The organism is Janthinobacterium sp. PSRC1-1 (assembly GCF_049897525.1).
Classification (GTDB): domain Bacteria; phylum Pseudomonadota; class Gammaproteobacteria; order Burkholderiales; family Burkholderiaceae_D; genus Janthinobacterium; species Janthinobacterium tructae.
Genome location: NZ_JAFCWK010000002.1, coordinates 399,450 through 453,930 on the forward strand (window position 1 = coordinate 399,450; position 54,481 = coordinate 453,930).

Annotated in this window: 56 protein-coding genes (2 of these 56 only partly in view); 34 read left to right on the forward strand and 22 right to left on the reverse strand. The window is 63.2% G+C overall.

Translation table 11 applies throughout. The features are described 5' to 3' along the window. The 3 genes in view from ACP7DW_RS05380 to mltG are tightly spaced (at most 39 nt apart) and all read right to left on the reverse strand, a layout consistent with a single transcriptional unit that may run on beyond the window. A protein-coding gene (locus ACP7DW_RS05380) for a DNA polymerase III subunit delta' (RefSeq protein ID WP_426054226.1) crosses the window boundary here: on the reverse strand, window positions 1-102 show its 5' end (the start). The gene continues 927 nt to the left of window position 1, outside the view; 102 of the gene's 1,029 nt are visible here — the first part of the coding sequence; it begins with the start codon at window positions 100-102; its stop codon lies beyond the left edge, outside the window. A 17-nt stretch (window positions 103-119) separates the two neighbouring features. Continuing rightward, entirely contained in the window at window positions 120-761 is a 642-nt protein-coding gene (tmk, locus tag ACP7DW_RS05385; protein WP_426054227.1) for a dTMP kinase, read from the reverse strand. 39 nt (window positions 762-800) lie between these two features. Beyond that, complete coding sequence (gene mltG, locus ACP7DW_RS05390) at window positions 801-1,787, reverse strand: endolytic transglycosylase MltG (RefSeq protein ID WP_426054228.1); 987 nt, start codon at window positions 1,785-1,787, stop codon at window positions 801-803. A gap of 176 nt (window positions 1,788-1,963) precedes the next feature. On the opposite strand from mltG, the gene ACP7DW_RS05395 reads away from it, so the two are divergent. The 9 genes from ACP7DW_RS05395 to ACP7DW_RS05435 all read left to right on the forward strand — a co-directional run bounded on the left by ACP7DW_RS05395 (window position 1,964) and on the right by ACP7DW_RS05435 (window position 11,457). Continuing rightward, window positions 1,964-3,079, forward strand: coding sequence for a YgfZ/GcvT domain-containing protein (locus tag ACP7DW_RS05395; RefSeq protein WP_426054229.1), 1,116 nt, complete (start codon window positions 1,964-1,966; stop codon window positions 3,077-3,079). A 7-nt stretch (window positions 3,080-3,086) separates the two neighbouring features. Then, complete coding sequence (locus ACP7DW_RS05400) at window positions 3,087-3,377, forward strand: DUF4936 family protein (RefSeq protein ID WP_426054230.1); 291 nt, start codon at window positions 3,087-3,089, stop codon at window positions 3,375-3,377. Further along, complete coding sequence (locus tag ACP7DW_RS05405) at window positions 3,368-4,105, forward strand: NRDE family protein (protein WP_426054231.1); 738 nt, start codon at window positions 3,368-3,370, stop codon at window positions 4,103-4,105. The genes ACP7DW_RS05400 and ACP7DW_RS05405 overlap by 10 nt, the downstream gene beginning before the upstream one ends. Before the next feature lie 274 nt (window positions 4,106-4,379). Next, window positions 4,380-5,387, forward strand: a complete 1,008-nt coding sequence (locus ACP7DW_RS05410) for a LacI family DNA-binding transcriptional regulator (RefSeq protein ID WP_426054232.1) — start codon at window positions 4,380-4,382, stop codon at window positions 5,385-5,387. A gap of 30 nt (window positions 5,388-5,417) precedes the next feature. Then, window positions 5,418-6,899, forward strand: coding sequence for a xylulokinase (gene xylB / locus ACP7DW_RS05415; RefSeq protein ID WP_426054429.1), 1,482 nt, complete (start codon window positions 5,418-5,420; stop codon window positions 6,897-6,899). A 6-nt stretch (window positions 6,900-6,905) separates the two neighbouring features. Beyond that, window positions 6,906-7,856 carry a transaldolase gene (gene tal, locus ACP7DW_RS05420; protein WP_426054233.1) on the forward strand — a complete coding sequence of 317 codons (951 nt, stop codon included), beginning with the start codon at window positions 6,906-6,908 and terminating at the stop codon, window positions 7,854-7,856. Window positions 7,857-7,909: 53 nt separating this feature from the next. Continuing rightward, window positions 7,910-8,845, forward strand: a complete 936-nt coding sequence (locus tag ACP7DW_RS05425; RefSeq protein ID WP_099763695.1) for an ABC transporter substrate-binding protein — start codon at window positions 7,910-7,912, stop codon at window positions 8,843-8,845. A 77-nt stretch (window positions 8,846-8,922) separates the two neighbouring features. Then, on the forward strand, window positions 8,923-10,422 hold the full coding sequence (locus ACP7DW_RS05430) for a sugar ABC transporter ATP-binding protein (protein ID WP_426054234.1): 1,500 nt from the start codon (window positions 8,923-8,925) through the stop codon (window positions 10,420-10,422). Between the two features lie 24 nt (window positions 10,423-10,446). After that, window positions 10,447-11,457: an ABC transporter permease subunit gene (locus tag ACP7DW_RS05435; protein ID WP_426054235.1), complete on the forward strand. Its 1,011-nt coding sequence runs from the start codon at window positions 10,447-10,449 to the stop codon at window positions 11,455-11,457. 73 nt (window positions 11,458-11,530) lie between these two features. Here the strand turns inward: ACP7DW_RS05435 and ACP7DW_RS05440 are convergent, their stop codons facing one another. The 4 genes from ACP7DW_RS05440 to ACP7DW_RS05455 all read right to left on the reverse strand — a co-directional run bounded on the left by ACP7DW_RS05440 (window position 11,531) and on the right by ACP7DW_RS05455 (window position 14,655). Next, window positions 11,531-11,980, reverse strand: a complete 450-nt coding sequence (locus ACP7DW_RS05440; RefSeq protein ID WP_426054236.1) for a GNAT family N-acetyltransferase — start codon at window positions 11,978-11,980, stop codon at window positions 11,531-11,533. 60 nt (window positions 11,981-12,040) lie between these two features. Then, window positions 12,041-13,036: an NADP-dependent oxidoreductase gene (locus tag ACP7DW_RS05445; RefSeq protein WP_426054237.1), complete on the reverse strand. Its 996-nt coding sequence runs from the start codon at window positions 13,034-13,036 to the stop codon at window positions 12,041-12,043. A 57-nt stretch (window positions 13,037-13,093) separates the two neighbouring features. Continuing rightward, the gene (locus tag ACP7DW_RS05450; protein ID WP_426054238.1) at window positions 13,094-13,396 is read right to left on the reverse strand and encodes a Dabb family protein; all 303 of its coding nucleotides are present in this window, start codon (window positions 13,394-13,396) and stop codon (window positions 13,094-13,096) included. 80 nt (window positions 13,397-13,476) lie between these two features. After that, complete coding sequence (locus tag ACP7DW_RS05455; protein WP_426054239.1) at window positions 13,477-14,655, reverse strand: acetyl-CoA C-acyltransferase; 1,179 nt, start codon at window positions 14,653-14,655, stop codon at window positions 13,477-13,479. A 233-nt stretch (window positions 14,656-14,888) separates the two neighbouring features. On the opposite strand from ACP7DW_RS05455, the gene ACP7DW_RS05460 reads away from it, so the two are divergent. Beyond that, window positions 14,889-16,589 carry an MFS transporter gene (locus tag ACP7DW_RS05460; protein ID WP_426054240.1) on the forward strand — a complete coding sequence of 567 codons (1,701 nt, stop codon included), beginning with the start codon at window positions 14,889-14,891 and terminating at the stop codon, window positions 16,587-16,589. A 243-nt stretch (window positions 16,590-16,832) separates the two neighbouring features. Here the strand turns inward: ACP7DW_RS05460 and ACP7DW_RS05465 are convergent, their stop codons facing one another. Beyond that, the gene (locus tag ACP7DW_RS05465) at window positions 16,833-17,042 is read right to left on the reverse strand and encodes a hypothetical protein (protein WP_426054241.1); all 210 of its coding nucleotides are present in this window, start codon (window positions 17,040-17,042) and stop codon (window positions 16,833-16,835) included. 126 nt (window positions 17,043-17,168) lie between these two features. Beyond that, window positions 17,169-18,092 (reverse strand): LysR family transcriptional regulator, encoded by a 924-nt coding sequence (locus ACP7DW_RS05470; RefSeq protein ID WP_426054242.1) that lies wholly within the window; start codon window positions 18,090-18,092, stop codon window positions 17,169-17,171. A gap of 111 nt (window positions 18,093-18,203) precedes the next feature. Between ACP7DW_RS05470 and ACP7DW_RS05475 the strand changes: the two genes are divergently transcribed. From ACP7DW_RS05475 to ACP7DW_RS05485, 3 genes are all read left to right on the forward strand, one after another. Continuing rightward, window positions 18,204-18,443: a DUF2798 domain-containing protein gene (locus tag ACP7DW_RS05475; RefSeq protein WP_426054243.1), complete on the forward strand. Its 240-nt coding sequence runs from the start codon at window positions 18,204-18,206 to the stop codon at window positions 18,441-18,443. 95 nt (window positions 18,444-18,538) lie between these two features. Next, window positions 18,539-18,943 carry a VOC family protein gene (locus ACP7DW_RS05480; RefSeq protein WP_426054244.1) on the forward strand — a complete coding sequence of 135 codons (405 nt, stop codon included), beginning with the start codon at window positions 18,539-18,541 and terminating at the stop codon, window positions 18,941-18,943. A gap of 107 nt (window positions 18,944-19,050) precedes the next feature. Next, entirely contained in the window at window positions 19,051-19,899 is an 849-nt protein-coding gene (locus ACP7DW_RS05485) for an alpha/beta fold hydrolase (RefSeq protein WP_426054245.1), read from the forward strand. 123 nt (window positions 19,900-20,022) lie between these two features. Here the strand turns inward: ACP7DW_RS05485 and ACP7DW_RS05490 are convergent, their stop codons facing one another. Both ACP7DW_RS05490 and ACP7DW_RS05495 read right to left on the reverse strand, forming a co-directional pair. After that, complete coding sequence (locus tag ACP7DW_RS05490; RefSeq protein WP_426054246.1) at window positions 20,023-22,110, reverse strand: 3-hydroxyacyl-CoA dehydrogenase NAD-binding domain-containing protein; 2,088 nt, start codon at window positions 22,108-22,110, stop codon at window positions 20,023-20,025. Window positions 22,111-22,285: 175 nt separating this feature from the next. Beyond that, window positions 22,286-23,938, reverse strand: a complete 1,653-nt coding sequence (locus ACP7DW_RS05495; protein ID WP_426054247.1) for a 3-(methylthio)propionyl-CoA ligase — start codon at window positions 23,936-23,938, stop codon at window positions 22,286-22,288. 213 nt (window positions 23,939-24,151) lie between these two features. Between ACP7DW_RS05495 and ACP7DW_RS05500 the strand changes: the two genes are divergently transcribed. The 7 genes from ACP7DW_RS05500 to ACP7DW_RS05530 all read left to right on the forward strand — a co-directional run bounded on the left by ACP7DW_RS05500 (window position 24,152) and on the right by ACP7DW_RS05530 (window position 29,543). Continuing rightward, complete coding sequence (locus tag ACP7DW_RS05500) at window positions 24,152-25,630, forward strand: protein adenylyltransferase SelO (RefSeq protein ID WP_426054248.1); 1,479 nt, start codon at window positions 24,152-24,154, stop codon at window positions 25,628-25,630. 9 nt (window positions 25,631-25,639) lie between these two features. Next, window positions 25,640-26,041 (forward strand): peptide-methionine (R)-S-oxide reductase MsrB, encoded by a 402-nt coding sequence (gene msrB, locus ACP7DW_RS05505; protein WP_099393747.1) that lies wholly within the window; start codon window positions 25,640-25,642, stop codon window positions 26,039-26,041. An 84-nt stretch (window positions 26,042-26,125) separates the two neighbouring features. After that, window positions 26,126-26,755 carry a septation protein A gene (locus ACP7DW_RS05510; protein WP_426054249.1) on the forward strand — a complete coding sequence of 210 codons (630 nt, stop codon included), beginning with the start codon at window positions 26,126-26,128 and terminating at the stop codon, window positions 26,753-26,755. Beyond that, the gene (locus tag ACP7DW_RS05515) at window positions 26,752-27,039 is read left to right on the forward strand and encodes a BolA family protein (RefSeq protein WP_099763678.1); all 288 of its coding nucleotides are present in this window, start codon (window positions 26,752-26,754) and stop codon (window positions 27,037-27,039) included. The genes ACP7DW_RS05510 and ACP7DW_RS05515 overlap by 4 nt, the downstream gene beginning before the upstream one ends. A gap of 84 nt (window positions 27,040-27,123) precedes the next feature. Then, complete coding sequence (locus tag ACP7DW_RS05520) at window positions 27,124-27,903, forward strand: peptidylprolyl isomerase (RefSeq protein ID WP_099763677.1); 780 nt, start codon at window positions 27,124-27,126, stop codon at window positions 27,901-27,903. Between the two features lie 116 nt (window positions 27,904-28,019). Continuing rightward, window positions 28,020-28,796 (forward strand): peptidylprolyl isomerase, encoded by a 777-nt coding sequence (locus ACP7DW_RS05525; RefSeq protein WP_426054250.1) that lies wholly within the window; start codon window positions 28,020-28,022, stop codon window positions 28,794-28,796. A 66-nt stretch (window positions 28,797-28,862) separates the two neighbouring features. Next, on the forward strand, window positions 28,863-29,543 hold the full coding sequence (locus ACP7DW_RS05530) for a DNA alkylation repair protein (RefSeq protein ID WP_426054251.1): 681 nt from the start codon (window positions 28,863-28,865) through the stop codon (window positions 29,541-29,543). Here ACP7DW_RS05530 and ACP7DW_RS05535 read toward each other — a convergent pair. Further along, window positions 29,524-30,192: a TetR/AcrR family transcriptional regulator gene (locus tag ACP7DW_RS05535; protein ID WP_426054252.1), complete on the reverse strand. Its 669-nt coding sequence runs from the start codon at window positions 30,190-30,192 to the stop codon at window positions 29,524-29,526. The two genes, ACP7DW_RS05530 and ACP7DW_RS05535, sit on opposite strands and share 20 nt — an antisense overlap. Before the next feature lie 108 nt (window positions 30,193-30,300). Here ACP7DW_RS05535 and ACP7DW_RS05540 point away from each other — a divergent pair, with 108 nt between their 5' ends. Next, the gene (locus ACP7DW_RS05540) at window positions 30,301-30,999 is read left to right on the forward strand and encodes a DAPG hydrolase family protein (protein WP_426054253.1); all 699 of its coding nucleotides are present in this window, start codon (window positions 30,301-30,303) and stop codon (window positions 30,997-30,999) included. A 6-nt stretch (window positions 31,000-31,005) separates the two neighbouring features. Here the strand turns inward: ACP7DW_RS05540 and ACP7DW_RS05545 are convergent, their stop codons facing one another. Further along, window positions 31,006-31,893, reverse strand: coding sequence for a GNAT family N-acetyltransferase (locus ACP7DW_RS05545; protein ID WP_426054254.1), 888 nt, complete (start codon window positions 31,891-31,893; stop codon window positions 31,006-31,008). Window positions 31,894-32,039: 146 nt separating this feature from the next. On the opposite strand from ACP7DW_RS05545, the gene ACP7DW_RS05550 reads away from it, so the two are divergent. Together ACP7DW_RS05550 and ypfJ are read left to right on the forward strand one after the other, a co-directional pair. After that, a complete protein-coding gene (locus ACP7DW_RS05550; RefSeq protein ID WP_426054255.1) occupies window positions 32,040-34,562 on the forward strand; it encodes an excinuclease ABC subunit A in 2,523 nt (840 codons plus the stop codon). A 108-nt stretch (window positions 34,563-34,670) separates the two neighbouring features. Next, window positions 34,671-35,561, forward strand: a complete 891-nt coding sequence (ypfJ, locus tag ACP7DW_RS05555) for a KPN_02809 family neutral zinc metallopeptidase (protein WP_426054256.1) — start codon at window positions 34,671-34,673, stop codon at window positions 35,559-35,561. Between the two features lie 47 nt (window positions 35,562-35,608). On the opposite strand, the gene ACP7DW_RS05560 is transcribed toward ypfJ, so the two are convergent. The 5 genes from ACP7DW_RS05560 to ACP7DW_RS05580 all read right to left on the reverse strand — a co-directional run bounded on the left by ACP7DW_RS05560 (window position 35,609) and on the right by ACP7DW_RS05580 (window position 41,386). Beyond that, a complete protein-coding gene (locus ACP7DW_RS05560) occupies window positions 35,609-36,688 on the reverse strand; it encodes a TIGR03118 family protein (RefSeq protein WP_426054257.1) in 1,080 nt (359 codons plus the stop codon). A 108-nt stretch (window positions 36,689-36,796) separates the two neighbouring features. After that, the gene (locus ACP7DW_RS05565; RefSeq protein ID WP_426054258.1) at window positions 36,797-37,558 is read right to left on the reverse strand and encodes a substrate-binding periplasmic protein; all 762 of its coding nucleotides are present in this window, start codon (window positions 37,556-37,558) and stop codon (window positions 36,797-36,799) included. Continuing rightward, window positions 37,558-38,424 (reverse strand): carboxylating nicotinate-nucleotide diphosphorylase, encoded by an 867-nt coding sequence (gene nadC / locus ACP7DW_RS05570; RefSeq protein ID WP_426054259.1) that lies wholly within the window; start codon window positions 38,422-38,424, stop codon window positions 37,558-37,560. Before nadC ends, ACP7DW_RS05565 begins: the two co-directional genes overlap by 1 nt. Continuing rightward, window positions 38,421-39,554, reverse strand: coding sequence for a quinolinate synthase NadA (gene nadA / locus ACP7DW_RS05575; RefSeq protein WP_092604999.1), 1,134 nt, complete (start codon window positions 39,552-39,554; stop codon window positions 38,421-38,423). Before nadA ends, nadC begins: the two co-directional genes overlap by 4 nt. Before the next feature lie 233 nt (window positions 39,555-39,787). Beyond that, window positions 39,788-41,386 (reverse strand): ABC-F family ATPase, encoded by a 1,599-nt coding sequence (locus ACP7DW_RS05580; protein ID WP_071077220.1) that lies wholly within the window; start codon window positions 41,384-41,386, stop codon window positions 39,788-39,790. A 223-nt stretch (window positions 41,387-41,609) separates the two neighbouring features. On the opposite strand from ACP7DW_RS05580, the gene ACP7DW_RS05585 reads away from it, so the two are divergent. Together ACP7DW_RS05585 and ACP7DW_RS05590 are read left to right on the forward strand one after the other, a co-directional pair. After that, window positions 41,610-42,152, forward strand: a complete 543-nt coding sequence (locus ACP7DW_RS05585; RefSeq protein WP_426054260.1) for a DUF2939 domain-containing protein — start codon at window positions 41,610-41,612, stop codon at window positions 42,150-42,152. Between the two features lie 70 nt (window positions 42,153-42,222). Next, window positions 42,223-42,879: a hypothetical protein gene (locus ACP7DW_RS05590; RefSeq protein ID WP_426054261.1), complete on the forward strand. Its 657-nt coding sequence runs from the start codon at window positions 42,223-42,225 to the stop codon at window positions 42,877-42,879. Window positions 42,880-42,985: 106 nt separating this feature from the next. Here ACP7DW_RS05590 and ACP7DW_RS05595 read toward each other — a convergent pair whose 3' ends face one another. Then, window positions 42,986-43,678 (reverse strand): DUF3334 family protein, encoded by a 693-nt coding sequence (locus ACP7DW_RS05595; protein ID WP_099763664.1) that lies wholly within the window; start codon window positions 43,676-43,678, stop codon window positions 42,986-42,988. A gap of 301 nt (window positions 43,679-43,979) precedes the next feature. Next, a complete protein-coding gene (locus ACP7DW_RS05600; protein ID WP_426054262.1) occupies window positions 43,980-45,605 on the reverse strand; it encodes a methyl-accepting chemotaxis protein in 1,626 nt (541 codons plus the stop codon). A gap of 136 nt (window positions 45,606-45,741) precedes the next feature. Between ACP7DW_RS05600 and ACP7DW_RS05605 the strand changes: the two genes are divergently transcribed. Further along, window positions 45,742-46,560 (forward strand): cupin domain-containing protein, encoded by an 819-nt coding sequence (locus tag ACP7DW_RS05605; protein ID WP_426054263.1) that lies wholly within the window; start codon window positions 45,742-45,744, stop codon window positions 46,558-46,560. On the opposite strand, the gene ACP7DW_RS05610 is transcribed toward ACP7DW_RS05605, so the two are convergent. Beyond that, a complete protein-coding gene (locus ACP7DW_RS05610; protein WP_426054264.1) occupies window positions 46,557-46,814 on the reverse strand; it encodes a DUF1488 family protein in 258 nt (85 codons plus the stop codon). The two genes, ACP7DW_RS05605 and ACP7DW_RS05610, sit on opposite strands and share 4 nt — an antisense overlap. A gap of 12 nt (window positions 46,815-46,826) precedes the next feature. After that, a complete protein-coding gene (locus ACP7DW_RS05615; RefSeq protein WP_426054265.1) occupies window positions 46,827-47,978 on the reverse strand; it encodes a sensor histidine kinase in 1,152 nt (383 codons plus the stop codon). Window positions 47,979-48,135: 157 nt separating this feature from the next. On the opposite strand from ACP7DW_RS05615, the gene ACP7DW_RS05620 reads away from it, so the two are divergent. From ACP7DW_RS05620 to mntP, 8 genes are all read left to right on the forward strand, one after another. Next, window positions 48,136-48,453, forward strand: a complete 318-nt coding sequence (locus ACP7DW_RS05620; protein WP_426054266.1) for a hypothetical protein — start codon at window positions 48,136-48,138, stop codon at window positions 48,451-48,453. Window positions 48,454-48,576: 123 nt separating this feature from the next. Beyond that, window positions 48,577-50,247, forward strand: coding sequence for a DUF6138 family protein (locus ACP7DW_RS05625; RefSeq protein ID WP_426054267.1), 1,671 nt, complete (start codon window positions 48,577-48,579; stop codon window positions 50,245-50,247). 115 nt (window positions 50,248-50,362) lie between these two features. Beyond that, entirely contained in the window at window positions 50,363-51,049 is a 687-nt protein-coding gene (locus tag ACP7DW_RS05630; RefSeq protein WP_426054268.1) for a hypothetical protein, read from the forward strand. Between the two features lie 25 nt (window positions 51,050-51,074). Beyond that, window positions 51,075-51,395, forward strand: coding sequence for a hypothetical protein (locus ACP7DW_RS05635; protein WP_426054269.1), 321 nt, complete (start codon window positions 51,075-51,077; stop codon window positions 51,393-51,395). An 84-nt stretch (window positions 51,396-51,479) separates the two neighbouring features. Then, window positions 51,480-52,127, forward strand: coding sequence for a hypothetical protein (locus ACP7DW_RS05640; RefSeq protein ID WP_426054270.1), 648 nt, complete (start codon window positions 51,480-51,482; stop codon window positions 52,125-52,127). Window positions 52,128-52,222: 95 nt separating this feature from the next. Then, the gene (locus ACP7DW_RS05645; RefSeq protein ID WP_426054271.1) at window positions 52,223-53,089 is read left to right on the forward strand and encodes an alpha/beta hydrolase; all 867 of its coding nucleotides are present in this window, start codon (window positions 52,223-52,225) and stop codon (window positions 53,087-53,089) included. Window positions 53,090-53,183: 94 nt separating this feature from the next. Next, on the forward strand, window positions 53,184-54,038 hold the full coding sequence (locus tag ACP7DW_RS05650; RefSeq protein ID WP_426054272.1) for an undecaprenyl-diphosphate phosphatase: 855 nt from the start codon (window positions 53,184-53,186) through the stop codon (window positions 54,036-54,038). A 58-nt stretch (window positions 54,039-54,096) separates the two neighbouring features. Beyond that, window positions 54,097-54,481, forward strand: the 5' portion of a protein-coding gene (gene mntP / locus ACP7DW_RS05655) for a manganese efflux pump MntP (RefSeq protein ID WP_099763654.1). 185 nt of this gene lie beyond the right edge of the window; 385 of the gene's 570 nt are visible here — the first part of the coding sequence; it begins with the start codon at window positions 54,097-54,099; its stop codon lies off the right edge, out of view.

Here is a 54,481-nt window from a genome sequence, read left to right on the forward strand (position 1 = left end):
GCCTTGCGCGCCATGGAACAACATGGCGTGCGGCATGCGCGGGCGCAAGGCTTGCAATTGCTGCCAGGCGTCCTGCTGCCAGGGATAGAGAGAACTGATCATTCTTTATTTCTATAAAATCATACGGTTGCAACGCTTTGCTCAAGCAAAACATCAAGCAGTTGCGCCAGCTGCACTTGAATATCGGCAATACTTTGCGTGGCATCGATGATGCGGAAGCGTTGCGGGAACTGGGCCGCGCGGCGCAGATACTCGTTGCGCGTGGCGGCAAAGAAGTCCGATCGCTCCTGCTCGAACTTGTCGAGCGCACGCGTGGCGTCCAGGCGGGCACGGGCCACGGCCAGCGGCACGTCGAACAAAAACGTCAGGTCCGGCTGCAGGTGCGGATGCACCCACGCTTCCAGTTGCTCCATCTTGCGCAAGTCCATCCCGCGCCCGCCGCCCTGGTAGGCGAAGCTGGCATCGGTAAAGCGGTCGGAAATGACCCATTCGCCGCGCGCCAAAGCGGGGGCGATGACTTGCGCGATGTGTTCACGGCGGCTGGCGAACATCAGCAAGGCTTCCGTTTCCAGGTGCATTTTTTCATGCAGCAACAGTTCGCGCAGCTTTTCGCCCAGGCTGGTGCCGCCCGGTTCGCGCGACGACACGAGGCGCACGCCCCGCTGCTGCAGGTAGTCGGCGACAAAGCCGATATGCGTCGACTTGCCCGCGCCATCGATGCCTTCGAAGGTGATGAAGCGGGGTTGATGGTGTTGTGTCATGAAACTTCTTACTTAATCAGGAGAAATTAACAGGTGAAATTAGCGCTGGTACTGGTTCACGGCGCGGTTATGGTCGGGCAAGTTGGCCGAGAACTGGCTGGTGCCGTCACCGCGCGCAACGAAATACAGCGCTTGCGTGCGGGCCGGCGCCAGCGCCGCCGTCAGCGATTGCGCGCCAGCGAGGGCGATCGGCGTGGGCGGCAAGCCGCCGCGCGTGTAGGTATTGTACGGGGTGTCCGCCTCCAGGTCGCGTTTGCGGATCTTGCCCTGGTAGTTGTCGCCCATGCCATAGATCACGGTCGGGTCCGTCTGCAGCAGCATGCCCGTCTTGAGGCGGTTGACGAACACGCCAGCGATCATGGCCCGTTCGGACCTTTGCCCCGTTTCCTTTTCCACGATGGACGCCATGATCAGCGCCTCGTACGGATTCTTGTATGGCAGGGCCGGATCGCGCTTGTCCCACGCTTCGGACAGGCGGCCTATCATGGCCGTGTGCGCCTGCTTGAAAATCTGCATTTCGCTGGCGCCCTTGGCGAACAGATACGTGTCCGGGAAGAACAGGCCTTCCGGCAGCACAAACTCGGGACTGATTTTCGCCATCAGCGCCTTGTCGGACAATCCCACGGTATCGTGCTTGAGGCCCGGATGGCTGGCCATGGCCATGCGCATCTGCTTGAAAGTCCAGCCTTCGATGATGGTCAGCGACTCTTGCGCGAACTCGCCGCGTGCCAGTTGCGTGATCAGGCGCTGCGGCGTGGTGCCCGGTTTCAGCTCGTAGGAACCGGCCTTGATCTTCGACGTCTTGCCTTCGACGCGCGCCAGCAGGTTGAACAGGATGGGCACGATGGGCACGCCCGCGTCCGCGATCTGCTGGCCGGCCGCGTGCGCGCCGCTGCCCGGCGTGATCGTAAACGGGATCGCCTCGCCTTCCGTGGTGATCGGCTGCTGCGCCCAGTACACAAAAGTACCACCGACGCCGATGGCGGCGATGACCGAGCTGACTACAAGTTTTTTAAAGAAAGCCATTGTTCCGATTCTTGTGATGCGGGCGCTGATGGCCAACGTCCGCTTGTTATGATCGTTCATTTGTGAAGCAAGTGCGTGCAAAGCGGCGCCAACACTGGCAATTTTGCCGCTGCCGACGCGATCTGCGCGACATCACTATAATGAACCCGTAATGATAATGCTTAATCGCTGATCTAATGGAAATTATGAATAACTGGAATCAATTTTTAACCGCACAAGGCGCCCGCCCCGTCGTCGTCGATGGCGCGCCTGACAGCACCGCCCTTATCGCCGCCGCCCCTATCCATGATTTCGGCCAGTCCCTGACAGTGTCCCAACTGCAAGAAGGTTTTGTCGCGGCCATCACGGACCAGGGCTTGATCGGCTTGAATGGCGACGAGGCAGCCAGTTTCCTGCACGGCCAGCTGACCAACGACGTGGAACACCTGGACCAGCAGCAAGTGCGCCTGGCCGGCTACTGCACGCCGAAAGGCCGCTTGCTGGCCAGTTTCCTGATGTGGCGCAATGCCACCACCATTTATCTGCAATTGCCGCGCGCCATACAACCGGCCATCCAGAAGCGCTTGCAGATGTTCGTGCTGCGCGCCAAGGCCAAGCTGCACGATGCGTCCCTTGATGAGGCCAATCAAGTCATCCTGGGCCTCGGCGGCAAGCAAGCCGGCGCCGCCCTGGCCGCCTGGTTCCCCGCCCTGCCCGCCACGCCGTTCAGCAAGGTCGACCATGCGCTGGGCACGCTGCTGCGCGTGGCCGATGCGTTTGGCAGCGCCCGCTATGAATGGCTGACGTCGGCCGCCACGGCGCGCGACGTGTGGCCGCGGCTGACCGAACAACTGGCCAAGGGCGGAACGGATGCCTGGCAGTTGTCGGACATCCACGCGGGCATCCCGCAGATCACGGCCGCCACGCAAGAGCAATTCGTGCCGCAAATGGTCAACTTCGAGTTGTTGGGCGGCGTCAATTTCAAGAAAGGCTGCTACCCGGGCCAGGAAATCGTCGCGCGCAGCCAGTACCTGGGCAAGCTCAAGCGCCGCACCACCCTCGTCAGCATCGCTGATGCAGCGGCAGTGGCCGGCGGCGAACTGTACGCCGTCAGCGACCCCGAACAACCTTGCGGCATGCTCGTCAACGCCGCGCCGAACGGCAGCGGTGGCATCGACGCCCTCGTTGAAATGAAGCTGGGGGCGATAGCCGAAGGTTCAAGCGCCGCTGGCGCCGTGCGCTACGGCTCGGCCCAGGGCGCCGCCGTGCAATTCCTGCCCATGCCTTACGTGCTCGATGCACTCGATTTGTGAGAATGCCATGAAAGATTTGTACATTTACTATCAGGTAAAGGAAGAGCACGCCCAGGCGCTGGAAGCCAGGGTCCGTGCCTTGCAAGCGAAACTGGCGGCCGCCTCCGGGGTGGCGCCGCAACTGAAGCGTCGCCCGGAAGTCAAGGATGGCTTGCAGACGTGGATGGAAATCTATCCCGTCGTCGGCGAAGGTTTTGCCGAACTGCTGGCCGCTGCCGCCGACGAGGCGGGCCTGCTGGCATTGACGGCCGGCGCGCGGCATACGGAAGTGTTCATGGATTTGCCTCCATGTGCCTGATCGTTTTTGCCTGGAAAGTCAATCCGCACATCCCGCTGATTGCCGCCGCCAACCGCGACGAATTCTATGAACGCGCCAGCGCCCCCGCCGGTGCCTGGCCCGAGCACCCGCAAGTGTATGCGGGCCGCGACCTGCAGGCGGGCGGCAGCTGGATGGGCATCACCCAGGCCGGCAGCGGCAGTTCGCGCTTTGCCGCCATCACCAACATCCGCAGCCCGCAAGACCGCAACCCGGACGCCCCCTCGCGCGGCGCCCTGGTGGCCGACTATCTGGCCGGCACGATGTCGCCGCAAGACTATATCGCGCAGATCCGCCCCGGCTGCAATGCCTACAACGGTTTTAATCTGGTGCTGGGCGACGCGCAGACGCTGATCTGGTTTTCCAACCGCGGCGATGGCGATGCGCGCAATGGCCAGCCACTGGAGCCGGGCATCTACGGCCTGTCGAACGCCCTGCTGGACGCGCCGTGGCCGAAAGTGTTGAAAACCAAGGCCCAGTTCGCCAGCCTGCTGTGCCAGGGCGCGCCCGACGACGCGTATTTCGACATGCTGGCCGACACCACGCGTGCGCCCGACTTCCGCTTGCCGGACACGGGCGTGCCGCTCGACCTCGAGCGCGTGCTGTCCGCCGTCTGCATCGAAGCGCCGGGCTACGGCACGCGCACGTCCACCGTCGTCAAACTGTTCCCGGACTCGCCCGGCGAACTGCATGAGCTGGTGATACAGTAGGTCGGGTTAGCGCGCAAGCGCGTAACCCGACAACACCAGCGCCCTCAACCGGCATCACCGCCGTCCCCGATGTCGGATTACGCGCGCCTGTGGCGCGCTAATCCGACCTACGCAAGCTCATCCAATCCTCATCGAAAAACCACCAGCCAGCCATGCGCACAAAAAAGAAAGCGCTTGCGCAAGCGCTTTCTTTTGTTTACGATAGATTCAAACGCGGCGACACAGCCGCACACTATCGCAGCACACAATAATAAAAAAAACATCAGGAGACACCATGGCCACCATGGAAGATGTAGCGCGCGCGGCGGACGTATCGCTGTCGACCGTTTCGCACGTACTCAACGGCACCCGCAAGGTCAGCCCGAAAACCGTCGCCGCCGTCAACGCGGCCATGCAGCAGATCGGCTATGTACCGAACATGCTGGCACGCGCCCTGGCCGGCTCGTCGTCGGGCACCATCGGCGTGGCCATCTCCGCCTTCACCAATCATTACTTCAGCGAAACGGTGCGCGCCATCGAGGCGGCCTGCACGCGCCACGGCTTGATGATGCTGTTTTCCGATACGCATGACGATCCCGCGCAGGAACTCAAAGTGGTGCAGAACTTGCACCAGCGCCGCGTCGACGGCATCGTGCTGGCGCCGTCCGGCGATCCGCACAACCGCACGCTTGACTATTTGACCAGCAACAAGATCGCTTCCGTGCTGGTCGACCGCATGTCCGCGCAACCATTCGACCAGGTCGGCGTGGAAAACACCGAGGCGACGGCGCAGCTGGTCAGCCATCTGATCGCGCAGCACGGCCACCGGCGCATCGGTTTCATCGCCGGCGCGCCCGGCCTGTCCACGACGGAGGAGCGTATCGACGGCTACCGCCTGGCCTTGCAGCGCGCCGACATCGTCTTTGATCCTGAACTGCTGCGCTCGGGCGACTCCAACCTGGAGCGCAGCGGTGCGGCGACGCGCGAACTGCTGGCCCTGCCACCTGGACAGCGCCCGACGGCCATCGTGGCCGGCAATAACCTGATGACCATCGGCACCATGCATGCCTTGCGCGACGCGCACATTGCTGTACCGCAAGACGTCGCGCTGGCCGGCTTCGATGATTTCGACTGGGCCGATTACTTCAGCCCCCGCCTGACGGTGATGGCCCAGCCGCTCGAAGAGCTGGGCGCCATGGCCGTCGACCTCTTGATCGAACGTATCGCCCATCCTGAACGTGTCCAGCACGTGCAGCGCTTGTCGCCGACCTTGCGCGTACGCAACTCCTGCGGCTGCCCCTGACTTTTTACTCCAAACACTATGCATCCAGCGATTTCCCTCGGTATCGACCTCGGTACCTCCGAACTGAAAACCGTGCTGATGGACAGCACTGGCGCCGTGCGCGGCCAGGCGTCCGTGCGCCTGGACGTGAGCCGCCCGCAGCCGGGCTGGTCCGAACAGTCGCCGCAAGACTGGTGGGCCGCCTGCGTCAACGCGCTGGGCCAGCTGCGCGCCGGCTGGCCGCAGGACTACGCGCAGATCGCCTGCATCGGCCTGTCGGGCCAGATGCATGGCGCCGTGCTGCTCGACAGTAACGACAACGTGATCCGTCCCGCCATCCTGTGGAACGATGCGCGCGCCGAAGCCGAGGCGGCCGCCCTGGCGCGCGACTATCACGCCTATGCGGACGTGACGGGCAGCCTGCCCATGGCGGGATTGACGGCGCCCAAACTGCTGTGGCTGCAAAAGCACGAGCCCGATGCCTTTGCCGCCGTCGCCTGTTTGCTGTCGCCGAAAGACTATCTGCGCCTGCGCTTGACGGGGATCAAACTGACGGATATGTCCGACGCGGCCGGCACCCTGTGGCTGGACGAGGCCAAACGCGCCTGGTTCGCCCCCATGGTCACGGCCTGCGGCTTGCGTCTCGATCAATTACCGGCGCTGGCCGAAGGCGACGCCGCCACCGGCACCGTGCTGGCCGCCATCGCCGACCAGCTTGGCCTGCCAGCGGATGTGGTGGTGGCCGGCGGCGGCGGCGACAATCCCGTCTCGGCCGTGGGCATCGGCGCCGTCAATGGCGGCGACAGTTTCATTTCGCTGGGCACCAGCGCCGCCATCGTTTCCGTCACCGAAGAACCGCTGGGCAACCCGGCCGGCGGCGTGCACAGCTTTTGCCACGCCCTGCCCGGCCGCTGGTATGCGATGGGCGCGATTTTATCGGGCGCCAGCTGCCTGCGCTGGGCCACTGGCGTGCTGGGCCAACCGGACGAGGCGGCCTTGCTGGCGCTGGTGGAAAGCGCCCTGCCGCTCGACGCCCCCATCGCGCCATCGGCACCGCTGTTCCTGCCCTACCTGTCGGGCGAGCGCACGCCGCATAACGACCCGCAGGTGCGTGGCGCCTTCTTGCAGCTGGGCCACGACAGCACGCCGGCGCAGCTCGGCTACGCCGTGCTCGAAGGCGTGGCCTTCGCCTTGCGCGACGCCATGGCGGCCGTCACCTCGACGGGCGCCGTCGTGCCCCACTGCATGCTGGTGGGCGGCGGCGCGCGCAGCCAGTACTGGGCGCAATTGCTGGCCAATGTGCTGGGGCGCGACATGCGCACCTTGCACAACAGCGAACTGTCCGCCAGCCTGGGCGCGGCCAAGCTGGGCTTTGCCGCCATCGGCGACACCAGCCTGCTGACGCAGGGATTGCCCATCAAAAACACTTTCCTGCCCGATGCCGCGCACAGCGCAGCCTTGAGCATCCGTTACGGTCGCTACCGTAGCCTGTTTCCCGCCGTGCAAGCCTTGCACCAACTCAGCAAAGGATAAGCAGCAATGAATCAACTGCAACAATTGAAGCAACACAGCACCGTCGTCGCCGACACGGGTGACTTCTTGCAACTGGCGCGTTTCGCGCCGCAAGACGCCACCACCAACCCGTCGCTGATTTTAAAAGCCGTGCTGCAGCCCGATTACGCGCCCTTGCTGGAAAGCACGGTCGCCGCGCATCAATCCGCCAGCCTGGACGACATCGTCGACCAGGTGCTGGTGCGCTTCGGCCTGGAAATTTTGAAGGTGGTGCCGGGCCGCGTCTCGACGGAAGTCGATGCCCGTCTGAGCTTTGACCGCGACGCCACCGTCGCCCGCGGGCGCCGCCTGATCGCCCTGTACGAGCAGGCCGGCATTGCCCGCGAGCGCGTGCTGATCAAGGTTGCCGCCACCTGGGAAGGCATCCAGGCGGCGCGCGAACTGGAAAAAGATGGCATCTTCTGCAACCTGACCCTGCTGTTCGCGTTTTGCCAGGCCGTCGCCTGCGCCGACGCCAAAGTACGGCTGATTTCGCCATTCGTGGGCCGCATCTACGACTGGCATAAAAAATCGCTGGGTGCGGCATGGGACGAAACGGCGCGCAGCCTGTCCAACGATCCAGGCGTGCAATCGGTCACGCGCATCTTTAATTACTACAAGCAACATGGCATCGCCACGCAAGTGATGGGCGCCAGCTTCCGCAACGTGGGCCAGATCACGGCCTTGTCCGGCTGCGACTTGCTGACCATCAGCCCGGACTTGCTGGCGAAACTCGAAGCGTCAAGCGAGCCGTTCGAGCGCGCGCTGGGCGGCGACCTGGGCGCGGCGCAGCCGGCCGTCACGTATGACGAAGCCGCTTTCCGCTACGCCCTGAACGACGATGCGATGGCCACCGAAAAGCTGGCCGAAGGCATCCGCGGCTTTGCCGTCGATGCGGCCAAGCTCGACGCCATGATCGAAAAATTACGTACCAACTAAGTTTTCACCCGTAGCACCGTTTGTTTTTACAATAAAAACCCTTGGAGATCCTCATGAAAAAAGTCATTACCGCCACCCTGCTGCTGTCCGCCGCCTGCGGCGCCTTTGCTGCCGACAAGCCATTGAAATCGATCGGCGTGAGCGTGGGCGACCTGGCCAACCCGTTCTTCGTGGCGATTGGCCGCGGCGCGGAAGAAAGCGCGAAAAAGCTCGGTGGCCCTGGCGTGAAAGTCACCACGGTGTCGAGCAAGTATGACCTGAACACCCAGGTGGACCAGATCGAGAACTTCATTGCCAACAAGACCGACATCATCATCCTGAACGCCGTCGATTCCAAGGGCATCGCACCGGCCATCAAGAAAGCGCGCAATGCGGGCGTGGTCGTGATCGCCGTCGACGTGGGCGCCGTGGGCGCGTCGGCCACCGTGATGTCCGACAACACCATGGCCGGCGACGTCTCGTGCGCCTACCTGGCCAAGCAGATCGGCGGCAAGGGCAATGTGGTGATCCTCAACGGCCCGCCGGTGACGTCCGTGATCGACCGCGTCAATGGCTGCAAGAAAACCCTGGCCGCGTTCAAGGATATCAAGATCCTGTCCGACAACCAGAACGCGGGCGGCAGCCGCGATGGCGGCATGACCGTGATGTCGAACCTGCTGACGGCCTATCCGAAGATCGACGGCGTGTTCGCCATCAATGACCCGACCGGCATCGGCGCCGAACTGGCGATCAAGCAATCGAAGCGCACGGATGTCAAACTGATCACGGCCGTCGATGGCGCGCCGGACGGCCAGAATGCCCTGAAAAACAAGGCCGGCCTGTTTGCCGCCACCTCGGCGCAAAACCCGTACCGCATGGCCACCGACGCCGTGCAGATGGGCTACGACATCATGAACGGCCGCACGCCGAAACAGACCATGGTGCTGTTGCCGACCCCGGCCATCACCAAGGAAAACGTCGCCACCTACACGGGCTGGGTAAAGAACTGATCTTCCTGACCTGAACCACGTGGCGCCGCCGGCCAGACGGCAGGCGGCGCCAGTTTCACCAGCAAGGAAGGACAGTCATGAGCGACGATATTATTTTTGAAATGCGCGGCATCGAGAAGCGCTTTGGCGCCACGCGCGCGCTGCGCGGCGTGCACCTGACGGTGCGCAGCGGCGAAATCCATGCCGTGATGGGCGAGAACGGCGCCGGCAAGAGCACCCTGATGAAAATCCTCTCGGGCGTGTACACGCCGGACGCCGGTGAAATCATCCTCGACGGCAAGCCAATCCGCATCCGCAACCCGGGCGAGGCGCGCGCGCTGGGCATCAACCTGATTTACCAGGAACTGAGCGTGGCCAAGAACATGACGGTGGCGCAGAACGTCTTCATGGGCAGCGAGCCGCAGGGACCGTTCTGGACCGTCAAGGGCGGTGAAATGCGCGCGCGCACCAACGCCATCCTGGCCGACCTCGGTTCCCGTTTCGACGCCGACACCATGGTGTCCACGCTGTCGATCGCCGAGCAGCAGCAGGTGGAAATCGCCCGCGCCCTCGTGCACGAAAGCCGCATCCTGATCATGGACGAGCCCACTGCGGCCCTGTCCGACCGGGAAACCGAACAATTGTTCCGCATCATCGAAGAACAGCGCGACAAGGGCCTGGCCGTGCTCTACATCAGCCACCGCATGGCCGAGGTGGAGCGCCTGGCGCGCCGCATCACGGTGCTGCGCGACGGTGCCTATGTGGGCGAACTGGGCAAGGATGAACTGGATCAAAAGAAAGTCGTGCAAATGATGGTGGGCCGCCCTGCCGACGACTTTTATGCGCATCAGCGGCGCACCACGCGCGGCGCCGAGCGCCTGCGCGTGGAAAACGTGGGCGGCGGCAAGGTCAAGCCCGCCTCGTTCGCCCTGCATGCCGGTGAAGTGACGGGACTGGCCGGCCTGGTCGGCGCGGGCCGCACGGAACTGGCGCGGCTGATCTTTGGCGCCGACAAGAAGCAATCGGGGCAAGTGTGGCTCGACGGCCAGGAAGTGCACATCAAGCAACCGCTGGCGGCGATCCGCCACGGCATCGGCTACCTGCCGGAAGACCGCAAGAGCCTGGGCCTGTTCATGCAACTGTCGGCCATGGAAAACATGTCGATGAACATCCTGTCCAGGCATTCCACGGCGGGCGTGGTCAACCGTGGCGCCCTGACGCAGCTCACGCGCGAGGCGATTGCCAACCTCAACGTCAAGGTATCTGGCCCGGACGGCATCGTGGGGGGATTGTCTGGCGGCAACCAGCAGAAAGTCTTGCTGGCGCGCTGGCTGGCCATCGCACCCAAGGTCCTCATCCTCGACGAACCGACGCGCGGCGTGGACGTGGGCGCGAAGAGCGAAATTTACAAGATCATCCACCAGCTGGCGGACGCGGGCACGGCCGTGCTGTGCATTTCCAGCGAACTGGCCGAGCTGGTCGGCATCTGCGACCGCGTGATGGTGATGTGCGAGGGACGGATGACGGGCGAAGTGACGGGCGACGACATTACGCAGGAAAACATCCTCGCCTATGCCACCCATCTGGACGCCGCTTAAAAAATCAATACAGGGAGAACTATCATGACTACCACCACCACCACCGGCGCCGCGCGCGCCGGCGAACCCTTCAATGCTTCGAACCTGATGCGCCGCCTGGGCATGCTGCCCGTGCTGGTCGTGCTGTACCTGGCCATGTACGGTCTGACCGTGTATTTCTCGGCCGACGGCACGTCGACCTTCATGACCAGCAATAACACCATGAACATCTTCCGCCAGGTGTCGATCAATATCGTGCTGGCGTCCGGCATGACCTTCGTCATTCTGACCAGCGGCATCGATTTATCGGTCGGCTCCGTGCTGGCCGTCTCGGCCGTGGCGGGCATGCTGATGTCCTTGTCGGCCCAGTTCGCCGGCTTTTCGATCCCCACGTTTTTGATCGTCGGCTTGCTGCTGGGCGCGTTGAATGGCGTGCTGGTGGCCCTCGTCGGCCTGAACCCCTTCGTCGTCACCCTGGGCACCATGACGGCCCTGCGCGGCGCCGCCTATTTGCTGGCCGACGGCACCAGCGTGCTGAACACGGAAATCCCGAGCTTCGAATGGATGGGCAACGGCAGCTTTTTGGCCATCCCCTGGCTGATCTGGCTGGCGGCGGCCGTCGTCGTGCTGACGTGGTTTATCTTGCGCAAGACGACCTTGGGCCTGCATATCTACGCCGTCGGCGGCAATATCCAGGCGGCACGTTTGACGGGCATCAAGGTCGGCCTCGTGCTGATGTTTGTCTACACCATCAGCGGCCTGTTCGCCGGCCTGGGCGGCGCCATGTCGGCCAGCCGCCTGTATGCGGCCAACGGCAACTGGGGTACCGGTTATGAACTCGATGCCATCGCCGCCGTCGTGCTCGGTGGCACGAGCCTGATGGGCGGCGTCGGTTCCGTCTGGGGCACCGTCATCGGCGCCCTGATCATCGGCGTGATGAACAATGGCTTAACGATTCTGGGGCTGTCGTCGTTCTGGCAGTATGTGGCGAAAGGTGTCGTGATCGTGCTGGCCGTGATCCTGGACAAATGGCGCCAGTCGCACGCGCAGAACTGATGGTGCTGGTGGTGTCGGGTTACGCGCTGCGCGCTAACCCGACCTACCGTTGACGTCGTAGGTCGGATTAGCGCTACGCGCGTAATCCGACAACACCCTGGAACACCAGCCGCATCTCCACGTGCGCAATCCCCGCCTCCTCAAACACCTCCCCCAGCTGCACGAAACCGTGGCGCGCATAGAATGGCGCGGCCACGGTTTGCGCGTTCAGCACCACGGCGGCATCGCCCCGTTCACGGGCTTTCTCCATCAGCAAGGTCAAGATGGCGCCGCCCACGCCCGTGCCGCGGCCCGGCTGGCGCACGGCCATGCGGCCGATGTGGCCGTCTGGCAATAGCCGGCCCGTGCCGATAGCCTTGCCGGCCTCGTCATAGGCGACGGCGTGCAGGCAGACGGCATCCATGTCGTCGAGTTCGATCTCGGCCGGCACTTTCTGTTCATCGACGAAAACTTCAAAACGGATGGCGGTGGCGTCCTGGCCCAGGGTGGCCCAGTCGCCGAGGCGGATGGTGTGCTTGGTCATGGTGTAATGTAGAAAGAGACAGGCCGTTATTGTCGCACGGCCTGCCTTTCCACAGAGAGATCAGCCGAGCTTGACCAGCTGCTTGCCGAAGTTGCGGCCTTTTAACAGGCCGATGAACGCTTCCGGTGCGCTGGCCAGGCCGTCGGCCACGGATTCGCGGAATGTCAGCTTGCCCGTCGCCACCAACGAGCCCAGTTCCGCCAGCCCTTGCGGCCAGAATTCCGGCTGCTCCGACACGATGAAGCCGCGCACGGTGAGGCGGTTGGTGAGGATGAAGCGGGCATTGTCGAGCGGCGTCGGTTCGCCGTTGTAGCCGGCGATCCAGCCGCACACGGCCACGCGGCCAAACGCGTTGGTGCGCGCCAAGGCCGCATCAAAGATGGCGCCGCCCACGTTTTCAAAGATGGCGTCGATGCCGTCCGGCGTGGCCGCCGCCAGGTCGGACGCCAAGCTGCCCGCCTTGTAGTCGACGCAGGCGTCAAAACCCAGCTCCTCGACGACATACGCGCATTTTTCCGCGCCGCCGGCGATGCCGACCACGCGACAGCCTTTCAGTTTCGCCAGCTGGCCCACCACGCTGCCCACGGCGCCGCTGGCGGCCGACACCACCACGGTTTCGCCCGCTTTCGGCGCCATGATCTGGTTCAAGCCATACCAGGCTGTCATGCCCGGCATGCCGACGGCACCCAGATAGGCTGAGGCAGGAATATGCGTCGTGTCGACCTTGCGCAGCATGGTGCCGTCCGATACCGCCACTTCCGTCCAGCCCAACGTCCCCACCACCGTGTCGCCCACGGCGAACTTCGGATGCTTCGATTCGAGCACCACGCCCACCGTGCCGCCGATCATGGTGTCATTCAACGCTTGCGGCGCCGCATAGCTTTTATTGGCACTCATGCGCCCGCGCATGTAAGGATCGAGCGACAGGAACTGGTTACGTACCAGCAATTGACCCTCCGTGATGGCGGGAATCTCGACAGTTTCCAGGCGGAAGTTATCCGGCTGCACTTCAGCCGTGGGGCGCGAGGCGAGGACGATGCGTTGGTAGGTGGTCATGAATGCTCCTTGTCGATAGATAGGATCAGCGGAAGGCTGGGGTCTGCTGCGTAACGATTAAATCTCGTAATCCATACATTGCCGCGCCTCCCGCACGGCGCCAAAAAACGGCTTGATTTTCACGTGCTCGGGATGGTTCTGGTAGGCGTCGAGCGCTGCGCGGCTGGCGAATTCGCTGTACAGCACGATGTCGTAGGTCGCTTCCAGGCCCGGCTGGGCCACGGCCGCTTCGAATTTCAATATGCCAGGTACCAGGTTCGAACAGGAATCGAGCAGGGCCTTGAGCTTCAATGCATTCGTGGCGCGGTCGGCGCCTTCGGCGTGGTCTTTGAGTTTCCAGAAAACGATGTGCTTGATCATGGCGGGTGCGAGTAGGCAAAGGGAGCCGCTACTGTAACCGCTATCGGCCCACTCTGCAGCACGCACGCCACCACGCCAGACTAGACGACCTCGAACAGCCCGGCCGCGCCCTGGCCGCCGCCGATGCACATGGTCACGACCACATATTTGACGCCGCGGCGCTTGCCTTCGATCAAGGCGTGGCCCGTCAGGCGCGCGCCCGACACGCCGTACGGATGGCCGACGGCAATCGCGCCGCCGTTCACGTTCAGGCGCTCCATGGGGATGCCCAGGGTGTCGGCGCAATACAGCACTTGCACGGCAAATGCTTCATTGAGTTCCCACAGGCCGATGTCGGCCACCGTCAAGCCCGCCTTTTTCAGCAGTTTCGGAATCGCGTAGACGGGGCCGATGCCCATTTCATCGGGTTCGCAGCCGGCCACGGCAAAGCCGCGGAAGATGCCCAGCGGCTGCAAGCCTTTCGCTTCGGCCACTTTCGCATTCATGACGATGGCCATCGAGGCGCCGTCGGAAAACTGGCTGGCATTGCCTGCGCTGATGACGCCGCCGGGCATGGCGGAACGGATCTTGGCTACGCCTTCGTAGGTGGTATCAAAGCGGATGCCTTCGTCGCTGGAAATCGTCACTTCGCGCGACACCAGCATGCCGCTGGCCTTGTCGGCCACGCCCATGATGGTGGTCATCGGCACAATTTCCGCGTCGAACAGGCCGGCGGCCTGGGCGCTTGCCGCGCGCTGCTGGCTTTGCGCGCCATACACATCCTGGCGCTCGCGTGAAATCTGGTAGCGCTTGGCCACGGTTTCAGCCGTCTGCAGCATGGGCCAGTACACTTCCGGCTTGTGCTGCTGCAGCCAGACGTCGCGGTACATATGCGTATTCATTTCATTTTGCACGCAAGAAATCGATTCCACGCCGCCCGCCGCATAGATATCGCCTTCGCCGGCGATGATGCGCTGCGCCGCCAGGGCGATGGCCTGCAAGCCCGAGGAACAAAAGCGGTTGACCGTCATGCCGGCCGTCGTGACGGGGCAGCCGCCGCGCAAGGCCACCTGGCGTGCGATATTGCCGCCCGTGGCGCCTTCGGGGAAGGCACAGCCGACCAGCACGTCTTCCACTTCCTCCGCCTCGATGCGCGCGCGCTCGACGGCGGCCGCCAGCACGTGGCCGCCCAGGGTGGCGCCATGCGTCATGTTGAACGCGCCCTTCCAGGACTTGGCCAGGCCCGTGCGGGCGGTCGATACGATGACGGCTTCATTCATGCTGTGTCTCCTTGTGGGAATGTTATATGGTCAATGATGGTATCTACGGAACGAGAATAGCACATTTAAGTACGGTCGTTCGCAAAGTTCTGGCGGATGGCAATTTGTAAGCTTGGTGTAAGTTTCAAGCAAGCATGACGTAAGGTTCGGAGAACACACTCGGCTCCAGCTGTTGCAAGAATGGTCAAAAAGACCTCGGCAATGGTTCACTATAAAACATAGGGAGACAAACCATGGCAACACCATCCGGCTCGGCCGACGTACGGAAATTTTCCACCAAGGGAACGCCGATCACGCCCGAGGAACGCAAGGTCATTTTTGCATCCTCGCTCGGCACCGTCTTTGAATGGTACGATTTTTATCTGTACGGTTCGCTCGCTTCCATCATCGCCAAGCAATTTTTCATCGGCGACCCCACCACCACCTTCATCTTCGCGCTGCTGGCCTTTGCCGCCGGCTTCATCGTGCGTCCGTTCGGCGCGCTGGTCTTCGGCCGCCTGGGCGACATGATCGGCCGCAAGTACACCTTCCTGATCACGATTTTGATCATGGGCGGCTCCACCTTCATCGTCGGCTTGCTGCCGGGCTACGCCTCCATCGGCATCGCCGCGCCGATCATCCTCGTCATCCTGCGCATCCTGCAAGGCCTGGCGCTGGGCGGCGAATACGGCGGCGCGGCCACCTATGTGGCCGAGCACGCGCCTGAAGGCAAGCGCGGCGCGTTCACGGCGTGGATACAGACGACGGCCACCCTGGGCTTCTTCCTGTCGCTGATGGTCATTCTGGGCACCCGCCTGGCGACCGGCGAGAAGGATTTCGAGGCCTGGGGCTGGCGCATTCCCTTCCTGGTCTCCGTCATCCTGCTGGGGATTTCCGTCTGGATTCGCCTGGCCATGAATGAATCGCCCGCGTTTGCCAAGATGAAGGCCGAGGGCAAGACCTCGAAAGCGCCGCTGACGGAAGCGTTCGGCAAGTGGAAAAACCTGAAGATCGTCATCCTGGCCCTGATCGGCCTGACCGCCGGCCAGGCCGTCGTCTGGTACACGGGCCAGTTCTACGCCCTGTTCTTCATGATCCAGACCCTGAAAGTGGACCTGGCAACGGCCAATGTGCTCGTCGCCATCGCCCTGCTGCTGGCCACGCCGTTCTTCCTGTTCTTCGGCAGCCTGTCGGACCGCATCGGCCGCAAGTACATCATCCTCGGCGGCTGCCTGATCGCCGCCCTGACCTACTTCCCGATCTTCAGCGGCCTGACCCACTTCGCCAATCCGCAGCTGGAAGCGGCACTGAAGAACTCGCCAGTGGTGGTGGTGGCCGATCCGGCTTCCTGCCACTTCCAGTTCAACATGACCGGCACCAAGAAGTTCCCATCGTCGTGCGACATCGCCACGGGCTTCCTGTCGAACAGCTCGGTGAACTACACGAAGGAAGACGCGCCGGCCGGCTCAATCGCCAAAGTACGCATCGGCACGAAGGAGTTTTCCTCGTTTAACGCCGTCATGACGGCCGACGGCCTGAACTTCGATGCCGAAAGCAAGACCCGCGAAGCGGCACTGAAGAAAGAAATCGGCGCCGGCATCAAGGAAGCGGGCTACCCGGCGAAAGCCGATCCGGACCAGATCAACAAGCCGATGGTGGTCTTGCTGCTGTTCATCCTGGTGCTGTATGTGACCATGGTGTATGGTCCGATCGCCGCCATGCTGGTGGAAATGTTCCCGACGCGTATCCGTTACACATCGATGTCCCTGCCCTACCATATCGGTAACGGCTGGTTCGGCGGCTTGCTGCCGACCACGGCCTTCGCGCTGGTGGCCTTCAAGGGCGACATCTATTACGGCCTGTGGTATCCGATCATCGTCGCCCTGGCGACGGTGGTCATCGGCACCCTGTTCGTCAAGGAAACCAAGGATAACAATATCTACGCCGACGATTAATCTGAGGCAATCCCCGGCCGCAAAGCCGGGGCCCGCAATGCAAAACGCCGCTGACTGGTCAGCGGCGTTTTTTTATGCGGCGTAGGCGGCGAGCTTACTCAGAGCCTATCCCAGTAGGGAGCGTCTTCTGCTGGCAGTTCATCAGGAGCGCGGACAAGGCGTGAGGAGGACGCGTGGCGAGCCACGCAACGACGATCAACGCCGTCCCCGCTTCTGAGGGGCGCCAGCAGGGGATGTATTCATCTACTGGGATAGGCTCTTATTGCCCTGTTTCACCTGGTCGCGCTGCTGCACGTATTCCTGGTAGCTGGTCTGGTTGCGCTTGCGGCAGGCATTACGGTCGTCAAAATTATTGAGGCTGTTGCAATACTCACCGATCTTGTCCCGGTTCGCGTCATACAAGACTTCACAGCCAGTCATGGCCAGCAAGAAGGGAACGATCAGATATTTCATTGCTACTCTCATGGATAGGGACGGATTGCGCGTAAAAACACCAGATTGCCCACTTGATAAGCGAGCAAGCTTTATCTTAACGCGATCCTGACGGAAAGTACAAGCGCTCGGTATTAGTGGCAAGAATCAGGGCAGTGCGGCGCCCTGCCCGTCCAACGCATCGTTCAACAGCGGATTGCCCGCCGCAAACGCCGCCAGGTGTTCCAGCAGCACGCGCACGCGGGCCGGCAGGTAGCGCCGCTGCGTCCAGACGGCGTACACATGGCGCGGCTGCGGCATCCAGTCGGGCAGCACGCGCACGAGGCTGCCACTGGCCACTTCGTCGCGGCATTGCAGCAGCGGACACAGCAAGATGCCGATGCCCGCGTCGGCCATCTCCACGGCCAGGCGCATTTCATTGACGCGCAGGCGCGCCTGCGGCTCGATCACCATCTCGGCGCCATCGCCGGGACGCCGCAAGCGCCAGCTGCGCAGCGGTTCGGCCACGATCAATTCATGCCGCGCCAGCTCCTGCAAGTCGCGCGGCACGCCGGCGCGCGCCAGGTAGGCGGGCGCGGCCACCATCACCAGCGCGGCGCTGCCCAGCCGGCGCTGCATCAGCGAAGAATCGTCGAGCGCGCCAACGCGGATGGCCAGGTCGGCCCCGCTGCCCACCAGGTCTTGCAGCAGGTTCGACAGTTCCAGCTCCAGGCGGATGTCCGGGTACTTCTGCATGAAGCTGACCCAGGCGGGCGTGAGCAAGCCGCTGGCGAAATTCACGGGCGCCAGCACGCGGATACTACCCGAGACGGCCGACAGGCTGGCGTCGAGCTGCTGCGTCGCTTGCCGCAAGGCGTGCACCAGGGGACGGCACTGCTCGTAGTATTGCCAGCCTTCCGCCGTCGGCTGCAAGCGGCGCGCGCTGCGGTTGAGCAAGCGGTAGCCGAGCTGGCTTTCCAGCTTTTGCAGCCGGCGCGTGACGGTGGCGGCGGGCAAGTCTTCCTTGACGGCCGCCGCATGCAGGCTGCCCGCCTCGACGATGGCGACGAACAGGGCTAGGTCATCGAGCATGATTCATCAAGCATGATTGCATTTATGGAATTTGATATTAAAAATATGGCTCTAGTATAGATTGCTGCAAGTCGTTACGCTGGCATCTTTCCACTCTGTTGAAAGCACGCCATGTCCGATGCCCTGCGCCTGCGCTGCACGTTTGCCTTCCTGATGTCGCTGGTGATGACCCTGCTGATGAGCGCCTGGGTCACCTGGCTCAATATCGGCCTGCAGGCGGACTTCCTGCCCCGCTGGCGCCATGCGTTTTTTGCCGCCTGGCCCGTGGCCTTCTGCGCCGTGATGCTGTTCGCGCCCCGCGTGCAACTGATGAGCCGCAGTATCGTGGCCCTGCTCGCCAACCGGCCTTAACCGGCAGTCGGCCGCCGCCAGTGTCACTCGGTTACTTCGTCCCACGGCCGTCCTGATCCGGGCTATGCTATGGCCGTCCTTGTTTTTACAGTGGAATGCCCATGCTCGATCACGTTTCCCTTACCGTTGCCGACCTGGAGCGCGCCGAGCGCTTCTATGACGCCATCTTCGCCGCGCTGGGCGTGTCCAAGGTGGGCAGCGACCATGCCAACGCGTGGATAGGCTACGGCGAGCGCAGCGATGCCGAGCACCCCGACCGCAGCTATTTTTCCGTGCGCCTGGGTCCCCGGCCCGACGACGCGCCGCGCCGCCATTGCTGCTTCAAGGCCCCTTCGCGCGCGGCCGTGGAAGCGTTCTGGCAGGCGGGCCTGGCGCACGGCGGCATCGACCTGGGCGCGCCCGGCCTGCGCCACTATCACGCCAGCTATTACGCGGCCTTCCTGTTCGATCCGGACGGCAACCGCATCGAAGCCGTCTGCCATCGCGCCGACGCTGGCTAGCAGGCGGGGAAATCCCGTTCTGTTCAGCATTTTCACTTTTCCATGATTTGCCTATAATGGCTGGCACGCCGTACCGGGCCCCGGTCCCTGCACCAAGAAGGAGATTCATGCATCATCTATTCGTCGGCCGCCCCGCGCGCACCATGCTCCTCTCCAGCGCCGGCTTGCTGCTGGCAGGCTGTTTTTCAGGCTGCTCCCTGCTGCCGTCGTCGCCGGCCACGCCGGGCGTGCCCGCCACGGCCGCCCTGCCCGACGCCAGCATCGCCTATGCCTTGAGCGGCCAGGGCGGCTTGCCCGTGGTGTTCCAGTCGGCCATGGGCGACGGCAAGGACGTGTGGGCCAAGGTGGTGCCCGAAGTGGCCAAACAGCACCGCGTGCTCGTCTACGACCGCCCCGGCTACGGCGACAGCCGCAAAACCACCACGCCGCGCGACCCGTGTACCATTGCCGCCCAGCAGCGCGCCCTGCTGACGCAAGCGGGCCTGAAACCGCCGTATGTGCTGGTCGGTCATGGTTTGGGCGGGCTGTACCAATATGTGTATGCCAGGCTGTACCCGCAGGACGTGGCCGGCCTGGTCTTGCTCGACCCCACGCACCCGCAGCAGTGGAACCGCCTGCAGACGGACGCGTCCACCTACGCCATGCTCGTGAAGACGCGGCGCAAACTCATGTTCAACAGTACGGAATCGGCCGAATTCGATTCCCAGACGCAATGCCTGCAACACGTCGACATGCGCAGCCCCCTGCGCGTGCCCGCCATGCTGCTGGTGCGCGACAAGTTCGGCATCGAGGAAATGGGCTCGTTTGAAAACGTGGTGCGGGCCCAGGAAAAAGACTGGCAGCGCTTGTCCGGCGCGCCAGCCATCGAGCGCATCACGGGCGCCGGCTACTACATCCAGAAAGACAACCCCGTCATCGTCAACGAGGCGATCAAGATGGTGGCGAAGAAGAAGTAGTGGCGTCGGATTACGCGGCGTACCGCCGCTAATCCGACCTACGCCGACTTACTCAGTAGGTCGGATTAGCGTGGCGAAGCCGCGCGTAATCCGACAACATCGGGCGTCAACGGTAGCGCCGGATTAGCTATTGAAACCCTTGCCCTCGCCCGCCAGTTTCACCAGCAGCGGCGCCGGCGTCCACGCTTCGCCGTGGCGGCCTTTGGCGTAGCCGGCAATCGAATCGAGCACGTTCGGCAAGCCGACCGTATCCGCGTAGAACATGGGGCCGCCGCGGAACAGCGGGAAGCCGTAGCCCGTCAGATACACCATGTCGATATCCGACGCGCGCAAGGCGATGCCTTCTTCGAGGATGCGCGCACCCTCGTTGACCAGCGCATACACGAGCCGTTCGACGATTTCCTGGTCGCTGATCTTGCGCCGCGCCACGCCAATGTCGGCGCAGTGCTGGATAATCATGGCGTTGACCTGCTCCGATGGATACGCCTTGCGGTCGCCCGCCTTGTAGTCATACCAGCCGGCGCCTGTCTTCTGGCCATAGCGACCCAGTTCGCACAGCAAATCGGCCGTCTTCGAATACGTCACTTCCGGTTTTTCCACGGCGCGGCGCTTGCGGATGGCCCAGCCGATGTCATTGCCGGCCAGGTCGCCCATGCGGAACGGGCCCATGGCGAAGCCGAATTTTTCGACCGCCTTGTCGACCTGTTCCGGCAGACAGCCTTCTTCCAGCAGGAAACCGGCTTGCCGGCTGTATTGCTCGATCATGCGGTTGCCGATGAAACCGTCGCACACGCCCGAGACGACACCCGTCTTTTTCAGTTTTTTCGACAGCGCCAGCGCGGTGGCCAGCACATCCTTGCCCGTTTCCTTGCCACGGACGATTTCCAGCAGCTTCATGACGTTCGCGGGACTGAAGAAATGCGTGCCGATCACGTCTTGCGGGCGCTCGGTAAACGCGGCGATCTTGTCCAGGTCCAAGGTGGACGTGTTCGAGGCGAGGATGGCGCCCGGCTTCATGACGGCGTCCAGTTGCTTGAAGACGCTTTCCTTCACGCCCAGCTCTTCGAAGACGGCTTCGATGACGATGTCGGCCTGCGCGATATCCGCATACGCCAGCGTGCCGGAAACGAGCGCGATGCGCTGCTCGGCCTTCTCTTGCGTCAGCTTGCCCTTTTTCACCGTGTTCTCGTAATTCTTGCGGATGGTGGCCAGGCCCTTGTCCAGCGCTTCCCGCTTCGTTTCCAGCAGCATCACGGGAATGCCCGCGTTGGCGAAATTCATGGCGATACCGCCGCCCATGGTGCCGGCGCCCACGATCGCCGCCTGCGCTATCGTGCGCACGGGCGTGTCGGCCGGCACGTCGGGCACCTTGCTGGCAACGCGTTCGGCGAAGAAGGCGTGGCGCAAGGCTTTCGACTCGGGCGACTGCACCAGTTGCATGAACAGTTCGCGCTCGTACTTCAAGCCCTCGTCGAATTTCATGGTCACGGCAGCCGCCACGGCATCGACGCATTTCAGCGGGGCGGGGAACGGGCCGGACATGGCTTTGACCGTATTGCGCGAAAACTGCAGGAACGCTTCATGGTTCGGGTAATCGACCTTGCGCTCGCGCACTTTCGGCAGCGGGCGCACGTCGGCCACCTTGGTGGCGAAAGCGACGGCGGCATGCAACAAGTCGGCGCCGGGGGCGATGACTTCGTCGAACAGGGCCGTGCCGGCCAGTTTCTCTGACGCCACGGGCGTGCCCGAGACGATCATGTTGAGGGCCATTTCCAGGCCCAGCACGCGCGGCAGGCGCTGCGTGCCGCCCGCGCCCGGCAAGATGCCGAGTTTGACTTCCGGCAAGGCCATCTGCGCGCCAGGTGCGGCCACGCGGTAGTTGCAGCCCAGCGCCAGCTCCAGGCCGCCGCCCATGCAGACGCTGTGGATGGCCGCCACCACCGGCTTGGTCGATTGCTCGACGACGTTGATCAGGGTGTGCAGGGTCGGTTCCGTGAGCGCCTTGGGCGAATTGAATTCCTTGATGTCGGCGCCGCCCGAAAAGGCCTTGCCGGCGCCCGTGATGACGATGGCTTTCACGGCCTCGTCCGCCAGCGCCTGGCGGATGCCGGCCACGGCGGCCGTGCGCGTCGCCAAGCCCAGTCCATTGACGGGCGGATTGGCGAGGGTAATGACGGCAACGGCGCCGTTCACTTGATATTCAGCACTCATGTCTCTTCCTTACTGGTGTATTGGTGTTTGCTTGGCGATGAGGTGGTTGCAAGGGATGAAGCTTCACTATACCGCATAAAAGAACGCTCGTATTATTTTTGTCGCGGCGCGCAGTGACGATGCCGGTGCCTGCCGTCATGGTACAACAGCGCTCCCTCCTTGCGCGCCGCCGCGATTACATGCCGGGCAGCTGGTGCCCCTTGAACTGCTCGCGCAGCTTGTTCTTCTGGATCTTGCCCGTGGCGCCCATGGGCAAGGCGTCGATGAACAGCACGTCGTCCGGCGTCCACCACTTGGCGATCTTGCCCTCGAAGAACTGCAACAAAACCTCGCGCGTGACCGTCATGCCGGGACGCAACACCACCACCAGCACGGGCCGCTCATCCCATTTCGGGTGGAATACGCCGATGCAGGCGGCCTGCAGCACGGCCGGATGGGCCATGGCCAGGTTTTCCAGGTCGATGGTGCCGATCCACTCGCCGCCCGACTTGATCACGTCCTTGCTGCGGTCCGTGATCTGCATGTAGCCATCGGCATCGATGGTGGCCACGTCGCCCGTGGGGAACCAGCCATCCTGCAGCACGTCGCCGCCCTCGTTCTTGTAGTAAGAAGCAATGATCCACGGCCCTTTCACCAGCAAATGGCCATAGGCGACGCCATCCCACGGCAATTCCTTGCCATCGTCGTCGACGATCTTCATGTCCACGCCGTAAATGGCATGGCCCTGCTTTTGCAGGATCTTGCGCTGTTCGTCCTTCGGCAAGTCCAGGTGCTTGGTCTGCAAGCCGCCCGCCGTGCCCAGCGGCGACATTTCCGTCATGCCCCAGGCGTGGATGACTTCCACGTCGAACTTGTCGATCAGGGTATCCATCATGGCCGGCGGGCAAGCCGCGCCGCCGATCACCGTGCGGCGGAACGTGGAAAATGTCAGCTTATTCTGCAAGGCGTGATTCAGCAGCCCCAGCCAGACGGTGGGCACGCCGGCCGAGAACGTCACTTTTTCCGCCTCGAACAATTCATACAGCGACTTGCCATCGAGCGCCGCGCCGGGAAACACCATGCGCGCGCCGGACAGGGGCACGGAATACGGCAAGCCCCAGGCATTCACGTGGAACATCGGCACCACGGGCAGCACGGTGTCCGAAGCGCGCACGTTCAGGCCGCTGGGCATGGCCGAGGCATACGCGTGCAGCACGGTCGAGCGGTGCGAATACAGGGCGCCCTTGGGGTTGCCCGTCGTGCCGGACGTGTAGCACAGGGTGGCGGCCGCATTTTCATCGAACAGGGGCCAGGTGTACTCGTCGGAATGCGTGGCGATCAAGTCTTCATAGCACAGCAGGTCAGGGATGCTGCTGCTGGCAGGCATGCGCTCGCGGTCGCACATCAGCACGAAATGGCGCACAAACGTGCAGTCGGCGGCGATCTTTTCCACCACGGGCAAAAAGGTCAGATCAAACAGCAAGACCTGGTCTTCCGCGTGATTCGAGATATAGGCGATCTGGTCGGGAAACAGGCGCGGATTGATCGTGTGCAGCACGGCACCCGAGCCGGACACCGCATAATAAGCTTCCAGGTGGCGGTAGCCATTCCAGGCGAGCGTGGCGACCCGGTCGCCCATGCCGACGCCGAGGCCATGCAGGGCATTGGCCAGGCGGCGCGCGCGCTGGTGGCAATCACGGTAGGTGTAGCGGTGCATATCGCCCTCCACCCGCCGCGAAATGATGTCGCTGCCTGCATAATGACGCGCTGCAAACTCGATAATGCTGGAAATCAACAGGGGCTGATTCATCATCTGGCCCATCACTGGACTCAAGGGAAATGCCGACATCGTGTCTCCTGGGGTGGCTACTCGGTTATTGTAGGAATTTAAAGATTTTCCTTAGTTTCGTACGGTCGTGCGGAAATCGTCAACGCATTTCGATATTGCAATGCAGCATGGAATTTTCGATTCCGTTTTTTACAGTGCCAGCGTCCGGTACGTACCTTCGCGCCGTGCGGTAAAATCGTGTTCCAGCCTGGCGCACCTTGCCGGCGCATCTACTTGAATGGAATCGCCATCACCGCTCATACCTTACCACTGGATAACGCCTTCGCGGCCTTGCCGCCCGCGTTCTATACGCGGCTGATGCCCACGCCCCTGCCCGCGCCCTACTTTGTCGCCGCCAGCGCGCCGGCGGCACGCCTGATCGGCCTCGATGCCGCGCGTTTGGCGCAAGCCGATTATGTGGAGCTGCTGATCGGCAATACCGTTGCCGAGCGCTCGCTGCCCCTGTCGGCCGTGTATTCGGGCCACCAGTTCGGCGTCTGGGCCGGCCAGCTGGGCGATGGCCGCGCCATCTTGCTCGGCGATATCGCCACCGAACACGGACCGATGGAGCTGCAGCTGAAAGGCGCCGGCGCCACGCCGTATTCACGCATGGGCGACGGACGCGCCGTGCTGCGCTCGTCCATCCGCGAATTCCTTTGCTCGGAAGCCATGGCCGCGCTGGGCATTCCGACCTCGCGCGCGCTGTCCATCATGGGTTCGCAGCAAGGCATCATGCGCGAAACGGTGGAAACGGCGGCCGTGGTGACGCGCATGGCGCCCAGTTTCGTGCGCTTTGGCTCGTTCGAACACTGGTTTTACCGCAAGAAACCGGACGAGCTGAAAATCCTCGCCGATTACGTCATCGACGGTTTTTATCCCCATTTGCGCGCCGCATCCAATCCGTATCAAGCCTTGCTGGCGGAAGTGTGCGTGCGCACGGCGCACATGATCGCGCAGTGGCAAGCCGTGGGCTTCATGCATGGCGTGATGAATACGGACAATATGTCGATCCTGGGCCTGACGCTCGATTACGGCCCCTTCGGCTTCATGGAAGCGTTCGATACCGAGCACATCTGCAACCATACGGACCAGCAGGGCCGCTACTCCTACGCCAACCAGCCGGAGGTGGGTCACTGGAATTGCTATGCGCTGGGCCAGGCCCTGTTGCCGCTGATCGGCGAAGTGGAACTGGCGCAGGCGGCGCTGGACAGCTACCAACCCGCTTTTGCGGAGAAGATGAATGCCTTGCTGCGCGCCAAGCTGGGCTTGCAGACCATCCAGGACGACGATACGCAACTATTCGACAGCATGTTTGCGCTGATGCAAGCCAATCACGTGGATTTCACCAACTTCTTCCGCGCGCTGGCGACACTGCAGGTGGCCGCCCCCGAGCACGACATGGCGCTGCGCGACCTGTTCATCGACCGCCCCGCCTTCGATACGTGGGCGGCACAATACCGTGCGCGCCTGTCGCAGGAGCACAGCGTCGATGCCGAGCGGCAAGCGGCGATGAACGGCGTCAACCCGAAATACGTGCTGCGCAACTACCTGGCGCAAGTGGCCATCGAAAAAGCCCAGCAGCAGGACTACACGGAAGTGGCGACATTGCTGGAAATACTGCAAAAGCCATTTGACGAACAGCCCGAACACCAGCACTATGCGGCCCTGCCGCCCGACTGGGCCAGCCACCTTGAAGTCAGTTGCTCATCCTGAGGAGTCATTATGACCACCAATAAAGTCAAGAAAACCGACGCCGAATGGCGCGCCATGCTCGATTCGATGCAATACGAAGTCACGCGCCACGCGGCCACGGAGCGAGCCTTTACGGGCAAGTTCTGGGACCACCACGAACACGGCGTCTACACCTGCGTCTGCTGCAACACGCCCTTATTTGCCTCGGACACGAAGTTCGATTCCGGCTGCGGCTGGCCCAGCTATTTCCAGGCGCTCGACCCGGCGAATGTCACGGAGATTGTCGACCGCAGCCACGGCATGCTGCGCACGGAAATCGTCTGCGCCGTCTGCGACGCCCACCTGGGCCACGTCTTCCCGGACGGCCCGCCGCCGACCGGCTTGCGCTATTGCATCAATTCGGCATCGTTGCGCTTCGATCCGCAGCCTTGAGACACCGGTATGGCCTGGGAGCGCCCCGGTTGCTCCTAAGCCATTCCTAAGATGATTTTAATAAGACCAGTGTAAAGTCTCGCCATGAAATTTCTATTCGACCTCTTCCCCCTGATCGCCTTCTTCGCCGCCTTCAAACTGGGCGGCATGTATGAAGCGGCCACGCACGATTTCGTGCAGCAATATTTGTCCGGCTTCGTGTCTGGCGGCCTGATCAAGGCCGACCAGGCGCCGTGGATACTCGCCACCCTGGTCGGCATCGTCGCCACCGCCTGCCAGGTCAGCTATCTGCTGCTGCGCGGGCGCAAGGTGGACGGCATGCTGTGGCTGTCGCTGTTCATCTTTGTCGTGTTCGGCGGCGCCAGCATCTACCTGCATGACGATTTCTTCCTGAAATGGAAGCCGACCCTGATCTACTGGCTGTCCGGCCTGGCCCTCTTGATCGCCCATGTGGGCTTCAAGAAAAACCTGATCCGCAAGACCATGGAAGCGCAAGTGCAATTACCGGATGCCGTCTGGAACCAGCTGCTGGCGGCGTGGATCATTTTCTTTGTCGCCATCGGCGCGCTGAATTTGTTCGTCGCCTTCGTGCTGTACAAGGGCGACATGGCCGCCTGGGTCAGTTTTAAAGCGTTTGGTGCGACGGGCATCTTCTTTGCCTTCATCGTGGCGCAAACCCTGTTCCTCGCCAAACATATCAAGGAAGACGCATGATGACGAACGACACGACAACGCGCATGCAGCGCATTCGTACCCGCCTGGAAACGGCACTTTCCCCTCTGGAATGCGTGCTGGAAGACGACTCGGCGCGCCACCGGGGCCATGCGGGCGCCGCCTCGGGCGGAGGCCATTACAATCTACGCATTATTTCTAGTCAATTTGAAGGGCTCAGGCTCGTCATGCGCCATCGACTGGTGTATGATTCCGTGCACGATATGATGCATAATGAGATACATGCATTGGCGATTGTGGCCCTGGCGCCGTCCGAAGTAGTGTAAGGATGGCGTTTTGGTGTACCCGAGCCATGTTATCAATGTCTTTCCATGCGTTTTTTACGAAACTTTCCCTAACAGGATTTAATAATGACTTTTAAGCCAGCCCGCTTGCTGATCGCACTACTCGCCGTTGTCGCGGTACCTGTTTTTGCGCAAAATGTTGCCGTTGTTAATGGCAAGCCTATCCCATCGTCGCGCGTTGATGCAGTCGTCAAGCAAGTCGTCGCCCAAGGCCAGCAACCGGATTCGCCGCAACTGCGCGAAATGATCAAGAAGGACTTGATCGGCCGTGAAGTGCTGATGCAAGAAGCGGAAAACAAAGGTTTCGGTAAAGATGCAGCCGTCAAGCAGCAAATCGAGAACGCACGTCAGGCCATCGTCATCAACGCCCTGGTCGGCGACTACCTGAAAAAGAACCCGGTCAACGACGCTGAAATCAAGGCCGAATACGACAAGTTCGTCGCTCAGACGGGCGACAAGGAATACCATGTGCGCCACATCCTGGTGGCCACCGAAGCGGAAGCGAAAGACATCATCGCCAAGCTGAAAGCCGGCGCCAAGTTCGAAGACCTGGCCAAGCAATCGAAAGATGCCGGTTCGGCCGACAATGGCGGCGACCTGGACTGGGCAGCCCCATCGTCGTTCCCGAAAGTATTCTCCGACGCCTTCGTGAAACTGCAAAAAGGCCAGGTCACCGACACCGCGGTGCAAACGCCTAACGGTTTCCACGTGATCAAGCTGGACGACACCCGCGCGGCCAAGCTGCCGACCCTGGAAGAAGTCAAGCCACAGATCGCCGAAGCGCTGCAGCAAAAGAAACTGCAAGCGTATCAGGAAGAAATGATCAAAAAAGCAAAAGTTCAGTAAGAACTGACCTCCCCGGCGCCCTTTTCGGCGCCGGTCGTGTATTCTGCGCCTGAATGCGCACTGCGCGACAGTCGCGATCTTTTGTACCGGTTTTTGTATACTTATTAGGAATAAACATGATTTTGAAGCCAGCCCGCCTGATCTTAGCCCTGGTCGCCGTCGTCGCGATCCCTGCCTTCGCGCAAAACGTCGCCACCGTAAATGGCAAGGCCATCCCATCGTCGCGCGTTGACCAGGTCGTCAAGCAAGTCGTCGCCCAAGGCAAGCAAGCCGATTCGCCGCAATTGCGCGAAGCCATCAAGAAAGACCTGATCGGCCGTGAAGTGCTGATCCAGGAAGCCGACAAGCAAGGCTACGGCACGCGTGCGGAAGTCAAGTCGCAGATCGACAATGCCCGTCAAAGCATCATCATCAACGCGCTGCTGGCCGACTACGTCAAGAAGAACCCGGTCAAGGACGCTGAAATCAAGGCCGAATACGACAAGTTCAAGGCACAAGCGGGCGACAAGGAATACCATGCACGCCACATCCTGGTGGCCACCGAAGCGGAAGCGAAAGACATCATCGCCAAGCTGAAAGGCGGCGCCAAGTTCGAAGAACTGGCGAAAGTATCGAAAGACGGTTCGGCAGCCAATGGCGGCGACCTGGACTGGGCTAGCCCAGCTTCGTACGTGAAGCCATTCTCCGACGCCATGGTGGCCCTGAAGCCAGGCCAGATCACGCAAACGCCCGTGCAATCGCAATTCGGCTTCCACGTGATCAAGCTGGAAGAAACCCGTCCGACGAAGCTGCCGGCACTGGAAGAAGTCAAGGGCCAGGTGGCCGAGTCGCTGCAACAGAAGAAACTCGCCGCCTACCGCGATGAGTTGATGAAGAAGGCAAAAATCCAGTAATATTGGATAAAGATGAAAAGGCGCTCCACGGAGCGCCTTTTTTACGCCTGAACATGAGGAAACAGCATGGACTTGCACGCGGGCTTAAAAATTGCACTCGAAGCGGCTGCCGAACCGGGCCGTGCGGCGCCCATGCAAGCGTATATGCGCGACCAGTTCGTGTTTCTGGGCGTGGCGGCACCGCAGCGGCGCCTGGCAGTGAAAGCCCTGCTGGCAGATTTGAAAGGCGTGGGCGCCGATGCCTTGCTGGACCACGCGCAACGGCTGTGGCAGCAGCCGCAGCGCGAGTACCAGCACGTGGCGCTCGACATGCTGGCCCTGCACCGGCGCCAGCTGGGCGTCGAACACCTCCCTGCCCTGCTCGGCCTGGCGCGCCAGCGCGCCTGGTGGGACAGCGTCGACGGCATGGCCGGCATCGTCGGCGACGTGCTGCAGGCGGAACTGCGGCGCGGCGGCGATGGCCATGCGCATATGGTCCCGGCCTTGCGGCACGAAGATTTCTGGCTGCGCCGCATCGCCATGCTGCACCAGCTGGGCTGGCGCGCCGACACGGATGCCGGCTGGCTGTTCGGCGCGGCGCTGGCGCTGGCCCCCGAAGACGAGTTTTTCATCCGCAAGGCCATCGGCTGGGCCTTGCGCGATTACGCGCGCCATGCGCCAGCAGAGGTGCTAGCTTTTGCTACGCAGCACCGCCAGCAACTCTCCGCCCTCACCCGCCGCGAAGCGCTCAAGCACCAGCGACCTTGAACGCCTGCCCGCCCAGCAATCGCAGCGCCGCATCGATGCGCGGCGCCGCATCCCAGGCCGGCACGGGCGCCAGCAAGCCCAGCGCCATCTGCCGCAGCGGCTCGGCAATCACCATGGCCAGCAGCAAGCCGGCCAGTTCGGACGCGTCGCCGAGCGCCAGATGACCGCGCGCGGCCTGGCGAGCCAGCCACTCGGCCAGCAAGGCCGTGCCCCGCTCGATGCCGTTGCGCTGATACACGGCCAGTAACTGCGCGCGGGCGGGAAACTCCGTGCACAGCAAACGGAACAGCCCGACGGCGTCCGCCGTCAGCACGCGCGCCGCCATCGTCTGCAAGATCTCCTTCAATAAGGGCAGCACGTCGCCGGGCGCGGCCGCATCGTGCGCCATGGCCGGCAGGAAGGCGTCCGTCCAGCCGCGCACCACCAGGGCGACCAGTTCCTCGCGGTTGGCCGCATAGTGATACAGCGACTTCTTGGCCATGCCCGCGTGGCGCGCCACCGCTTCCATGGTCGTGGCCGCATAGCCTTCGTGCAGCAGCAGCCAGGTGGCCGCCTGCACGGCCGCCTCGCGCGCTTCCTCGGGCGGGCGCGCCGGACGGCCCCGTCCACGCACAGCCTTGCTCGCTGCCTTGCTCACTTCTTCCTGCATGCCGGCTCCAGTCTTGATCGATGGGCAATTTTACACTGAAACATATTTAGGAAACGTAATGTGTTTCTTTAATATATAATTGTCTCACCCCCAACAAAGGAGAACGACATGACGCAGCCTATTGAATTCCCATGGAGCATCGCCAACACGGGCGACTTGCTCGACCCGTTTCCCTTGCACCTGGAAACGGGCATCACGCGCCTGGACAACGGTTGCCTGCTGGTGGCGGCGCGCACGGAACTGCATGGCTGCAGCGGGCGCATGCTGGACTGGTGGTTTACGTTTTTCGAAACGACGCAGCACATCAAGTGGTGGCATCCGCACGATCACGTGGCCCATCATGGCTGGAACAGCGCGTGGAAAAAGGGAGAGAGTTATTACGGCGCGTCGATCGAGGCGGTGGAGTCCCTGGGCGACATTGCACCCGTGAAAGCCAAGCTGAAGTTCCACGATCCGAAGGAAGTCTTTGATCCGGCGCAACTGCAGCAGGCCAGGGACAGCGGCGCCCTGTCGGCCGCCATCTGCGCGCGCATCGGCTTTGGCGACCACGTGGTGCTCGATCCGCAGGGCGACCCGCTCGACGGCGAAATGCTGCATTTGACGCGCGACACGCCCACGGGCTGCGTGCTGCGCAGCCGCTTCCTGCTGGGGCGCAATAGCCTGAACCCCGTGCAGGACGTGCCCGACGTGCTGGGCCTGAACCTGCTGCGCCATTGCTACAGCGAATTTACCTACCTCTCGCGCTTTCTGCCGTCCTTGTACTACGGCGAGCATGCCAATGGAGAGCCGGCGCCGTTGCCCTGGTAAGCAGCCTTACAGCCGCTTGTGCATGCGCGCCAGCGGCAGTTTGATGTCATCGGGCAAGTCCAGGTAAAAATCTTCCGTGATGGCAAAACCGCTGGCCAGGTACAGCGGCACGCCGGGCAAGGTGGCAGCCAGTTCCAGCGCCGTAAAACCGGCGGCCAGCGCCTGGCGTTCGCAATGGCGCATCAACATGCTGCCCAGGCCCTGGCGCGCGGCTGTCGGTTCGACAAAAAAGGCGCGGATGCGGCCAGGCTGGCTGGCCGGGTCAAGCAGCGGGTCCGGCCCGCTCTTGGCGCGGTCGGCGCCGTACAGCGTGGCGCGCCGGCTCCAGCCGCCGCAGGCCAGCATGGCGCCGTCGCGCTCGATGACGAAATACGTCCGGTCGGCAACGAGCTGCGTATCGACGCCAAACACGTGGCGCGTCACGGCTGCGGCCTGCTCCGGCGTATAAAAGCCCGCGCTCAATGCCACGCCGGAACGGGCGATCAGTGCGTTCATGGCGGGCACGTCGGCCGGCAGCGCCACGCGCAGGCACGTCAGGGCGCCAAAGCTGAACCAGGCACGCGCGATGCGCCCCTGTTCCACCTCATAGCTTGCCACCAGTTCCTGCGCGGAAACACCGTCCGGCGTGTCGCCGTGGACGATTTCATGGTCGATCACCAGCTTGCCGCAGGCGATGCGGTTGAGCAACTGCGCCTGTGGCCGGCTGGCGGCGAAACGGGCCGCGAAACGGGGGCCGATCTGCGCGCTGCCCGTGGCCAGCAAGGTATCCGGGTGCTGGAATTGCTGTGCATCATCGGCGTAGATGGCCAGCAAGGCGGGCACGTCGTGGGCGTTGTAGGCGTCCAGTTGGGCCTGGACGATGGCGGCGGGCGTGGCGTGCAGAAGGTCGGTCATGGCGCGGTTCCGTGGAAAATGGCTGATTTTATAACGTTTTCTTTGCCTCCCGCATTGTCGTCCCACAACGCGCTTGTGTGCGCGGTGGAACGGAAGAGTCTGCGGAGTAGCGCCAGAATGGCCTTTTATAGCGATGAGGCCGCCCCATGTCCCGACAACAATCGTCCGCCGCTCCCCTTGCCGGCCATGTCAGCGTGCGCGGCGCGCGCGAACACAACCTCAAGAACGTGGACGTGGACATCCCGCGCGACGCGCTGGTGGTGTTTACGGGCGTGTCCGGCTCGGGCAAGTCCTCGCTGGCCTTCGGCACGCTGTATGCGGAAGCGCAGCGGCGCTACCTGGAATCGGTCTCGCCGTACGCGCGCCGCCTGTTCCACCAGATGGCCGTGCCCGAGGTGGACCGCATCGACGGCTTGCCACCCGCCGTGGCCTTGCAGCAGCAGCGCGGCGCGCCCAGCACGCGCTCGTCGGTCGGCAGCGTCACCACGGTGTCCAACCTGCTACGCATGCTGTATTCGCGCGCGGGCGACTATCCGAAGGGCCAGGCGCTGCTGTACGCGGAATCGTTCTCGCCCAATACGGCGGAAGGGGCCTGTCCCGCCTGCCACGGACTGGGCCGCGTGTATGCCGTCACGGAACGCTCGATGGTGCCGGACGACAGCCTGAGCATCCGCGAGCGGGCCGTCGCCGCCTGGCCCACGGCCTGGCATGGCCAGAATTTGCGCGACATCCTCACCTCACTGGGCCATGACGTCGATACGCCATGGCGCGCGCTGCCGCGGCAGCTGCGCGACTGGATCCTGTTTACGGACGAGCAGCCGGTGGTGCCCGTGTATGCGGGCCTGACGCCGCAGGAAACCCGCGCGGCGCTCAAGGCCAAGCTGCCGCCCAGCTACATGGGCACGTTCACCGGCGCGCGCAAGTACGTGCTGCAGACGTTCGCCAGCAGCCCCAGCGCGCAAATGAAAAAACGCGTGGCGCGCTACATGCTGGGCGCCGACTGTTCCCTGTGCCACGGCAAGCGCCTGCGCCCTGAGTCGCTGAGCGTGCGCTTCGCCGGCCTCGATATCGCGGACATGTCGCGCCTCAGCCTGGCGGAGCTGGCGGCCCTGATGGTGCCCTACGCGGACGGCAAGGCCAGGCTGCGCGATGGCAAGCGGCACCCGGAAAAGGCCATCGTCGCGCAGCGCATCGCGCAAGACCTGGGAGCCCGCCTGGAGGTGCTGCTGGACCTGGGCCTGGGCTACCTGAGCCTCGAGCGCGGCACGCCCACGCTGTCGCCGGGGGAATTGCAGCGCCTGCGGCTGGCCACGCAGGTGCGCTCCAGCCTGTTTGGCGTCGTCTATGTGCTCGACGAGCCGTCGGCGGGCCTGCACCCGGCCGATACGCAGGCGCTGCTGCGCGCGCTGGCGCGTCTGAAGGCGGCCGGCAACTCGCTGTTTGTCGTCGAACACGACCTGGACGTCATCGCCAAAGCGGACTGGATCGTCGACGTGGGTCCGCATGCAGGCGAGCATGGCGGGAAAATCCTCTACAGCGGAGCGCCCGCAGGCTTGCGCGCCGTGGCGCAGTCGCAGACGCGGCGCTACCTGTTCGAGCAGGAAGCGGCGCCGCGACGCACGCCCCGCGCGCCCGCCGGCTGGCTGGAGGTCGCCGGCGTGACGCGCAACAACCTGCGCAGCCTCGATGCGCGCTTTCCCCTGGGCGTGCTGTGCAGCGTCTCGGGCGTGTCCGGCTCGGGCAAGTCCACGCTCGTCAGCCAGGCGCTGGTGGAACTGGTGAGCGCCGCCCTGGGCCAGGGCACGGCAACGGACGAGATCGACGAGGCGCCGCTGGCGCAGATGGCGGCGCCCACGGGCGGGCGCATCGCCGGCGGCCTGGAAGCCATCGGCCGCCTCGTGACGGTGGACCAGAAAGCCATCGGCCGCACGCCCCGCTCCAACCTGGCGACCTACACGGGCTTGTTCGACCACGTGCGCAAGCTGTTTGCCGCCACGCCGGCCGCCAGGCGCCGGCATTTCGACGCGGGGCGCTTTTCCTTCAACCTCGGCAAGGGCCGCTGCGCCAACTGCGAAGGCGAAGGACAAGTCATGGTGGAACTGCTGTTCCTGCCCAGCGTCTATACGCCCTGCCCCGTGTGCCACGGCACGCGCTATAACGCGGAAACGTTAACCGTCGATTACCGGGGCAAGGATATCGCGCAAGTGCTGCGACTGACGGTCGACGATGCGCTGGCCTTCTTCGCGGGCGAGGCGGCCCTGGAGCGCCCCTTATCCGTGCTGGCCGACGTGGGCCTGGGCTATTTGCGGCTGGGCCAGTCGGCCACGGAACTGTCGGGCGGCGAAGCGCAGCGGGTCAAGCTGGCCACGGAGCTGCAGCGCCCCCAGCGGGGCGACACCCTGTACATCCTCGACGAGCCCACGACGGGCCTGCACCCGGCCGACATCGACCGCCTCCTGGCCCAGCTCGATACCCTGGTGGCTGGCGGCAACACCGTCATCACCGTCGAGCACGACATGCGCGTGCTGGCGGCCAGCGACTGGATCATCGACATCGGCCCCGGTGCGGGCGACGACGGCGGCGTCATCGTGGCCAGCGGCACGCCGGCGCAGGTGGCGAAAACACGGGCCAGCCGCACGGCGCCCTTCCTGAAAATAGCCCTGCGATAAGCCTGTGCGCAGCCACGTTTGCTGAGATAATCACGACACATAGTTACAAAAACAGCCGCAGCGTCTTATGCGGCATCAATAAAAATCATTGCAGCAGGAGTAAAGATCATGAAATGGGAAGGCAACCGCGAAAGCGACAATGTGGAAGACCGCCGTGGCGAAGACGGTGGTGGTGGTGGGGGCGGCGGCTTCGGTTTCGGCGGGCGCTCGATCGGCATCGGCACCATCGTCATCGCCCTGGTCGGCTCGTATGTGCTGGGCGTCAATCCCTTGACCTTGCTCAATCTGCTCAGCGGCGGTGGCGGCCAGGTCAGCACCCAGCAAAGCCAGGCGCCCGCGCGCCAGCCACCCGAATCGGACGAGATGGCCCGCTTCGTGAAAACCGTGCTGGCCGATACGGAAGACACCTGGAGCGCCCTGTTCAAGGCCGAAGGCGGCAGCTATGTGCAACCCAAGCTGGTGCTGTTCTCGGGCAGCACGCCGACCGCGTGCGGCACGGGCCAGAGCGCCAGCGGGCCGTTTTACTGCCCCGGCGACCAGAAAGTCTACCTGGACCTCGATTTCTTCAAGCTGATGCAGCAGCGCTTCAAGGTCTCGGGCGAATTTGCCGAAGCCTACGTGATCGCGCATGAAGTGGGCCACCACGTGCAAAACCTGCTGGGCCTGTCCGAAAAAGTCGACAATGCGCGGCGCACGGCCTCGGAGCGCCAGGCCAATGCCATGTCCGTGCGCCTGGAGTTGCAGGCCGACTGCTTTGCCGGCGTGTGGGCGTATCACGCCAACGCCGACCGCAAGATCCTGGAACAGGGCGACGTGGAGGCGGCCCTGAAGGCGGCCACGGCCATCGGCGACGATGCGCTGCAGCGCCAGTCGCAAGGCCATGTCGTGCCCGATTCATTTACACACGGCACCTCGGAGCAGCGCGTACGCTGGTTCAGCAAGGGCATCGAAAGCGGCCAGATTGCCCAGTGCAATACGTTTGAGGCGCGCCAGCTGTAAGCATGACCAGTCCCCGTGCCGCCCGCGGGCACACGGGGACGTGCCTCCTACTGCAAATCGATGCGCCCGTATTGCCCATGCGTCTCATCATCCGGCCCTGCCGCATAAAACAGCGTATTGACGGGCTGGCTGTTGAGGCCATTGCCGAAGGCGATGCCCCACAGGCCATCGATCACCAGCGGCGTGCCATCGGCCTTGCGCAGCGGACCGCCGGCGGCGCCCGTGGACGGGTCATAGGCGTTGATCTTGCCGTCACCGAAATTCCCCACTAACAACATATTGCTGGCACTGCCAAAATCGGCCGGTGCCAGCGCCATGCCCCAGGGCGCATTCAGGGCGCCGCCGCTCACCAGCCGCTTGATCAATGTGCCGCCCGTGTCATACACATTGACGATACCGAGGCCGGCGCCAGCCTCTTCATCGTCGCCGCTCGCCTCCCGCTTCGCGTACGCGACAAAGATGCGTTCGCCGCTGGCCTGGATGCCGAACGGCGCATAGCCGGCCGGCAAACCGGGGTCGCTGAACGCGCCGGGCAAGCTGACCCTGGCGAAATTGGCATCGAAGACGTCGACGCGCCCGTTGTGGAAATCGGCCGCATACAGATAATTGGCGTTCGCATAACGCGAGATGGCCAGGCCCTTGTAGACGCTGCCGCCGGCGCTGCCGTCGAACACGACCACGGCCGTCGTCGGGCTGACCGTGGGCGACCAGGCGGAAATGCTGCCGCTTTCGCTGGCGAAGATGAAGGGACTGGGCGCCGTCACGCCGTTCTGGCTCAGCTTGAAGTCCTGCGTGCCGTTGAACACGATACCGGTCGGCCCCGCCGGCGTGCTGACCACCAGTGATTGCGGCACGCCGTTGCCGTCATACAAGGTGGACTTCGCCGTGCCATTCGCCACCACCCAGACGAAGCCGCGTGGATTGAAGGCCACGCCCCAGCCGTTGACGAGGTTGGGGTCCGTGTGCGCGGCCGGCAAGGCGGGCCTGTCCGACACGAGGCTGGTAGCCGCATAGGTGCTCGCGGCCGGCGGGTGGTGATGATGGCCTCCCCCGCAGGCAAACAGGGCCGCGGCCAGCGCCGCGGCGAAGCAGGCGCAAACGACCTGCTGAATGGTATGCGTTTTCATGGCGTTCCCCTTCTGCGTGTGGGCAGCGTTGCGCTGCCTGTCATCAGGGTATAACCGGTCCTGGCCGGATGCTTGCGGCGCGTCAAACGCCGTAAAGATACGGCAGTATCAGGGCACGCCGACGTCGTAGCGCTTGCCCAGCCGTTTCAGTTCGCCCGTCTCGATCAGGTTATTCAATTCCTGATCGAACTGCAGGCGCAGCTTGTCGAAGGTCGGTGAACGGGGGAAGGCGAAATAGCCATTCTGTACGTCGATGACCTTGGGTAATGGTTTCACCTGGCGCCCATAGCCGAGGCGGACAATCACGGGGTCGGTATTGCGGCGGTTGCTGACGAACACGTCGACGTGGTTGTGCACCAGCATCTTCAAGCCATTTTCCACGTTGTTCGCCACGCTGACCTGCAAGCCGGGCCGCATGCGCTCCCACTCCGCGCCATACGCCCAGCCGTTGAGCAGCACCACCCTGCGGCTCTTCAGCACCGCGTAGTCGCCATCCCAGCCGAAACTGGCGTCCTGCCGCGTATAAAAGACCATCTGGTCCTGGTAAAACGGCTTGTCGGAAAACCCCATGCTGGCGATACGCTCGGGCGTCTTGTACGGGCCGATCAAGATATCGGCCTGGCCCTGCACCAGCATGGCTTGCGCGCGCGCCCATGGCACCATGCGAAAACGCACGGTATGACCCGTGCGCGCCGCCATCAGGCGCAGCAGTTCCGCGCCCAGGCCGCCATACTCGCCACTGCTTTGATACTCGAACACGCGCTCGAACTGCGCGCCCACGGCCAGCAGCTCCCGGGCTGGCGCCTGCGATGGCACAAGCAACACGGGCCACAGCAGCGCCAAGGCCAGCAGGCGCCGCCCGGTTCGCATCAGCCGACGATGCGCAAGGAGTAATCGGTGGCCCGCACGTCCTTGGTCAGGCTGCCGATCGAGATGCGGTCCACGCCCGTTTCGGCAATCGCCCGCACGGTATCGGCATGGATGCCGCCCGACGCTTCCAGCAAGGCGCGGCCGTTGGTGAGGGCTACGGCTGCGCGCAGCATGTCGTTGCTGAAGTTATCGAGCAGCACCGAAACGGCGCCCGCGTCCAGCGCTTCCTGCAATTGCGCCAGGGTTTCCACCTCGATCTGCACGGGCACGCCCGCGTCGAGGTTGCGCGCGTTTTCCAGGGCCTGGCTGACGCCGCCCGCCGCCGCGATATGGTTTTCCTTGATCAGGATGCCGTCGTACAGGGCCAGGCGCTGGTTCTTGCCGCCGCCGACGCGCACCGCATACTTTTGCGCCAGGCGCAGGCCCGGCAGGGTCTTGCGCGTATCGAGAATGGACGCTTTCGTGCCGGCGACCACATCGACATAGCGGCGCGTGGCGGTGGCCACGGCCGACAGCAGTTGCAGGAAATTTAGGGCGCTGCGCTCGGCCGTGAGCAAGGCGCGCGCCGGCGCCTCGATCGTGCAGACAACGCTGTCGGCCGTCATCATGTCGCCTTCGGCGTAATGCCAAACGATGTCGATGCTGCGGTCCAGGCTTTTCATGATGCCTTCGAACCACGGCGCGCCGCACAACACGGCCGCTTCGCGCACGATGACTCTAGCCGTGACGATATGGTCGGGCGGCACCAGCTCGCCCGTCAGGTCGCACTGGCCCACGTCTTCCAGCAAGGCGGCCAGCAGATTGCCTTCGAACGCGCGCGCCAGGGCCGGATCGAAGGGAGCGAAAGAATTAACGAGGGTACTCATGCTGGACCGATTCCTTGGAACAATGTGGTTTCTTTTGCCAGGTCCGCACCCGGCTTCAGGCCCGCCTTCTTGGCGGCGGCGAAGTCGAGCATGCGATTGATCGAACGCACGGCCAGCTGGCCGACGGCGGGATCGACGTGGATTTCGTTGTGCATGTTTTCCAGCGTTTCCGCCAGGTTCAGCAAGCCGTTCATGGCCATCCACGGGCAGTGCGCGCAGCTCTTGCAGGTGGCGCTGTTGCCGGCCGTGGGCGCTTCGATGAAACGCTTGCCCGGCGCGGCCGCGCGCATCTTGTGCAGGATGCCGTTGTCGGTGGCGACAATAAACGTGTCCGTATCCATGGTTTGCGCTGCCGCAATCATTTGCGACGTCGAGCCCACCATGTCGGCCAGCGCCACCACGTTGGCGGGCGACTCCGGATGCACGAGCACCTTGGCTTGCGGATACTCTTCCTTGAGCAAATCGAGTTCGATGCCCTTGAATTCGTCGTGCACAAGGCAGCTGCCCTGCCACAGCAGCATGTCGGCGCCCGTCTGCTTCTGGATGTACGAGCCCAGATGTTTATCCGGTGCCCAGAGGATTTTCTTGCCCTGCGCATGCAGGTGGGCGACGATGTCGAGGCCGATCGACGAGGTCACCATCCAGTCGGCGCGCGCCTTGACGGCGGCGCTGGTGTTGGCGTAGACGACGACCGTGCGGTCCGGATGGGCGTCGCAGAAGGCCGTGAATTCGTCCACCGGGCAGCCCAGGTCGAGCGAACAGGTCGCGTCGAGGTCGGGCATCAGCACGGTTTTCTCGGGACTGAGGATCTTGGCCGTTTCGCCCATGAAGCGCACGCCGGCCACGACCAGGGTCTTGGCCGGATGGTCGCGCCCGAAACGGGCCATTTCCAGGGAATCGGAGACGCAGCCGCCCGTGGCTTCGGCCAGGTCTTGCAGGTCAGCATCAACGTAATAGTGGGCAACGAGCACGGCTTCGCGCTCGATCAGCAGGCGCTTGATGCGCGTGATCAGTTCGGCTTTTTCAGCCGGGGAAGGCGTCGCTGGCGTGCGTGCCCAGGCGTGGGCAGTGCAGCTGGCTCCGTCTTGGGGATGTTCATACTCGACGGACTTGATGGCTAAAGTTTGCATGGCTGTGTCAAACAAAAACGGGATAGACCGGCACGAACGCAATGAAGCTGGGGCGCCGGAACGAAAGGACCGCGGCGCGTCGGTGTGGTGCTGGCGGTTGGCGTTGCAGCTGGCATTGTAATGTCGGATTACGCTACGCTAATCCGACCTACGCGACCAACCCAGTCAACTCACTGTGACGTAGGTCGGATTAGCGCACAGCGCGTAATCCGACGAAACGTTACCCTACATAATTAATCAATCCCTTGGCTTCTGAGGTAATCCTCATAGTTGCCGCGGTAATCGACCACTTCATCTTCCTTGATCTCGATGATGCGGTTGGCCAGCGAGGACACGAATTCGCGGTCATGCGAGACGAAGATCAGGGTGCCCGCGTATTTTTCCAGCGCGATGTTCAGCGACTCGATCGATTCCATGTCCATGTGGTTGGTCGGCTCATCGAGCATCAGCACGTTGTGGCGGCCCAGCATCAGCTTGCCGTACATCATGCGGCCTTTTTCACCACCGGACAACACCTTGACGGCTTTTTTCACATCGTCGCCGCCGAACAGCAGGCGGCCCAGGATGGAACGCACAGCCTGGTCATCGTCGCCCTCTTTCGTCCACTGGCCGATCCAGTCGGTCAGGTTCGTGTCCTTGGCGAAATCTTCCGTCGGATCTTGCGGCATGTAGCCGACATTGGCGTTTTCCGCCCACTTCACGCGGCCCTGGTCCGGCTGCAGGCCGGCGATGTCGCCCGCGATGCAACGCAGCATGGTGGTCTTGCCGGCGCCGTTGGCGCCGATGATGGCGATGCGTTCGCCCGCTTCGACCATGATGCTGAAATTCTTGAACAGCTGGCGATCGAAGCCTTTCGAGATGTTCTCGACTTCCACGGCCAGACGGTGCAATTTCTTTTCGCCGTCGAAACGCACGAACGGATAGGCACGCGACGATGGCTTGATGTCGTCGACCTTGATCTTTTCGATCTGCTTGGCGCGCGACGTCGCCTGGCGCGCCTTCGACTTGTTGGCGGCGAAGCGGCGCACGAATTCCTGCAGCTCGGCAACCTTGTCTTTCGCTTTCGCGTTGTTGGCCAGCTGCTGGTTGCGCGCCTGGGTCGAGGCGAACATGTATTCGTCGTAGTTGCCCGGGTAAATCTTCAGGGTGCCGTAGTCCATGTCGGCCACGTGGGTGCAGACCTGGTTCAGGAAGTGGCGATCATGGGAAATGATGATCATGGTGGAGTTGCGCTCGTTGAGCACGTCTTCCAGCCAGCGAATCGTGTTGATGTCCAGGTTATTCGTCGGCTCGTCGAGCAGCAGGATGTCCGGATTCGAGAACAGCGCCTGCGCCAGCAGCACGCGCAGCTTCCAGCCTGGCGAGACATTGCTCATCGGGCCTTGATGCAGCTCGATGGCGACACCGGCGCCCAGCAGCAGTTCGCCCGCGCGCGATTCGGCCGTGTAGCCGTCGTATTCGGACACTTTGCCTTCCAGATCGGCCGCCTGCATGTAGTCGTCGTCGGTCGCTTCCGGGTTCGCGTAGATCGCGTCGCGTTGCTGGATGGCGGCCCACATTTCCGTGTGGCCCATCATGACCACGTCGAGCACGCGCATGTCTTCAAACGCGAACTGGTCCTGGCGCAGCTTGCCCAGGCGCTCGTTGGTATCGAGCATGACATTGCCGCCCGACGGGTCCAGGTCGCCGCCCAGGATCTTCATGAACGTCGACTTGCCGCAGCCGTTGGCGCCGATCAAGCCATAGCGGTTGCCGTCGCCGAACTTGACGGAGATATTCTCAAACAATGGCTTGGCGCCAAACTGCATCGTAATATTTGCGGTTGATAGCATGTGATATTGGGTCTTTATTCAGTTAAAACAGCTAGTTAAGTACTTTTCTCCCATTATACAGCACCCATCCTCTTCCACTCCATAGTGGCCCTGCGAGAGCACCTTGAGCAAATGCGGAAAAATACAGGCAGCAGATGATGGCAAGAAAATACCATTGCCGCAGTTCCATTTAGCGGATACCCTGCGTGGCATCCGTCTCCACTCACCACCTCGCAGGCATCACTTGAAAAAAATCACCCTCGCCGCCGCCGTGGCCGTCATTGCCGTCGCCGCCACCGCCTACGCTTCGCCGTACTACGCCTTGCACCAGATCAAGACCGCGCTGGCCGAACGCAACGCCGAGGCCCTGGCCGCACACGTGGACTTCCCCGCCCTGCGCGCCAGCGTCAAGACGCAGCTGGAGGCCAGCATGGCGCGCAGCATCGAGGCGACAGCCGGCAGCGGCAACCCGCTGGCCGCCCTGGGCCAGTCGATCGCCAGCGCCATGCTGGGCAAGATGGTCGACACCATGGTCTCGCCCGCAGGCGTCGTCGCGCTGGTCAACAAAAGCGCCGTCAGCCCGCAAGCGAGCGACACGGCAGATGCGCCGGCCGATGGCGCACGGAAGAAGGCCGACTATGCGGCAGGCTATGCCGGCGTAAACACCTTCGTCGTGCGCGCCAAGGATGGCCATGCGCAGGAAGGCGAACTGGTCCTGCTGCGCCATGGCGTATGGAGCTGGAAACTGAGTTCGATCGAGATTGCGTCGGCGATGGCCGCACGGTAGCAAGGTGCGCGCATGCGCAAGCAATCTGGGACACAATGCGTGTCACTTGTAGCAAATCGCAGGAGATTTCATGCTGACACACGCGGCCTTATCGCTGGCCATGGCCCTCGCCAGCGCCGCGCCATTCGCCCACGCCCTCGATGGCACAGCCGGGAGCAGCCACTCTGTTGCCGCGCGCATGCAGGCGGAAACGTCCAGCGCCGCCGACCCGGACGCCCCCGCGCCGCTGCCCGTGCCCAGCGACATTTCGCTGGCCGAACTGCAGCGCCGCTGGGCGCTGGGACAGGCGCAGGCCGCCGAAAAACACTTGAGCAGCGCGCTCGACCCGGCCGCGCTGACGGCCCTGGCGCAGCAGATGGAATGCATCGATATCGTCGGCGTGCAAGCGTATGGCTTCCCGCTCGATCAGGCGCAGCCCACCGTACTGAGCGGCGCGCACCTGCTGGCGCGCTGCCCGGACAGGGCCTACGTAACGATCACGGCGATGTCGATGGCGGGCAAGACTGGCAAGCGCGTCACGATGTCGCCGCAGTCATTCAAGCAGACGGTCGATGGCAGGCCCGCGCGGCGCCTGTATTACAAGGCGCCCAACGGCCGCCAGAAGGAAACGCTGACCATCATCGATGGCAGTTATGTGTATGCGCTTGAGTACTGGTCGCTCGATGACAGCCAGCAGAGCGGCATGGTCGGCAGGCGCCGCATGGAAACATTGACGTTTCCACAATAGCAGGGGAAGTGATCTTGCAGGGACGCGCCCGGAGCAAAGCCTTGTCGGCTGTAAACGGCAGCGGCCGGCGGCAAAGATGCCGCCGGCCACGTTCAGATACAGTGGCTTACATGCCCAGCGACTTGAGCAGGTCGGCGTTGTCGTCGTCTTCCGGTTCCACTGCAGGCGCCGGGGCAGCGCCGCGTTCGCGGTTCGCGTATTCCGTATCCATCAGCGAATCGGCATCGACTTCGCGCGAATCGAAATCGTGCAGCTTGATGAACTCGGTACGGTCGATCGCCAGTTCCAGATAGAAAATGTTGTTCTTTTCCGTGTAGAAGGTGACGCGACGCATTTCCGGGCGGTCCAGCGGCGTATCGACGCTGAGCATCACCTGCTTGTTCAGCACCAGCATCTTCGGCTGGCTCTGGGTGATATTCGTTTGCAGTTCGCGGCGCACCTTGCCCGTGAAGTCGCCCACGATCTGGTTCATCAGTTCGCCCATGATGTTCGACACTTCATCGGACGTGTAGAAATTGGCCAGTTCCGACTTCGGCATACCCATGTGCAACATGTAGCGCTCGTAGATTTCCATCGCCGTATCGGCGGCAAAATTGAGCACCACCAGACCCGTGAAACCACCATCGAACATCACGAAGCAACCGATGTCCGGCTTCAGGCCGGTCTTGGTGATGCGCTGCACCATGCCTGAGTAATTGACTCTACTTTGCGTTGCAACGTTGAGCACCCGAACCACCGAGTTGCACAAACTCATCAACAAATCTTCTGTACCGTACACAACATCCTTTTCTGCATCCATGAGCAACCTCTCCTACTATTTTAAAGATGACAGCACTGTTTCCCTGCCCGTTGCGAGCCGAAATACGACCGTTTCGCTCAGCAAGCGGGCGACTTCACCTTTGCATGCCTGACCTTGCCTGACCGTGCGAGCCGCCTTGCCGCCAGCACGAACCGCCCTCTTACTTTTTTCTGTATAGAAATAAGTATCAGATGCGCAGAATACCCAGATGTAACATTTCCGTCCAGCCATACCTGCATTTACTTGATGATCTGTGCGGAAATGTCATGCGCCGCCGCCTGCGGCGCCACGCCACAGGTGCCTAGCCGCGCATGGTCAAGGCCAGGGGCCGATGCCCGGCTGGCCGTGCCACACCGGTCTGCGTGGCCGATGGCGCGTCCTTCAGGCGAAACACTTGCACGGCGTGCGACAGCTGCGCCGCCTGATCCTGCATGGCATTGGCCGCTGCCGCCGCCTCTTCGACCAGAGCCGCATTTTGCTGCGTCACCTGGTCCATCTGGCTGATGGCTTCATTCACCTGCTCGATGCCGAGGCGCTGCTCTTCGCTCGCATCCGTGATCTCGCCGATGATGGCGCTCAGGCGCTGGACGCTATCGACCACCTCCTGCATGGTGGCACCGGCCTGGTCGACCAGCTTGCTGCCCGTGCCCACCTTCTCCACCGAATCATCGATCAAGCCCTTGATTTCCTTGGCGGCGCTGGCCGAACGCTGGGCCAGGTTGCGCACTTCCGTGGCCACCACGGCAAAACCGCGTCCCTGTTCGCCCGCGCGGGCGGCCTCCACGGCGGCATTCAGGGCCAGAATATTCGTCTGAAAGGCGATGCCGTCGATCACGCCGATGATATCGGCAATCTTGCGCGAGGAAGCATTGATCGAACCCATGGTCTGCACCACTTCGGATACCACCGCGCCGCCCTTGACGGCCACGGTCGACGCCGCCGACGCCAGCGAGCGCGCCGCCAGCGCATTGTCCGCATTCTGCTTGACGGCCGCCGTCAGCTCTTCCATCGACGACGCCGTTTCTTCCAGCGAGCTGGCCTGCTGTTCCGTGCGCGACGACAGGTCCATATTGCCTGCCGCAATCTGGCTCGACGCCGTGGCGATCGTCTCCGTGCCGCCGCGCACCTCGCCCACGATGCGCACCAGCGCGGCATTCATGTCGCGCAGGGCCGCCATCAATTCTCCCGTTTCATCCTGCGAACGCACGACGATGTCGCTGCCAAGGTCGCCCTGCGCCACGCGCTGGGCCAGCGCCACGGCTTCGGCCAGCGGCACGGTGATATTCCGCGTCAACAAGATGGCCAGGACTGCCGCCAGCACGACGGCGGCGGCGCCCCCGCCCAGCAGCACCACATTGGTGCGCCATTTCAGCGCGGCCGCCTCATCGGCGCGTTGCGCCAGCAGCATACTTTCCGTCTTGCCTATGTCCGCCAGCAACACACGCATCGCATCCATGGCCGCCTTGCCCTTGCCTGCCTGCTCGGCCGCGACGACCGCTTCGAGGCTGCCATCGGCCGCCGCCGCGCGGCGCAGGGCGATCACGGGATCGATGGCGCTCGCTTGCCATTGCCGTCGTGTCTGCTCGAGCGCCGCCAGGCGCTCCTGCTGCGCCGGATTGTCCGCCGTCAGGGCGCGGATCTTCTGCAAGTGCTCACCAAAACTGCGCTGACCCAGGGCCATCGGCTCCAGCGAGCCATCCTTGCCGGTGAGGGCGAAGCCGCGCTGGCCCGTTTCGATATTGATCAGGCTTTCCAGCAGGCCACTGGCCTCCCCCAGCACTTCGTAGGTATGCACGTTCAAGCCGTTGGCGACGCCGAGCCGCGCCAAATTCGCTTGTGCGGAAGCGACCAGGATCGCCAGCACGGCGACGACGGCGCCGAAGGCCAGGTACAGGCGGGTGCCGATCTTTAAGTTGGACAATGCCATAGTGATTCTCCATTCAGGTGGCGCGAGATGAAAATGTTGTCCAGGACAAACATCGGACCATCATCATAGCGATAAAAATGGAAACATTAGTTGCTTTTAGTCTACAATTTATATCTTTCCGTCTCTTTGTTGCCCTATGGATCGCCTGTCTGCCTTGCTGATGCGCCTGGACTTTTCTGCCGACACCTTCTTCGAGGGGGCGTTTTGCGGCAGCAGCCACTTCCCGGCCCAGCCCGGAATTGGCCACCTGCACCTCGTGCGGCAGGGACCGGCGACCTTCACCCATGAGGACGGCACGCGGCTGCGGGTCGACCAGCCTGCGCTGGTTTTCTACCCCCGCCCGCTGGCGCATGGACTCGACACGGGCGGTGGCACGGCGCGACTGTTGTGCGCCACCGTCCGCCTGGCTGGCGGCGACGATGCCGTGATCGACAGCCTGCCGCCCTGCCTGCACGTCCCGCTGGCGCGGGCGCCGGCCATGGATGGCGTACTCGGGCTGATGGTCGACGAGGCGCAGCATGGCGGACTGGGGCAGAAACTGGTACTCAACCGCCTGTGCGACGTGCTGATCGTCCAGCTGCTGCGCCATGCGCTGGCCGGCAAACTGATTTCGGCGGCGCGCCTGTTCGGCCTGTCCGACCCCGCCCTCGCCAAGGCCTTGGCGGCCATGCACGACCATCCTGGGCGCCACTGGACGGTGGCATCGCTGGCGACCCTGTGCGGCATGTCGCGCAGCCGCTTCGCGCGCCAGTTCCACGCGGCCATCGGTTGCCCGCCGGCCCAATACCTGACGGGCCAGCGCATGCTGCGCGCCCAGGCGCTGCTCCAGCAAGGCCGGCTGGTGCAGGAGGTCGCGCTGGAAGTGGGCTATGCCAGCCAGCCGGCTTTCACCCGTGCCTTCCGCGCGTGCACCAGGCTGTCGCCGCGCGACTGGCTGGCACAGGGCAACAGCTAGAAATCGAGCGCCCGCAAGGCCACGCTGCTGACCAGCAGGTCGCGGCTCAGATAAGCGAAGGCGCGCTGGCCGATGCGCAGGCGGTGGGTGTCGAAGATGACCAGCCAGTCGCCGCCCTGGCACTGATCCAGGCTGCGCAAGGCCGTCACGCTGATGCGGCAAGTCTTTTCCACGCCGAAGACGGTCAGATGAAAGCGGACGGCGTCGCCCGCCGGTTCGAGCGCGATGCTGTCGCGCAGGATGTCATAGGGCATGGCCGCCGCCGTTCATGTGGCGACGTTGGCCGCAGCAGCGGCATGGCGTGGCAAGTCGATGATGAAGACGCAGCCATGGCCAGGCACGCTTTCCACGCTCAGGGCGCCGCCATTCGCTTCCACGCTGCGCCGGGCAATCGACAGGCCCAGTCCCAGGCCCGTCTTGTTGGCGCCGCCTTGCGTAAAGGGCAGAAACATGTCATCCACAGCCTGCGGCGACAGGCCGGCGCCGTTGTCCCTCACTTCGATCCTGATCCGTTCGCCGTGCGCATACGCGCGCAGCACCACCGTGCCCTTCGGCGAGCCAAACTTGAAAGCATTCTGCAGCAGGTTGCCCACGGCGGAGAGCAGCAAATCCTGGTCCGCATTGAGCTGCAGCAAGGGATCAACCTCGTCCACGATCAAAGTGCAGCGCAGCAACTCCGCTTCCAGGCTGGCCGAATTACGCACTTCACTGATGAAATTACTCAAGAGGAACACCGAACGCTGCAAGGTCAGGCCCGCCTCCACCCGCACTTCCACCAGCGAACGGTCGATCAAGGTACGCAAACCCACCAGGCTGCGGTCGAGCACGGCGCCAGTGGCGCCCGTCACGCCCATGCCGCCCTGCTTGATGGCGGCGACAGCCAGGCCGGCCGTGCCCAGGTGATTGCGCAGCTCATGGGCGAAAAAGCCGATACGCTGGCTCAGCAGCACGGCCTGCTCGTCGGCGATGAGCACATCGCGCCGCTGGATAAATTCGGAGACAGCTTCGGCAATGCCGTTATCGAGGCAACGGTTCAACGTTCTGAATTCTTCGACGGCAAATTGCTCGTCCAGCGCCACGGCAAGATCGCTGACAGCCTGGCACAGGTCGCCATAATCGTGCACCACCTGGCTGACCGAATAACCGAGCGCCAGCAATTGCCCGCCGTGCGTGGTGGCGCTGTCGGCCAGTTCCGATGTGCCCTCCGCACTGCCATCCGCGGGGCCGGAAATGGCCAGGCTCTTCGCCATCTGGCCCATCTCCTCCGCCTTCAGGGTGCGGATCAGCTGATCGAGGAAGATGGGAATGCCTTCCCTTAACTGTATTTCAGTCGAACAACGCAGGGGCCGGTTGGCGACCTTGTCACGGCAACGACGCTCCAGCTCGGCGCGATTTTCCGCTAGGAATAAATGCATCATGGCGTTTTCGGCAATCTCAATGATTCAGAACCACCCAGCCTAGCGCGATGACCCGTCAAGCACCGTCTGTTACCGTACATACCTGCATACTTGCGCGCACGCGTCGGCCATCCCCTGTGCTATTGTCACCGCATACATAACCAGGCCGGTGCCCCAGATGCAAAACATCGTTACCAGCGTTTCATTCCGCTACATCGATCCGCGCCACAAAGAGCCGGGTCCGAGCAGGCAATTCATCAACCAGAACATCCTGCTGCCGCCGGGTGCCCATCTGCCGCGCATGGGCGAAGCCATCGAATTGATGCACTGGGACTTGAACCGCGACATGAAATCGGGCGTGTATTCGGTGCTGTTCATCCACACGCGCATCGCCTTGTTTGACGGCAACGACAAGCCGTCCGGCTGGCACACCACGATTACCGTGGGCCCGCAATCAGAGGACATCGACGCGCGCTTTCTCACTGCCCCGTCCTGACGCCCGTGCGGCCCTTGTCGCGACCAAGCCCGGCACCTAAAATAGTGCTTTATATTAACAGTCAAACATGACCGTGACGGCAGCCGGTGGCGCTGTCACGCGCAAGGAAAGACGACGATACTGATGAGTACTCTTGTAGAGCTGGTAACACAGGAAATGACGGCGGCCATCCACGCCTGGTTCGATGAGCGCCTGCAGCGCACGGATCTGGAGCAATCCGTCCAGCGCACGACCTTGCAAGCGGGCATCTTCAATGACTTGCTGCTCGACTACAAGCCAGGGCGCGCGATCGCCGACGATCTCGACCTCGGCTTCGACGACGACGCGCGCCCCGGCACGGCGGCGCGCCTTGACGATGTGCAAATGCGCGAGGGTGTCGTGCCACAACTGACGGCCGTGGTACAGGCCCGCCTGGCGCCGCTGGTGGACACGCCGATGATCGACTACCGCTTCACCTGCCGCGGCAAGTTCCAGACGGCGCAGGGCAAGCTGCACCTGACGTTGCTGGAATACGTCAACGAGGATAAACGCCAGGCCTTACTGGAAAACATACACGCGTACATCGGGCAAAAGCTCACGCATGGCAAGCATCCGACGAAGCCGCTGGAAACGTTCTTCCTGGCGCGCCACCTGCTCGACCCGCAGCTGTTCCCGCAACTCGACGTGGCCTGGAGCATCGCCCAATACGAACACATCCAGGCCTTGAACAAGAGCCAGCCGGACTGCTTGGCCAAGCACCGTGCCGATATCATCCGCGCCATCACGCAATGGGCGGAAAACGTTTTCCTGCCGCAATTTTATGACCGCGCGCTGTCCGCCTACCGCGCCACGGAATACACGCTGAAAGCGGGCGCGGCGCCCGATGCACAGACCCTGCAGCCGATCGAGCTGCTGCTGTACGGCGCCGTGATGATCTTGCGCCATGACGCCAGCTACGCCAAATCCAAGGGCTTGAAGTTCCTGGAAATCGCGCGCGAACTGGGCAGCGAACGGGCCGTGCGCATGCTGCAGGAAGGCAGCGGCACCTTCCCCGATGCCGACATCCACCTGAAAAATGCGCTGCTGGAATGCCGCGCCAACGATGTGTTTGCCACGATCAGCATCACGATCGCCCGCGAAGAGCCAGACGCGTATGCGCAGGCGCTGGCGTTCGTCACGCAGTTGCTGCAAAACGGTTTTCCGAAAAGCTACCAGATCAAGCTCAAGGCCAAGACCAAGCAATATCTGCCCATCAAGGGACTGGCGAAATCCGACACGCACCGCTTCTTTGCCAACGCCCTCGCCCATGCCTGCCTGCAGCCGCAACTGGAAGCCTATGCGCGCGCGGCCATCGAAGAATTCGAATTCTATGCCGACACGGAAGGCGAAAAGAATTGCATGCCCGGCAGCTACGCCACGTTTGGCCTGGGTTTGCTCGATGCGCGCTATTTCCCCCTGGTACAGCACTACATGGCCAACGTCGATGAGGAACACCAGTGCGTGCAGGACCAGTTCACGGCGGCCTTTGCCGAGCAGCACGGCGTGACGACGGAGTCCATCCCCGTGCTGGCGGCGTGCCTGCGAGCCTGCACGGATAGCGCCAAGGTGAAAATCCAGGCGGAACTGGAAGAGGTGGAAAAGCTGGAACTGTTCTGCCAGCAACTGCAAGGGTTGGAAGGCTATCTGATCGAGCACATGCTGTATCCGGTCTGGGGCAAGCTGGAAAAACTGGCCACCCTGGCGCGCAAGGCGGACGGCCGGCGCAAGGAGCTGCTGCTGGCCTTGCTGGCAGCGGCGAGCAAGACCGACGCCTGAGGTGTGCAACGTTCCGTGCGCAACGTTATGACTTTCACCATTTATAATGCGGGCGCCATAGTTGCCATAAAGCATTTTTTGGCGCCTGACTGACATTGAATTGTGGAGAAATTACATGCACCAAATACAAGCAACATCGCGCACCGCCCTGCTGGCCGCAACCTTTGCCGCCGCCGTGGCGCTGGCGCAGCCCGCCATTGCCGCCGACGCCGTGGAACTGGCGCCGCTGGACGTCGCCAATCTGTACATCAAGACCATCATCAACCAGGATGAAGCCAGCGTCGCCAAACTCAACGCCTACCTGCGCCCCACGCGCCTTGCAGGCAAGCAAAGCGCCGAATATGCGTCGTACAGCGACTTGAAGGCGGCGGACGCCAAGTTTCCAGCGGAAACCGGCAAGCTGATCGCCGACCTGTTCCCGGCAGCCATGCGCGCGGCCGTGACGCCGGCCGCCGAGTTGCTGGCGGCGAACGTCATCGCCGCCAAGAATGGCGCCGCGTGCCAAGCCACCAAGGCGGACCCGGTGACGGTGGAAAACGGCATGCAGACGGCCGCCGTCAGCTTCGAATGCCAGGTTGTCAAGGTACCGGTGGCATGGGCGCCTGCCGCCCAGCAACTGGCGAAGAGCGGCTGCAAGGTCGAGCAATGCAAGGCCGGCCTGCAACAGATCGCCGCCACCTATACCAGCTCGCCAAAGCAGACCTGGCGCGCCGTGTTTGCCGTCAGCCGCGAAAAGAATTCGGAAGCCTGGCGCAACGATTTCGCGCGCGAAACTTTCGATGAAATCTGGGAATACCTGTAATCCCGGCGTCGTTTAGAATGGCCGGATGGATACCCTGATACCGCAGCCTGCAGGCCTGGCCTTGCTGCGCCTGCTCGACCCCGACCATGTGGAAGGCGCGGTGGTCGAGCAAGTGCTGGCGCAAGACTTGCCTGCCCTGCACGGCAGGCAATTGCTGGCGCTGCTGCGCCGGCTACGCGCCGCCCAGTCCAACCAGCGGCACTATGCGGGCGCCAGCGCCGAGCAGGCGGAACTGCTGTTCGGCGCCGCCATCGCCGCCGTCAAGGCGGAGCTGGCCACGCGCCCGCACCTGCCCAACAAGCAGGAAGCCAAAGCCCTGCGCCAGGCGGCGGCAAAGCGGCGCTGAACGGGCCTGCGGTGCGCAGGCCGGTGCGGCCCGCCTTCTATAATCGGTCACGCCATTTTGTTTCCCGCACTGAAAGGATTCCCCATGCCCACACGCTTTTCCCGCCATGCAGCCGGCTGCGCCGCACTTGCCTTCTCCGCTCTGGTCACCATGCAGGCAGCCCATGCCCAATCCCAGCCGGCAAACCCCATCGACGCGCGCGCCGTGTGGCAGGAACGCTCGCTGTCGGCCTGCCGCAGCGAAGAGTCGCCCACCGCGCCCGACGTCTGCCTGCTGCGCACCATGCAGCGCTCCGGCGCGCGCCCGCAAGCCATCGCCGCCGCCAGAATGCTGGTCAAGGCGAACAAGGCGGGCTTCATCTCCGCCTGGCGCCCGCTGGGCAAGGCGGCCCTGGCCACCGTCACCTATCCGTTTCGCGCCAACACGAATGAAGGCAGCTTGCTGATCGGCAGCGATGGCGCCGCCATCGACGTCGACGAGGACGCCGTGCGCGAGGAAGACCGCGCCACACCGGCCTGGCGCGCGTTTGCCGCCGCCCACCCGGACGCCGTGCCGTTCGCCCCCGCCGACTTTATTGGCAGCACGGCCACCGACGAGGGCGGCCAGCGCCTGCTGTTTTCCACGCCCCTGAAGAGCTGCCATGCCTGTGCCGACGATGGCGCGCTGCTGGTCGCCTATACACTCGACAAGGCCGGTATCGTGCGTGAGCGGCAGCTCTTGACGATCAGGTAAGGCTGCATCAAAGACAAGAAAGATGAGATAGAATTGCTTGATGGCATGTCTATACGAGTACATGCCATCGATCCAACTACTTATCACAGGAAAACATGCGCCGCTCTTGCCTTGCACTGCACCTCACCGCCGCCCTGCTGCTGTCCAGCCCCTTCCACCTCGCCCATGCCATACCGGCCGCTACGGCTACTTCCAGCGCGGCCACCCCGCTGGTCATCGGTGAAAGTTTCAACATCGATTCGCAGGCGCTGCAGGAACAGCGCCACATCAACGTGTACATGGCGCGCGCCTGGGATACCCCACCCGACGCGCCCTTGCCCGTGCTGTACATGCCGGACGGCGGCGTGGCGGAAGACTTTTTGCACGTGGCGGGCTTGCTGCAAGTGTCGGTGGCGAATGGCACGATGCGCCCCTTCATGCTGGTCGGCATGCAAAACACGCAGCGCCGGCGCGACTTGACGGGCCCGACGCAGAGCGCGGAAGACCACAAGATCGCCCCCGTGGTGGGCGGCGCGCCGGCCTACCGGGCCTTCATCCGCGATGAACTGATGCCGGAAGTCAAACGGCGCTACCGCACGACAGGCGAAACGGCCATCGTCGGCGAATCGCTGGCGGGCCTGTTCGTGGTGGAAACATACTTGCTGGAACCGCAGCTGTTCGACCACTATTTGGCGTTCGACCCCAGCCTGTGGTGGAATCATGGCGCCCTGCCGCGCCAGGCGGCGGCCCTGCTGGCCAAGGGCAAGCCGGGCAAGCGCAGCCTGTACCTGGCGTCCAGCAGCGAAGCGGGCATCGCCGTCGAAGTGCAGCGCCTGGCCGAGGTACTGGCAAAACAGGCGCCGCCGGGCTTGCAATGGCATCTGGAAAAGATGCCGGCCGAAACCCATGGCACCATCTATCACCCGGCGGCCTTGAAGGCGTTTCGCGCCGTATTCAAGCCGCAGTTGCCGGTCAGCCAATAAAACATGGACAAACTGTAATCTGGCGGGGGCCGTGCCCGCCGCCACTGGCGGGTAAAATCGGCGGCCCATCTTCCCCGGCCCGAGTCCCGTCCCCATGAGCTTTTTGCAACTATTTATACTTTCCATCGTCCAGGGCTTCGCCGAACTGCTGCCCGTCTCCAGCTCCGCCCACGTCATCATGGCGGAAAAATGGATGGGCCTCGATCCCACCTCGCCGGAACTGACCATGCTGCTGGTGATGCTGCACACCGGCACCATGTTCGCCGTCATCGTGTATTTCTGGGCATCCTGGCGCGCCACGTATTTCAGATCGGCCAGCGCCTTGCGCAGCAATGTGCTGCTGCTCGCGGCCGCCACGGCGCTGACGGGCATCGTCGGCTTCGGCTTGCTGAAAGCGATTACGCACGTCATGAGCAAGGATGCGCCCGGCTTTGAAATCGAGCACCTGTTCGGCAACGCGAAGCTGATGGCCGCCGCGCTGGCCGCCGCTGGCGTGCTGATCATCGTGTCGTCGCGCCTGCAAGCGCGCCAGCATGGCACCTTGTCCATCGGCAAGGCCATGCTGATCGGCGCCGTGCAAGGCCTGTGCCTGCCCTTCCGGGGCTTTTCCCGCTCGGGTGCCACCATTTCGGCCGGCATCGCCATGGGCGTGCCGCAGCGCCGTGCGGAAGAATTCAGCTTTGCCCTGGCCGTGGTGCTGACGCCGGCCGTGCTGGCCAAGGAGGGCTGGCGCTTTTACCAGGCCGTGGCAAATGGCAGTCTGGACCATCTGGAACACGGCAACAGCCTGCTGCACCTGCTGGGACCCAGCCTGCTGGGCATGCTGCTCTCGTTCCTGGCCGGCTTGCTGGCACTGCGCTGGCTGTCGCGCTGGCTGGAACAGGGCCGCTGGCATTTCTTTGGCGCGTATTGCCTGCTGGCCTCTGCCGTGGTGCTGTACCTGGGGTAAAATCGCCGGGTTTCCAGTTTATACACACATCCCAGCCAGGTTCCACAGAAAGCCAACGATGAATTTCGCCGCCACCGCCGCCCTCTCCCTCGCCATGTCCACCGATGCCTTCGCGGCCGCCGTGGGCAAGGGCGCCGCCCTGCACAAGCCGCAATGGCGCGAGGCGCTGCGCACGGGCCTGATCTTTGGCGTCATCGAAGCCATCACGCCCATCATCGGCTGGGCCCTGGGCAGCGTGGCCGCGCCCTACGTGGAAGCGTGGGACCACTGGATCGCCTTCAGCCTGCTGGGCATCATCGGCCTGTTGATGATACGCAATGCCCTGTCCGACGCCGACGAGGACGAAGCGCCGGCCCAGTCGCACTCGTTCTGGGTGCTGGCCGTCACGGGCCTGGCCACCAGCATCGACGCCATGGTGGTCGGCGCGGGCCTGGCCTTGCTGG

Excerpts from the sequence above, each read along its gene's own strand:
- ACP7DW_RS05525 (WP_426054250.1), top strand. The coding sequence starts at position 28,020 with ATGATTTTGAAGCCAGCCCGCCTGATCTTAGCCCTGGTCGCCGTCGTC.
- ACP7DW_RS05610 (WP_426054264.1), bottom strand. The coding sequence starts at position 46,814 with ATGCCCTATGACATCCTGCGCGACAGCATCGCGCTCGAACCGGCGGGC.
- ACP7DW_RS05430 (WP_426054234.1), top strand. The coding sequence starts at position 8,923 with ATGAGCGACGATATTATTTTTGAAATGCGCGGCATCGAGAAGCGCTTT.
- tmk (WP_426054227.1), bottom strand. The coding sequence starts at position 761 with ATGACACAACACCATCAACCCCGCTTCATCACCTTCGAAGGCATCGAT.
- ACP7DW_RS05625 (WP_426054267.1), top strand. The coding sequence starts at position 48,577 with ATGAGTACTCTTGTAGAGCTGGTAACACAGGAAATGACGGCGGCCATC.
- ACP7DW_RS05535 (WP_426054252.1), bottom strand. The coding sequence starts at position 30,192 with ATGCAGGAAGAAGTGAGCAAGGCAGCGAGCAAGGCTGTGCGTGGACGG.
- ACP7DW_RS05405 (WP_426054231.1), top strand. The coding sequence starts at position 3,368 with ATGTGCCTGATCGTTTTTGCCTGGAAAGTCAATCCGCACATCCCGCTG.
- ACP7DW_RS05630 (WP_426054268.1), top strand. The coding sequence starts at position 50,363 with ATGCACCAAATACAAGCAACATCGCGCACCGCCCTGCTGGCCGCAACC.
- ACP7DW_RS05580 (WP_071077220.1), bottom strand. The coding sequence starts at position 41,386 with ATGCTATCAACCGCAAATATTACGATGCAGTTTGGCGCCAAGCCATTG.
- ACP7DW_RS05650 (WP_426054272.1), top strand. The coding sequence starts at position 53,184 with ATGAGCTTTTTGCAACTATTTATACTTTCCATCGTCCAGGGCTTCGCC.
- ACP7DW_RS05540 (WP_426054253.1), top strand. The coding sequence starts at position 30,301 with ATGACGCAGCCTATTGAATTCCCATGGAGCATCGCCAACACGGGCGAC.
- ACP7DW_RS05595 (WP_099763664.1), bottom strand. The coding sequence starts at position 43,678 with ATGGATGCAGAAAAGGATGTTGTGTACGGTACAGAAGATTTGTTGATG.
- ACP7DW_RS05440 (WP_426054236.1), bottom strand. The coding sequence starts at position 11,980 with ATGACCAAGCACACCATCCGCCTCGGCGACTGGGCCACCCTGGGCCAG.
- ypfJ (WP_426054256.1), top strand. The coding sequence starts at position 34,671 with ATGAAATGGGAAGGCAACCGCGAAAGCGACAATGTGGAAGACCGCCGT.
- ACP7DW_RS05530 (WP_426054251.1), top strand. The coding sequence starts at position 28,863 with ATGGACTTGCACGCGGGCTTAAAAATTGCACTCGAAGCGGCTGCCGAA.
- ACP7DW_RS05635 (WP_426054269.1), top strand. The coding sequence starts at position 51,075 with ATGGATACCCTGATACCGCAGCCTGCAGGCCTGGCCTTGCTGCGCCTG.
- ACP7DW_RS05600 (WP_426054262.1), bottom strand. The coding sequence starts at position 45,605 with ATGGCATTGTCCAACTTAAAGATCGGCACCCGCCTGTACCTGGCCTTC.
- ACP7DW_RS05545 (WP_426054254.1), bottom strand. The coding sequence starts at position 31,893 with ATGACCGACCTTCTGCACGCCACGCCCGCCGCCATCGTCCAGGCCCAA.
- nadA (WP_092604999.1), bottom strand. The coding sequence starts at position 39,554 with ATGCAAACTTTAGCCATCAAGTCCGTCGAGTATGAACATCCCCAAGAC.
- ACP7DW_RS05605 (WP_426054263.1), top strand. The coding sequence starts at position 45,742 with ATGGATCGCCTGTCTGCCTTGCTGATGCGCCTGGACTTTTCTGCCGAC.
- ACP7DW_RS05435 (WP_426054235.1), top strand. The coding sequence starts at position 10,447 with ATGACTACCACCACCACCACCGGCGCCGCGCGCGCCGGCGAACCCTTC.
- ACP7DW_RS05395 (WP_426054229.1), top strand. The coding sequence starts at position 1,964 with ATGGAAATTATGAATAACTGGAATCAATTTTTAACCGCACAAGGCGCC.
- ACP7DW_RS05620 (WP_426054266.1), top strand. The coding sequence starts at position 48,136 with ATGCAAAACATCGTTACCAGCGTTTCATTCCGCTACATCGATCCGCGC.
- ACP7DW_RS05460 (WP_426054240.1), top strand. The coding sequence starts at position 14,889 with ATGGCAACACCATCCGGCTCGGCCGACGTACGGAAATTTTCCACCAAG.
- ACP7DW_RS05490 (WP_426054246.1), bottom strand. The coding sequence starts at position 22,110 with ATGAGTGCTGAATATCAAGTGAACGGCGCCGTTGCCGTCATTACCCTC.
- ACP7DW_RS05480 (WP_426054244.1), top strand. The coding sequence starts at position 18,539 with ATGCCCATGCTCGATCACGTTTCCCTTACCGTTGCCGACCTGGAGCGC.
- ACP7DW_RS05465 (WP_426054241.1), bottom strand. The coding sequence starts at position 17,042 with ATGAAATATCTGATCGTTCCCTTCTTGCTGGCCATGACTGGCTGTGAA.
- tal (WP_426054233.1), top strand. The coding sequence starts at position 6,906 with ATGAATCAACTGCAACAATTGAAGCAACACAGCACCGTCGTCGCCGAC.
- ACP7DW_RS05475 (WP_426054243.1), top strand. The coding sequence starts at position 18,204 with ATGTCCGATGCCCTGCGCCTGCGCTGCACGTTTGCCTTCCTGATGTCG.
- ACP7DW_RS05485 (WP_426054245.1), top strand. The coding sequence starts at position 19,051 with ATGCATCATCTATTCGTCGGCCGCCCCGCGCGCACCATGCTCCTCTCC.
- mltG (WP_426054228.1), bottom strand. The coding sequence starts at position 1,787 with ATGGCTTTCTTTAAAAAACTTGTAGTCAGCTCGGTCATCGCCGCCATC.
- ACP7DW_RS05495 (WP_426054247.1), bottom strand. The coding sequence starts at position 23,938 with ATGTCGGCATTTCCCTTGAGTCCAGTGATGGGCCAGATGATGAATCAG.
- ACP7DW_RS05445 (WP_426054237.1), bottom strand. The coding sequence starts at position 13,036 with ATGACCACCTACCAACGCATCGTCCTCGCCTCGCGCCCCACGGCTGAA.
- nadC (WP_426054259.1), bottom strand. The coding sequence starts at position 38,424 with ATGAGTACCCTCGTTAATTCTTTCGCTCCCTTCGATCCGGCCCTGGCG.
- ACP7DW_RS05510 (WP_426054249.1), top strand. The coding sequence starts at position 26,126 with ATGAAATTTCTATTCGACCTCTTCCCCCTGATCGCCTTCTTCGCCGCC.
- ACP7DW_RS05645 (WP_426054271.1), top strand. The coding sequence starts at position 52,223 with ATGCGCCGCTCTTGCCTTGCACTGCACCTCACCGCCGCCCTGCTGCTG.
- msrB (WP_099393747.1), top strand. The coding sequence starts at position 25,640 with ATGACCACCAATAAAGTCAAGAAAACCGACGCCGAATGGCGCGCCATG.
- ACP7DW_RS05520 (WP_099763677.1), top strand. The coding sequence starts at position 27,124 with ATGACTTTTAAGCCAGCCCGCTTGCTGATCGCACTACTCGCCGTTGTC.
- ACP7DW_RS05400 (WP_426054230.1), top strand. The coding sequence starts at position 3,087 with ATGAAAGATTTGTACATTTACTATCAGGTAAAGGAAGAGCACGCCCAG.
- ACP7DW_RS05410 (WP_426054232.1), top strand. The coding sequence starts at position 4,380 with ATGGCCACCATGGAAGATGTAGCGCGCGCGGCGGACGTATCGCTGTCG.
- ACP7DW_RS05565 (WP_426054258.1), bottom strand. The coding sequence starts at position 37,558 with ATGCGAACCGGGCGGCGCCTGCTGGCCTTGGCGCTGCTGTGGCCCGTG.
- ACP7DW_RS05455 (WP_426054239.1), bottom strand. The coding sequence starts at position 14,655 with ATGAATGAAGCCGTCATCGTATCGACCGCCCGCACGGGCCTGGCCAAG.
- ACP7DW_RS05550 (WP_426054255.1), top strand. The coding sequence starts at position 32,040 with ATGTCCCGACAACAATCGTCCGCCGCTCCCCTTGCCGGCCATGTCAGC.
- ACP7DW_RS05425 (WP_099763695.1), top strand. The coding sequence starts at position 7,910 with ATGAAAAAAGTCATTACCGCCACCCTGCTGCTGTCCGCCGCCTGCGGC.
- ACP7DW_RS05640 (WP_426054270.1), top strand. The coding sequence starts at position 51,480 with ATGCCCACACGCTTTTCCCGCCATGCAGCCGGCTGCGCCGCACTTGCC.
- ACP7DW_RS05615 (WP_426054265.1), bottom strand. The coding sequence starts at position 47,978 with ATGATGCATTTATTCCTAGCGGAAAATCGCGCCGAGCTGGAGCGTCGT.
- ACP7DW_RS05470 (WP_426054242.1), bottom strand. The coding sequence starts at position 18,092 with ATGCTCGATGACCTAGCCCTGTTCGTCGCCATCGTCGAGGCGGGCAGC.
- ACP7DW_RS05515 (WP_099763678.1), top strand. The coding sequence starts at position 26,752 with ATGATGACGAACGACACGACAACGCGCATGCAGCGCATTCGTACCCGC.
- ACP7DW_RS05560 (WP_426054257.1), bottom strand. The coding sequence starts at position 36,688 with ATGAAAACGCATACCATTCAGCAGGTCGTTTGCGCCTGCTTCGCCGCG.
- ACP7DW_RS05590 (WP_426054261.1), top strand. The coding sequence starts at position 42,223 with ATGCTGACACACGCGGCCTTATCGCTGGCCATGGCCCTCGCCAGCGCC.
- ACP7DW_RS05450 (WP_426054238.1), bottom strand. The coding sequence starts at position 13,396 with ATGATCAAGCACATCGTTTTCTGGAAACTCAAAGACCACGCCGAAGGC.